Source organism: Anaerotruncus rubiinfantis (assembly GCF_900078395.1).
Lineage (GTDB): Bacteria > Bacillota > Clostridia > Oscillospirales > Ruminococcaceae > Anaerotruncus > Anaerotruncus rubiinfantis.
In genome coordinates this window covers 1-54,906 of the sequence record NZ_FKLA01000009.1, presented here as the reverse complement: position 1 = coordinate 54,906, position 54,906 = coordinate 1, and the positions used below count along the sequence as shown (strand labels likewise).

General features: G+C 54.2%; 62 protein-coding genes and 2 pseudogenes (1 of these 64 only partly in view). 31 read left to right on the top strand and 33 right to left on the bottom strand.

What is annotated here, in order from left to right:
* A protein-coding gene (locus BN4275_RS05560) for a YfhO family protein (RefSeq protein ID WP_242863588.1) crosses the window boundary here: on the bottom strand, positions 1–1,808 show its 5' portion. It extends 700 nt beyond the left edge of the window; 1,808 of the gene's 2,508 nt are visible here — the first part of the coding sequence; its start codon is at positions 1,806–1,808; its stop codon lies beyond the left edge, outside the window.
* A gap of 148 nt (positions 1,809–1,956) precedes the next feature.
* Here BN4275_RS05560 and yfbR point away from each other — a divergent pair, with 148 nt between their 5' ends.
* Positions 1,957–2,529 (top strand): 5'-deoxynucleotidase, encoded by a 573-nt coding sequence (gene yfbR / locus BN4275_RS05555; RefSeq protein WP_079988107.1) that lies wholly within the window; start codon positions 1,957–1,959, stop codon positions 2,527–2,529.
* 139 nt (positions 2,530–2,668) lie between these two features.
* A complete protein-coding gene (locus BN4275_RS05550; protein WP_242863586.1) occupies positions 2,669–3,022 on the top strand; it encodes a DUF805 domain-containing protein in 354 nt (117 codons plus the stop codon).
* 50 nt (positions 3,023–3,072) lie between these two features.
* On the opposite strand, the gene BN4275_RS05545 is transcribed toward BN4275_RS05550, so the two are convergent.
* Positions 3,073–4,722 carry a glutamine--tRNA ligase/YqeY domain fusion protein gene (locus BN4275_RS05545; RefSeq protein ID WP_066455203.1) on the bottom strand — a complete coding sequence of 550 codons (1,650 nt, stop codon included), beginning with the start codon at positions 4,720–4,722 and terminating at the stop codon, positions 3,073–3,075.
* Positions 4,723–5,102: 380 nt separating this feature from the next.
* On the bottom strand, positions 5,103–5,315 hold the full coding sequence (locus BN4275_RS05535; protein ID WP_066455196.1) for a helix-turn-helix domain-containing protein: 213 nt from the start codon (positions 5,313–5,315) through the stop codon (positions 5,103–5,105).
* Between the two features lie 124 nt (positions 5,316–5,439).
* Here BN4275_RS05535 and BN4275_RS05530 point away from each other — a divergent pair, with 124 nt between their 5' ends.
* Positions 5,440–5,709 carry a hypothetical protein gene (locus BN4275_RS05530; RefSeq protein WP_066455193.1) on the top strand — a complete coding sequence of 90 codons (270 nt, stop codon included), beginning with the start codon at positions 5,440–5,442 and terminating at the stop codon, positions 5,707–5,709.
* Positions 5,710–5,981: 272 nt separating this feature from the next.
* Here BN4275_RS05530 and BN4275_RS05525 read toward each other — a convergent pair whose 3' ends face one another.
* The 5 genes from BN4275_RS05525 to BN4275_RS05505 are packed head-to-tail and all read right to left on the bottom strand — an operon-like array spanning position 5,982 to position 10,515.
* Positions 5,982–7,634 (bottom strand): glutamate--tRNA ligase, encoded by a 1,653-nt coding sequence (locus tag BN4275_RS05525; protein ID WP_066455191.1) that lies wholly within the window; start codon positions 7,632–7,634, stop codon positions 5,982–5,984.
* A gap of 53 nt (positions 7,635–7,687) precedes the next feature.
* The gene (ruvX, locus tag BN4275_RS05520; RefSeq protein WP_066455188.1) at positions 7,688–8,116 is read right to left on the bottom strand and encodes a Holliday junction resolvase RuvX; all 429 of its coding nucleotides are present in this window, start codon (positions 8,114–8,116) and stop codon (positions 7,688–7,690) included.
* 50 nt (positions 8,117–8,166) lie between these two features.
* A complete protein-coding gene (locus tag BN4275_RS05515) occupies positions 8,167–8,826 on the bottom strand; it encodes a histidine phosphatase family protein (RefSeq protein WP_066455186.1) in 660 nt (219 codons plus the stop codon).
* A 7-nt stretch (positions 8,827–8,833) separates the two neighbouring features.
* On the bottom strand, positions 8,834–9,745 hold the full coding sequence (locus BN4275_RS05510; RefSeq protein ID WP_066455185.1) for a dihydroorotate dehydrogenase: 912 nt from the start codon (positions 9,743–9,745) through the stop codon (positions 8,834–8,836).
* Positions 9,742–10,515 carry a dihydroorotate dehydrogenase electron transfer subunit gene (locus tag BN4275_RS05505; protein ID WP_066455183.1) on the bottom strand — a complete coding sequence of 258 codons (774 nt, stop codon included), beginning with the start codon at positions 10,513–10,515 and terminating at the stop codon, positions 9,742–9,744. Before BN4275_RS05505 ends, BN4275_RS05510 begins: the two co-directional genes overlap by 4 nt.
* Before the next feature lie 192 nt (positions 10,516–10,707).
* Here BN4275_RS05505 and BN4275_RS05500 point away from each other — a divergent pair, with 192 nt between their 5' ends.
* Complete coding sequence (locus tag BN4275_RS05500; protein ID WP_066455167.1) at positions 10,708–11,247, top strand: QueT transporter family protein; 540 nt, start codon at positions 10,708–10,710, stop codon at positions 11,245–11,247.
* Between the two features lie 204 nt (positions 11,248–11,451).
* Here the strand turns inward: BN4275_RS05500 and BN4275_RS05490 are convergent, their stop codons facing one another.
* A complete protein-coding gene (locus BN4275_RS05490; protein ID WP_066455161.1) occupies positions 11,452–12,561 on the bottom strand; it encodes an ABC transporter ATP-binding protein in 1,110 nt (369 codons plus the stop codon).
* Between the two features lie 115 nt (positions 12,562–12,676).
* Positions 12,677–12,811 carry a hypothetical protein gene (locus tag BN4275_RS17800; RefSeq protein ID WP_255420049.1) on the bottom strand — a complete coding sequence of 45 codons (135 nt, stop codon included), beginning with the start codon at positions 12,809–12,811 and terminating at the stop codon, positions 12,677–12,679.
* A gap of 235 nt (positions 12,812–13,046) precedes the next feature.
* Here BN4275_RS17800 and BN4275_RS05485 point away from each other — a divergent pair, with 235 nt between their 5' ends.
* A complete protein-coding gene (locus tag BN4275_RS05485; RefSeq protein WP_066455159.1) occupies positions 13,047–14,192 on the top strand; it encodes a hypothetical protein in 1,146 nt (381 codons plus the stop codon).
* A 49-nt stretch (positions 14,193–14,241) separates the two neighbouring features.
* Here the strand turns inward: BN4275_RS05485 and BN4275_RS05480 are convergent, their stop codons facing one another.
* The 11 genes and pseudogenes from BN4275_RS05480 to BN4275_RS05435 all read right to left on the bottom strand — a co-directional run bounded on the left by BN4275_RS05480 (position 14,242) and on the right by BN4275_RS05435 (position 27,398).
* Entirely contained in the window at positions 14,242–15,219 is a 978-nt protein-coding gene (locus tag BN4275_RS05480) for a uroporphyrinogen decarboxylase family protein (protein WP_066455156.1), read from the bottom strand.
* Positions 15,220–15,241: 22 nt separating this feature from the next.
* Positions 15,242–16,270, bottom strand: a complete 1,029-nt coding sequence (locus BN4275_RS05475; protein WP_066455154.1) for an ABC transporter ATP-binding protein — start codon at positions 16,268–16,270, stop codon at positions 15,242–15,244.
* Entirely contained in the window at positions 16,257–17,264 is a 1,008-nt protein-coding gene (locus BN4275_RS05470; protein WP_066455152.1) for an ABC transporter ATP-binding protein, read from the bottom strand. The genes BN4275_RS05475 and BN4275_RS05470 overlap by 14 nt, the downstream gene beginning before the upstream one ends.
* 29 nt (positions 17,265–17,293) lie before the next feature.
* Positions 17,294–17,545, bottom strand: a complete 252-nt coding sequence (locus BN4275_RS17530) for a M24 family metallopeptidase (protein WP_242863700.1) — start codon at positions 17,543–17,545, stop codon at positions 17,294–17,296.
* A complete protein-coding gene (locus BN4275_RS05465; RefSeq protein WP_161940186.1) occupies positions 17,436–18,626 on the bottom strand; it encodes a M24 family metallopeptidase in 1,191 nt (396 codons plus the stop codon). Before BN4275_RS05465 ends, BN4275_RS17530 begins: the two co-directional genes overlap by 110 nt.
* A gap of 23 nt (positions 18,627–18,649) precedes the next feature.
* Positions 18,650–19,522 carry an ABC transporter permease gene (locus BN4275_RS05460; protein WP_158572791.1) on the bottom strand — a complete coding sequence of 291 codons (873 nt, stop codon included), beginning with the start codon at positions 19,520–19,522 and terminating at the stop codon, positions 18,650–18,652.
* Entirely contained in the window at positions 19,522–20,526 is a 1,005-nt protein-coding gene (locus tag BN4275_RS05455; RefSeq protein ID WP_066455143.1) for an ABC transporter permease, read from the bottom strand. Before BN4275_RS05455 ends, BN4275_RS05460 begins: the two co-directional genes overlap by 1 nt.
* Before the next feature lie 50 nt (positions 20,527–20,576).
* Entirely contained in the window at positions 20,577–22,268 is a 1,692-nt protein-coding gene (locus tag BN4275_RS05450; protein ID WP_066455141.1) for an ABC transporter substrate-binding protein, read from the bottom strand.
* Positions 22,269–22,324: 56 nt separating this feature from the next.
* Positions 22,325–24,001, bottom strand: coding sequence for a hydantoinase B/oxoprolinase family protein (locus tag BN4275_RS05445; protein ID WP_066455139.1), 1,677 nt, complete (start codon positions 23,999–24,001; stop codon positions 22,325–22,327).
* Between the two features lie 22 nt (positions 24,002–24,023).
* Positions 24,024–25,979: pseudogene (locus tag BN4275_RS05440) on the bottom strand (hydantoinase/oxoprolinase N-terminal domain-containing protein); the annotation flags it as partial.
* Between the two features lie 99 nt (positions 25,980–26,078).
* Positions 26,079–27,398 carry an L-cysteine desulfidase family protein gene (locus BN4275_RS05435; RefSeq protein WP_066455137.1) on the bottom strand — a complete coding sequence of 440 codons (1,320 nt, stop codon included), beginning with the start codon at positions 27,396–27,398 and terminating at the stop codon, positions 26,079–26,081.
* Between the two features lie 227 nt (positions 27,399–27,625).
* Here BN4275_RS05435 and BN4275_RS05430 point away from each other — a divergent pair, with 227 nt between their 5' ends.
* Positions 27,626–28,291 carry a GntR family transcriptional regulator gene (locus BN4275_RS05430; RefSeq protein ID WP_066460217.1) on the top strand — a complete coding sequence of 222 codons (666 nt, stop codon included), beginning with the start codon at positions 27,626–27,628 and terminating at the stop codon, positions 28,289–28,291.
* 19 nt (positions 28,292–28,310) lie between these two features.
* On the top strand, positions 28,311–29,495 hold the full coding sequence (locus tag BN4275_RS05425; RefSeq protein ID WP_066455135.1) for an aminotransferase class V-fold PLP-dependent enzyme: 1,185 nt from the start codon (positions 28,311–28,313) through the stop codon (positions 29,493–29,495).
* Between the two features lie 41 nt (positions 29,496–29,536).
* Here the strand turns inward: BN4275_RS05425 and BN4275_RS05420 are convergent, their stop codons facing one another.
* On the bottom strand, positions 29,537–30,865 hold the full coding sequence (locus tag BN4275_RS05420; RefSeq protein WP_066455134.1) for an MATE family efflux transporter: 1,329 nt from the start codon (positions 30,863–30,865) through the stop codon (positions 29,537–29,539).
* Between the two features lie 86 nt (positions 30,866–30,951).
* Between BN4275_RS05420 and BN4275_RS05415 the strand changes: the two genes are divergently transcribed.
* The 4 genes from BN4275_RS05415 (at position 30,952) to BN4275_RS05400 (ending at position 32,990) form a co-directional block, all read left to right on the top strand.
* Positions 30,952–31,776: a MerR family transcriptional regulator gene (locus tag BN4275_RS05415; RefSeq protein WP_066455132.1), complete on the top strand. Its 825-nt coding sequence runs from the start codon at positions 30,952–30,954 to the stop codon at positions 31,774–31,776.
* 89 nt (positions 31,777–31,865) lie between these two features.
* Entirely contained in the window at positions 31,866–32,126 is a 261-nt protein-coding gene (locus BN4275_RS05410) for a hypothetical protein (protein ID WP_066455129.1), read from the top strand.
* Positions 32,107–32,748, top strand: a complete 642-nt coding sequence (locus BN4275_RS05405; protein WP_066455126.1) for a leucine-rich repeat domain-containing protein — start codon at positions 32,107–32,109, stop codon at positions 32,746–32,748. The genes BN4275_RS05410 and BN4275_RS05405 overlap by 20 nt, the downstream gene beginning before the upstream one ends.
* Positions 32,749–32,762: 14 nt before the next feature.
* Complete coding sequence (locus BN4275_RS05400; protein WP_066455124.1) at positions 32,763–32,990, top strand: hypothetical protein; 228 nt, start codon at positions 32,763–32,765, stop codon at positions 32,988–32,990.
* A gap of 40 nt (positions 32,991–33,030) precedes the next feature.
* Here BN4275_RS05400 and BN4275_RS05395 read toward each other — a convergent pair whose 3' ends face one another.
* Entirely contained in the window at positions 33,031–33,843 is an 813-nt protein-coding gene (locus BN4275_RS05395) for a YdeI/OmpD-associated family protein (protein WP_341423461.1), read from the bottom strand.
* Here BN4275_RS05395 and BN4275_RS05390 point away from each other — a divergent pair.
* Positions 33,832–34,518: a manganese catalase family protein gene (locus BN4275_RS05390; protein WP_066455119.1), complete on the top strand. Its 687-nt coding sequence runs from the start codon at positions 33,832–33,834 to the stop codon at positions 34,516–34,518. The two genes, BN4275_RS05395 and BN4275_RS05390, sit on opposite strands and share 12 nt — an antisense overlap.
* Before the next feature lie 125 nt (positions 34,519–34,643).
* On the opposite strand, the gene BN4275_RS05385 is transcribed toward BN4275_RS05390, so the two are convergent.
* Positions 34,644–35,081 (bottom strand): N-terminal phage integrase SAM-like domain-containing protein, encoded by a 438-nt coding sequence (locus BN4275_RS05385; protein ID WP_066455116.1) that lies wholly within the window; start codon positions 35,079–35,081, stop codon positions 34,644–34,646.
* A gap of 32 nt (positions 35,082–35,113) precedes the next feature.
* Positions 35,114–35,524, bottom strand: coding sequence for a helix-turn-helix domain-containing protein (locus BN4275_RS05380; RefSeq protein ID WP_066455113.1), 411 nt, complete (start codon positions 35,522–35,524; stop codon positions 35,114–35,116).
* Positions 35,525–35,672: 148 nt separating this feature from the next.
* Between BN4275_RS05380 and BN4275_RS05375 the strand changes: the two genes are divergently transcribed.
* From BN4275_RS05375 to BN4275_RS05360, 4 genes and pseudogenes are all read left to right on the top strand, one after another.
* A complete protein-coding gene (locus BN4275_RS05375) occupies positions 35,673–35,873 on the top strand; it encodes a helix-turn-helix transcriptional regulator (protein ID WP_066455110.1) in 201 nt (66 codons plus the stop codon).
* 148 nt (positions 35,874–36,021) lie between these two features.
* Positions 36,022–37,371 carry a phage NrS-1 polymerase family protein gene (locus BN4275_RS05370; RefSeq protein ID WP_066455106.1) on the top strand — a complete coding sequence of 450 codons (1,350 nt, stop codon included), beginning with the start codon at positions 36,022–36,024 and terminating at the stop codon, positions 37,369–37,371.
* A gap of 38 nt (positions 37,372–37,409) precedes the next feature.
* Positions 37,410–38,384, top strand: a pseudogene (locus BN4275_RS05365) (YfjI family protein); the annotation flags it as partial.
* A gap of 717 nt (positions 38,385–39,101) precedes the next feature.
* Positions 39,102–39,719 (top strand): sigma-70 family RNA polymerase sigma factor, encoded by a 618-nt coding sequence (locus BN4275_RS05360; RefSeq protein ID WP_066455100.1) that lies wholly within the window; start codon positions 39,102–39,104, stop codon positions 39,717–39,719.
* Positions 39,720–40,198: 479 nt separating this feature from the next.
* Here BN4275_RS05360 and BN4275_RS05355 read toward each other — a convergent pair whose 3' ends face one another.
* Together BN4275_RS05355 and BN4275_RS16970 are read right to left on the bottom strand one after the other, a co-directional pair.
* Complete coding sequence (locus tag BN4275_RS05355; RefSeq protein WP_066455097.1) at positions 40,199–40,555, bottom strand: hypothetical protein; 357 nt, start codon at positions 40,553–40,555, stop codon at positions 40,199–40,201.
* Between the two features lie 81 nt (positions 40,556–40,636).
* Positions 40,637–40,822 (bottom strand): helix-turn-helix domain-containing protein, encoded by a 186-nt coding sequence (locus BN4275_RS16970; protein ID WP_242863583.1) that lies wholly within the window; start codon positions 40,820–40,822, stop codon positions 40,637–40,639.
* Between the two features lie 705 nt (positions 40,823–41,527).
* Between BN4275_RS16970 and BN4275_RS16965 the strand changes: the two genes are divergently transcribed.
* Genes BN4275_RS16965 through BN4275_RS16955 form a run of 3 tightly spaced genes read left to right on the top strand, consistent with a single transcriptional unit; the run spans position 41,528 to position 43,328 of the window.
* Positions 41,528–41,698 (top strand): transposon-encoded TnpW family protein, encoded by a 171-nt coding sequence (locus BN4275_RS16965; RefSeq protein WP_079988099.1) that lies wholly within the window; start codon positions 41,528–41,530, stop codon positions 41,696–41,698.
* A gap of 46 nt (positions 41,699–41,744) precedes the next feature.
* Entirely contained in the window at positions 41,745–42,143 is a 399-nt protein-coding gene (locus BN4275_RS16960) for a recombinase family protein (RefSeq protein WP_161940185.1), read from the top strand.
* A 24-nt stretch (positions 42,144–42,167) separates the two neighbouring features.
* Positions 42,168–43,328 carry a recombinase family protein gene (locus BN4275_RS16955; RefSeq protein ID WP_341423460.1) on the top strand — a complete coding sequence of 387 codons (1,161 nt, stop codon included), beginning with the start codon at positions 42,168–42,170 and terminating at the stop codon, positions 43,326–43,328.
* Here BN4275_RS16955 and BN4275_RS05345 read toward each other — a convergent pair.
* The gene (locus BN4275_RS05345) at positions 43,276–44,034 is read right to left on the bottom strand and encodes a GntR family transcriptional regulator (protein ID WP_066455090.1); all 759 of its coding nucleotides are present in this window, start codon (positions 44,032–44,034) and stop codon (positions 43,276–43,278) included. The genes BN4275_RS16955 and BN4275_RS05345 overlap by 53 nt on opposite strands.
* Positions 44,035–44,150: 116 nt before the next feature.
* On the opposite strand from BN4275_RS05345, the gene BN4275_RS05340 reads away from it, so the two are divergent.
* The 10 genes from BN4275_RS05340 (at position 44,151) to BN4275_RS05300 (ending at position 50,092) form a co-directional block, all read left to right on the top strand.
* Positions 44,151–45,233, top strand: a complete 1,083-nt coding sequence (locus BN4275_RS05340) for a sialic acid TRAP transporter substrate-binding protein SiaP (protein ID WP_079988096.1) — start codon at positions 44,151–44,153, stop codon at positions 45,231–45,233.
* Positions 45,234–45,243: 10 nt separating this feature from the next.
* The gene (locus BN4275_RS05335) at positions 45,244–45,756 is read left to right on the top strand and encodes a TRAP transporter small permease (protein ID WP_066455087.1); all 513 of its coding nucleotides are present in this window, start codon (positions 45,244–45,246) and stop codon (positions 45,754–45,756) included.
* Positions 45,753–47,033 carry a TRAP transporter large permease gene (locus tag BN4275_RS05330; protein WP_066455086.1) on the top strand — a complete coding sequence of 427 codons (1,281 nt, stop codon included), beginning with the start codon at positions 45,753–45,755 and terminating at the stop codon, positions 47,031–47,033. The genes BN4275_RS05335 and BN4275_RS05330 overlap by 4 nt, the downstream gene beginning before the upstream one ends.
* Positions 47,034–47,065: 32 nt before the next feature.
* Entirely contained in the window at positions 47,066–47,347 is a 282-nt protein-coding gene (locus BN4275_RS05325) for a cupin domain-containing protein (RefSeq protein ID WP_066455079.1), read from the top strand.
* Positions 47,348–47,361: 14 nt separating this feature from the next.
* Positions 47,362–47,706, top strand: coding sequence for a cupin domain-containing protein (locus tag BN4275_RS17895; protein WP_079988093.1), 345 nt, complete (start codon positions 47,362–47,364; stop codon positions 47,704–47,706).
* Between the two features lie 16 nt (positions 47,707–47,722).
* Complete coding sequence (locus BN4275_RS05315) at positions 47,723–48,532, top strand: N-acyl homoserine lactonase family protein (RefSeq protein ID WP_066455065.1); 810 nt, start codon at positions 47,723–47,725, stop codon at positions 48,530–48,532.
* Between the two features lie 422 nt (positions 48,533–48,954).
* The gene (gene tnpB / locus BN4275_RS05310; protein WP_066455062.1) at positions 48,955–49,272 is read left to right on the top strand and encodes an IS66 family insertion sequence element accessory protein TnpB; all 318 of its coding nucleotides are present in this window, start codon (positions 48,955–48,957) and stop codon (positions 49,270–49,272) included.
* Between the two features lie 127 nt (positions 49,273–49,399).
* Entirely contained in the window at positions 49,400–49,567 is a 168-nt protein-coding gene (locus tag BN4275_RS17235; protein WP_154018838.1) for a hypothetical protein, read from the top strand.
* Positions 49,560–49,790 (top strand): ImmA/IrrE family metallo-endopeptidase, encoded by a 231-nt coding sequence (locus tag BN4275_RS05305; RefSeq protein WP_066455060.1) that lies wholly within the window; start codon positions 49,560–49,562, stop codon positions 49,788–49,790. Before BN4275_RS17235 ends, BN4275_RS05305 begins: the two co-directional genes overlap by 8 nt.
* A gap of 62 nt (positions 49,791–49,852) precedes the next feature.
* A complete protein-coding gene (locus BN4275_RS05300) occupies positions 49,853–50,092 on the top strand; it encodes a hypothetical protein (RefSeq protein ID WP_066455059.1) in 240 nt (79 codons plus the stop codon).
* Positions 50,093–50,564: 472 nt separating this feature from the next.
* On the opposite strand, the gene BN4275_RS05295 is transcribed toward BN4275_RS05300, so the two are convergent.
* From BN4275_RS05295 to BN4275_RS05280, 4 genes are all read right to left on the bottom strand, one after another.
* The gene (locus BN4275_RS05295; protein ID WP_066455056.1) at positions 50,565–50,753 is read right to left on the bottom strand and encodes a type II toxin-antitoxin system TacA family antitoxin; all 189 of its coding nucleotides are present in this window, start codon (positions 50,751–50,753) and stop codon (positions 50,565–50,567) included.
* 252 nt (positions 50,754–51,005) lie between these two features.
* Positions 51,006–51,140, bottom strand: a complete 135-nt coding sequence (locus BN4275_RS17525) for a helix-turn-helix domain-containing protein (RefSeq protein WP_079988091.1) — start codon at positions 51,138–51,140, stop codon at positions 51,006–51,008.
* A 406-nt stretch (positions 51,141–51,546) separates the two neighbouring features.
* Entirely contained in the window at positions 51,547–52,704 is a 1,158-nt protein-coding gene (locus BN4275_RS05285) for a site-specific integrase (RefSeq protein WP_066455052.1), read from the bottom strand.
* Between the two features lie 511 nt (positions 52,705–53,215).
* Positions 53,216–53,572, bottom strand: a complete 357-nt coding sequence (locus BN4275_RS05280; protein ID WP_066455049.1) for a helix-turn-helix domain-containing protein — start codon at positions 53,570–53,572, stop codon at positions 53,216–53,218.
* A 131-nt stretch (positions 53,573–53,703) separates the two neighbouring features.
* On the opposite strand from BN4275_RS05280, the gene BN4275_RS05275 reads away from it, so the two are divergent.
* On the top strand, positions 53,704–53,910 hold the full coding sequence (locus BN4275_RS05275) for a hypothetical protein (protein ID WP_066455044.1): 207 nt from the start codon (positions 53,704–53,706) through the stop codon (positions 53,908–53,910).
* 74 nt (positions 53,911–53,984) lie between these two features.
* Here BN4275_RS05275 and BN4275_RS05270 read toward each other — a convergent pair whose 3' ends face one another.
* Entirely contained in the window at positions 53,985–54,578 is a 594-nt protein-coding gene (locus tag BN4275_RS05270; protein ID WP_066455042.1) for an HIRAN domain-containing protein, read from the bottom strand.
* A gap of 93 nt (positions 54,579–54,671) precedes the next feature.
* Between BN4275_RS05270 and BN4275_RS05265 the strand changes: the two genes are divergently transcribed.
* A complete protein-coding gene (locus BN4275_RS05265) occupies positions 54,672–54,866 on the top strand; it encodes a hypothetical protein (RefSeq protein ID WP_066455038.1) in 195 nt (64 codons plus the stop codon).
* The last annotated feature ends 40 nt before the right edge of the window (positions 54,867–54,906 follow it).

The following is a 54,906-nucleotide window of genomic DNA, read 5'->3' as shown; positions in this document are numbered from 1 at the left end:
CCCATGGGGATGTAGTAGTCATTTTCGTAGATGTTGAAGCCAATCTGCTGGTCGTAGAAAGAATAGCCCGGCATCGGGTCCTGCTCCTCCTTGTCATCCGCAATGAAGAGCCAGCGCACCGATAAGAGTGAACGCAGCTGGTAATATTTCGTCTCAGGCTTGGAGGAGACATCCCGCTTGACTCCGACATCCGGATAGAACTCCATGATCGAGACCGGGACGATGGAATGGAAGGCCTGGATGTTCGGCAGGTGCCAGTACATGCCCAGGTTGTCCATTCCCTGATAGATGTCCGCGCGCGCAAACTGCTCCTGCGGCAGATCGATCTGGTAACGGCCGTCGAGCGCCGTGTCGCGCAGGAAATCCGGATAATCCGAGTGGCATTTGCCCATGGCGATGAAGGTGATCGAATAGGTCACGCAGACGAAGCAGAGCGCGCAGGTGAGAATCCGGGAAAAGAGCTTTGTCTCGCGGTAGCGGCGGATGATGAGAATGAGCGCCGCGAGCCCCAGCAGGCTGATGGCGGCGATCGCTGCGAAACGTTCCGGGTATTTGGTGAGCCCCAGCGACACTTTGCCAGCCGAATCGATGATCGGGGTAAGCCCCAGGATCGCGGTGACGGCGGCGGTGAACACCGCGGTAATTTTGAATCCCCGCTCAAGATTGATCGAACGGTTTTCGAGCGCGATCATGGTGGCCATTGCCATCAGCAGGATGGGCATATAATACCAGCGGGCGTAATAGGAATTGTTGAACATGATAAACATGCTGTTGAGCCCTGGCAGAAGCGCGCAGGCGAGGCAGAACAGCAGGATTTTTCGCAGCCAGTCGCGTTTCGATTGGACATAGGCGATGACACCGGTCATGCTGAAAAGGGGCAGCCAGGCCGAGAGCGAAGCCCATTTCGCGCCGCGGTCAGGGAAGAGGTTCGGCCGGGAGGGCAGATCGGGCGGGAAGAACATGCTCGTGATGATAGCGGGGTAGAGCTGCGCGTGCCAATAGAGCCAGAAATTCCAGCCGTCAAGCAGTTCGGTCCCGCCGGTGCGGGGATTGCCCAGGATGGCAAGCGCGCTCGGCAGGAAAAGGAACATCGCCAGCAGCATGCCCACCACCGATTCAAACGCGACCCAGAAGAACTTTTTGAGGGTCATGCGCCAGTCGCGGGAGAACGAACGGAATGCGAAATAGATCAGCACGAAAACCACTTCACCGATAAAGAACCAGTAGTTGACGATCGCATTGATCGCAACCGCCAGCGCGAATATGCCGCGGCGGTTTTCTGTGACCAATTCCTCCATGCCGACCAGCAGCAGCGGGAAAAAGACAATCGCCTCATGGAAGTGATTGAAAAAAATGTTGTAGACCGCAAAGCCCGAGAAGGCGTAGAGGATGGCGCCCATCACGACGTATTCGCGGGTTTTCACAAACCGCTTGAGATAGAGCGCAGAAGTCGCCGCTGCACAGGCGTGCTTTAAGATCAGCAGCGGGGCCATCAGGTGTGGGACAAATTCGGTTGGGAAGGGGATGGTCAGCCAGAAAAATGGGCTGCCGAGCAGATAGAAGGAGTAGGAACCGATGAAGTTGGCGCCGAGATCGGTGTACCAGTTCCAAAAAATATCCCCGGTGCGCACCGCTTCGTGCGCCAGTTTGTAAAAGGGGATCTGCTGGACGTTGAAATCCCCGAAAAAGAAAAAGTACCCTTTATCGTAGACCATGAAGGGGATAAAGATCAGCGCGGCTGTCAGAAGCGCGAGGAAAAAGGCTTTGCGGCAGACGCCCTTTTGGGCATCGATCGATTGAAGCTGCATCGTGAAACCTCCAAAACGCGTAAAAGCATACATCAAATATTATACCACAATTTGCCGTTTTTAAAAGCGTCTCTTTCTTTTAGGTGGGATATTTGCTATAATTTAATGCACACCCCAATTTTCCGCAAAAGCAAAAGGAGAGAAGATCTTGAAGGAATACAGCTTTTTCGCCATGCTTTCCCGCATGAAATATATCACCCGCTGGGGCCTGATGCGCAACTCCCGGCAGGAAACGCTCAGCGAACACACTCTGGACGTGGCCTATATCGCCCATGCGCTGGCTTTGCTTTCAGGCTTGGACCCGGCGAAGGCGGTACTCTGCGCGCTCTATCACGATTGCAGCGAGATCCTCACCGGCGACATGCCCACCCCGGTGAAATATTATAACCCCAAAATCAAACAAACCTACAAGGAGATTGAACAGATTGCTTCCGACCGGCTGCTGTCCACCCTGCCGGAGGAGCTTTCCGCCGCTTACCATCCATGCTTTTATGAAGAGGACCCGCAAATTTTACAGATCGTCAAAGCTGCGGATAAGCTTTCGGCGCTTATCAAATGCATCGAAGAGATCCGTATGGGCAATGACGATTTTCTCTCCGCGCGGCAGGCGCAGCTTGACGCTCTGCATGCAATGGACCTGCCTGCGGTGGAAACTTTTCTAGAACAGTTCCTGCCGGCCTATGAAATGACGCTGGATGAACTCAATTTGGCAAAAAATTAACGAACATGCCCGGATTTTGCAGAAAAACTTATATAATATATAGAAAATATATATTTTACCGGTTTTTTATAAAAAATATACGACAAAACGTAAAATGTGTATGCTATAATAAAAGAAAATTCTTGAGGAGGGATTTTTTATGGAATTTTTGAAAGAGTACATTGCGATGTGGAAAAATTACGCGAACTTCAAGGACAGGACCACCGTCCGCGGCTATTGGATGGCGTTCGTTGTGAACATTCTGATCGGTGTGGTCATCAACGTCCTCACCATGATGATTTCCATTTTCGGAATCGTCGGCGGTCTTTACAGCCTTGCCGCGCTGATCCCCGGAATCGCAATCTGCATTCGCCGCCTGCACGACATCGGCAAGTCGGGCTGGTACTGGCTGGTTGGTCTGATCCCGCTGGTTGGCTGGATCATCCTGATCGTCTGGTTTGTCAAACCAAGCGTCAATGAAAATAACCCCTATGAAAGCGCACAGACTGTCTGATCTGAAACTTAAAAGCCCCGCGGCCTACTGGCTGCGGGGCTTTTCTCATTTTATGCCTTAAAACTGTCCTTAAGGGTCACAATCCGATTGAAGGTATCCGCATTTTTGCTGTCCATGCAGAAATATCCCATCCGCACAAACTGGAACCGGTCGCCCGGCTTGGCCTGCGCCAGGGAAGCCTCCAGCTTGCAGCCGGAAAGCTCCGTGAGCGAGCCCGGATTGAGATAGTCGAGATAGTTGGTGCCTTCCGGCACATCGTTCACATTTTCGAGCGTAAACAGGTTGTCATAAAGCATGGCCTTTGCGTCGACACAATGCGCCGCCGAGACCCAGTGGATCGTTCCGCGCACTTTGCGCCCATCGATCGGACTCCCGTTCTTCGTCTCCAGATCAGCGGTGCAGCGCAGTTCAATGATCTGGCCGTCCGCATCTTTGATGATCTCGTCGCATTTTACAATGTAAGCGCCCATCAGGCGAACTTCGCCGCCCGGCTTCAGCCGCTGGAACTTCGGCGGAGGCACCTCCGCGAAGTCACTGCGCTCGATGTAAACTTCGCGCGAGAAGATCACGTCGCGGCTGCCGCTTTCCGGGTCGACAGGATTATTCGCAACCGGGAAGGCTTCCGTTTTGTCCTCCGGATAGTTGGTGATGACCACCTTGACGGGATCGAGCACCGCCATCCGGCGCGGCGCGTTGGTATTGAGCTCCTCACGGATGCAGTATTCGAGCAGCTTGATGTCGACAATGCTGTTTGCCTTGGCAACACCGGCACGCTTGACAAACTCAAGGATTGACGCGGGCGTATAACCACGCCGGCGCAGCGCGCATAGGGTCGGCATACGCGGATCGTCCCAGCCGTCAACCTTACCGGTTTCGACCAGTTCACGCAGGTAGCGCTTGGACATGACCGTATGGGTGATGTTCAGGCGGGCAAATTCCCGCTGTTTGGGTTTGTGCGCGAACCCGATATTATCAACCACCCACTCGTAGAGCGGACGATGGTTTTCAAATTCGATCGAACAGAGGGAATGGGTGATTCCTTCAATTGCATCCTGTATAGGATGAGCAAAATCATACAAAGGGTAGATGCACCATTTGTCGCCCTGCCGGTGATGATGCGCCCGGACGATCCGGTAGATGGCCGGATCGCGCAGATTCATGTTGGGAGAGGCCATGTCGATTTTGGCGCGCAGGGTCTTGCTGCCGTCCGGGAACTCGCCGTTTTTCATCCGCTCAAAAAGATCGAGATTTTCTTCAACCGAGCGGCTGCGGTAAGGGCTTTCCTTGCCCGGAGCGGTGAGGGTGCCGCGATATGCGCGCATCTCATCCGGCGTCAGATCGCAGACATATGCTTTGCCGTCTTTGATGAGCTTGACAGCATATTCATAGCACTGGTCAAAGTAATCCGAGCCATAGTAGATGCCGCCGTTGGGAATGGCGCCCAGCCAGCGCAGATCCTCTTCGATCGATTCGACGTATTCGGTATCCTCTTTGACCGGATTGGTATCGTCGAAACGAAGATTGAAGAGCCCGTTATATTTCATCGCGGTGCTCCAGTTGATCCAGATGGCTTTTGCCGAGCCAATGTGAAGATAACCGTTCGGTTCCGGCGGAAAGCGGGTGTGGATCTGCTCGGTGAAGCCATTTGCAATGTCTTCATCAATAATGTCGTGGATAAAATTGGAAATTTCTTCGCTCATACTCTATCCCTTCTCAATTTAAAATCTTTTTTGCGCCCTTCGCGCACCCGGAATTGCTCCGCAGGGTGACTTTCTTGCTTGTCCAAGAAAGGAACCAAAGAAGGACACGCGGGGACACCCCGCGGCCCCGTGCGTGCTGTTTGGTTGCCTTCGGCAAAGACAGCACGCAATCTGTTGAGACAGAACGGTATGTCCCGCGTGATAAAAAGCACGCGGGACGGGCGGCCGCAACCGTTGCGGCCGCGCGCTGTGCGCAAAGCGGACAAACGGATCGAAAGAACGCTTCGCGTTCAAAAATCGATGCCGGCGGGAATTCTCATTGTCCAGCAAGGCGCGAATAGCGCCATCGCCGCCGCAGGGCGGCGATATTTGGAAATGCGCTAAATCCGTTTGCCAGTGTCGCGCAGGACAAAACACGCTTCAAAATCGCAGTCGAGTGCATCGGCAATTTTGACGAGATCACGTTCGGAAAGATTATCCCGCACGAGTTTGTCATTAAGCGTTGCGGGTGTAATTCCCAACTTGGCGGCAAGTTTGACTTGGGTCATTCCTCGCTCAATCAGGAGGATTCTAACTTTTTTTGCTAGCCCCATTCAGGCCGCCCCTTTCTTATTGTAAGATAACATATTGTTGATATTACGTCAATAATCTAAAAAATAAGAAAATATATTGACAAATTAGAAAAAAGACGTAAAATAATGGTAAGGAGTGATTGCTATGACATTTGATTTTAAACATTCGCTTACCCTTGACGATCTCAGCGAACTTTTGCTTTACGGAGGCGAACCGGCAGCGAAGCTGCCGGACGCGGCCGCATTGGAAGAAGCGCTCCGGTATGAGTTTGAACAGCTTGTGGGCCAGGACCCGGAGGCTTTTGATTTTGGCGACGCGGCTTTTGAAAAAGTCAGCGACCTGAAAGGCGTTTATTTTGACGCGGGATTTCGCGCGGGTGTTTCCCTTGCGAACGCGGTGTTCACGTTCCGGTGAGTCCCTGTATTGGCGGACAAACGTCCCGGATTTTCCCGGCAGCCCCTTTGGGGGCGGCTGGCGCTGCATTCAGTCTTGAGCTGACCATTTTGCTGGGAGCGGGCACGGTGCAGGTCTTTTGCCGAAGCCCACGGCCGCCGCCTTTGCGAAGCAACCAGCGGCGGCGGGGTTCCAAGGGGTTTCCCCTTGGCGTGTTCTTTCCCCTATTTCTTGCACGGGCAAGAAATAGGGCCGCCGGAGGCGACTCCTCCGGGGCGCCTGGAAGGCGCAATTCATCCCAAAGTGGCTCTTGCCGCCGCAAGCCGCTTCATCACACGCTCACGGCCAAGCAGCTTCATAATCTCGCAGAGATCGGGCGAATTGCGCCGCCCGGTGATGGCTTCACGCAGCACGGTGCTCACATCGGTCACACTGCCCGGATAGGCTTCCGGGTTCTTTTTGTATTCCCGCATATCGGTCGCGCAGCCGAGCGACGCGGCCAATCCCTTGACCTTTTCAAACCATGCGGAATTGTCATCCGCCGGATCATAAAGCGCGGGATATTCCTCCAGCGCCCGGCGGGTCAGCTCGGGCGAAAGCCCGTCCTGTGAAAAGCTGAAATCCGGCACGAACAGCTCATCAAAGAAAAAGCTCATGTAATCCTTTGCCTGGCTCCAGATCATGATATCCTTGCGGGGCTTTTTGCCGCCGCGGCCGATCGCCAGGATGGCCTTGGAATAAGCCGGATCGCGGGCGAGAATCGCGTAAAAGTCCGGGTCATATTGTTTTGCCCATTCAGTGAGCAGGTCATAAACTTCGTCCGCCGTCATCCGGGAGATGACGTTCTTTGAAACATCGCCGAGCTTGTCAATGTCAAACAGCGCGCCCGACACGCCCATCTTCTTGGTGGTGAAATTGAAGCTTTCGAGCGGCGCGTCAGGATTGGCCAGCCGCCAGTCCTCGAAATTGGAGTTCAGGAGGGTCAGGATGTATTCCTTCACGGCCGCCACGCAGTAACCCTGCTCCTTATAAAAATCGAGCGCCAGTTCCGGGTCTTTGCGCTTGCTGAGCTTGCGTTTGCTGCCGCCGTCCATCTTCATCAGCTGGGCCGTGTGGATATATTTGGGCGGTTTCCAGCCCATTGCCGCGAAGAGCTGCAGATGGATCGGCAGGGTGGCGAGCCACTCCTCGCCGCGCACCACATGGGTGGTGCCCATCAGGTGGTCGTCGATCACATGCGCGAAATGGTAAGTGGGGATACCGTCGGATTTTAAGAGCACAACATCCTGGTCGTTTTCCGGGAATTCCATCGTGCCTTTCACAAGGTCGTTAAACTTCACCCTGCGTTCGAGGCTGCCCTCGCTGCGAAAACGCAGCACAAACGGTTCGCCCGCGTCGATCTTCGCTTTCACCTCGTCGAACGGCATGTCCCGGTGCACGGCATATTTGCCATAGTAACCGAAATTCTCTTTCAATTCCGCCTGTTTTTCACGGATGGCCGCGAGATCCGCTTCGGTGCAGAAGCAGGGATAGGCCTTGCCCTGCTGAACCAGCCATTTGGCATAGGTCTGATAGATTTTCGCACGCTGCCGCTGTCGGTATGGCCCGTAGAGGCCATTGTCGCCATCCAGGACGGCCCCCTCGTCAAAGGGAAGCTCGTAATCGGAAAAGACTTTTAAAATCGTTTCGACGCCGCCCTCAACTTCGCGTTTCTGGTCGGTGTCCTCGATGCGCAGATAAAAGATGCCGCCGCTCTGATGGGCGAGGCGCTCGTCCGCGATTGCGCCGAACAGGTTGCCCAGATGCATGAAACCGGTCGGACTGGGGGCGATACGGGTGACCTTTGCGCCTTCCTTAAGCTGGCGCGGCGGGTATTTTGCCGCGATATCCTCCGGCGTTTGGGTGATATCCGCAAACAACAGATCGGCAAGTGCGTGATAATCCATCTTGAAGCTCCTTTATGCAGGATTTTACAGGTTCCTTTATTTTACTATAGATTTCATTTGTTTTCAACGTGATTTCGCCGGTAGGCCAGATAACTTTCCAAAATAATGGTTGCTGCGACCTCGTCGATAACGTCTTTGCGCTTCTGGCCGCGGGTGTTGGTGTCATTGAGGTATCCGGCGGCCGAAACAGTCGTGCCGCGCTCGTCCCAGAGGCGTACCGGCACGTTTACCAGCCTCCCCAGGTCCTCTGCGAACTGTGCGCAGAGTTTGGCGCGCGGCCCGGCGGAACCGTTCATATTAAGCGGATGCCCCACCACGATTTCCCCGACCTCATATTCTTCCGCCGCCGCAGCTACCTGCTGCAAAACGCGGCCCATGACCTTTTCGTGGATGACCCCAATGGGGGAGGCCAGGTATTCGGTCCGATCGCAGCAGGCAAGCCCGGTGCGGCTGTCGCCATAATCAACTGCCAGTATCTTCATTTGTTAAAAACTCCTTTCAGGTGCGGGCCGGCAGGTTTCCGGCGCCGCAATCAGGTCGCATGCCGCTTCCACCAGGTCTGTTTGGCAAAAGTGCTGTCCGCTTCGGGCAGATGGGAATTGTCATTCAGATAGGAAACGGTGGGGGTAAAGCCGCGGTCGAAAAGCACCTTACTGACCGCTGTATTGTCGCACCATGGGATCCGCGCAATCTGTTCGGGCCCCAGACCGGACGCAAAACAGAGGAAACTTCGCAGCGCGCCGCCGTGCGAAACGATGGCGACCGTCTGATGCGGATGCCGCTGGACGATGCGGTTAACCGTATCCCGCATGCGCGCGTAGACCTCGCGTATGCTTTCGCCGTTCGGCGCGTGAAAGTTTGCCAGATCGTGATCCCAGTTATAGGCCTGTTCGGGCGAAACCGACGCGAGATCCGCGAACGGGACCCCTTCAAAATCGCCGCCGTCCAGTTCCATCAGCCCCTGCGTTTTAATAATGTGCAGCTGGTCGTGGTTGACCGCTTGGGCGGTCTGCATGGTGCGGGCAAGGGGGCTCGCATAGATCGCGTCGAGATGAATATTTTCAAACCGTTTGGCGAGATGCGCAAGCTGCCGCTCGCCCACCTCGCTCACCTGGCCGTCGGTGTGACCCTGGAAAATCCGCTTCCAGTTTCCCTCCGCCTGCGCGTGCCGGATCAGATATAGGGTTGTCATAATTTCATCACCAGGGCTTCACGGCGCCGACAATTTCATTCACGTCGGCGATGTGGTTTTCATCGAGCCATCTGTTCATCCCGTCGATCACCTTGAGCGGGGTGTATGGGTCTGCAAAGAGCGCCGCGCCGATCTGCACCGCCCGCGCGCCTGCGAGCATCATCTCAACGGCGTCCTGCCACTTTTCAATGCCGCCCATCCCGACAACCGGAATTTTGACCGCGTTCGCGACCTGCCAGACCATCCGCACCGCCACAGGGAAGACCGCCGGGCCGGAAAGCCCGCCGACATTCTGATGCAGCACCGGGCGGCGTGTTTTAAGATCGATGCGCATACCGAGCAGGGTGTTGATGAGCGAAACCGCGTCCGCGCCCGCGTCCTCGACCGCCCGGGCGATCTCGGTGATATCGGTCACGTTCGGGGTGAGTTTGACCATCAGCGGTTTTTTGGTCGCGCCGCGCATCACCGCGACGACCGCGGCCGCCGACTGGCAGGAGATGCCGAACGCCACGCCGCCCTCTTTGACGTTCGGGCAGGAGATGTTGACCTCAATGATGCTGACGGCGGATTCGTCGAGCTTTTCCGCCATCAGGCGATAGTCGTCGACCGAGGCGCCCGCGACGTTTGCAATGCGCACGATGTCGCGGTTCGCAATGCCCGGCAGCTCGTCGCGCAGGAAAGCGTCGACGCCGGGGTTCTGCAGCCCGACCGAGTTGAGCATGCCAGCGGGTGTTTCCGCCACGCGGCAGGGCGGGTTTCCCTGCCGTTCGAGCGGGGTGATCCCCTTGAGGGACACGCCGCCGAGCTTTTCCATCGGGTAAAGCTTATCGTATTCGCGGCCGAAGCCGCAGCAGCCGGACGCGGTGATCACCGGATTCTTGAAGGTTACCCCGGCGATATTTACCGAAAGCCTGCTCATTCGAAAACCACCGCCTTTCCGTCGAATACCGGGCCGTCCTTGCAGACGTGGGTGTAGATCTCACGGCCGTCCTTGACCGTCTTGCAGGCGCAGACGAGGCAGGCGCCCACGCCGCAGCCCATCCGCTCCTCGAGCGAGACTTCGCTCCTCACGCCGTATTGTTCCGCGAGACCTACCACTCCGCGCAGCATCGGCATCGGGCCGCAGGCACAGATGAGATCCGCGGGGCCTTCTTTCAGCCGCGCCTCGAGCAGGCCGGTGACAAAACCGTGATAGCCGGCCGAGCCGTCGTCGGTAGCAAGGCGGGTGTCGCAGCCCGCGGCTTTGAAGTCGGCTTGCAGGATTACGGCGTCCGCGCTGCGAAAGCCGATGATCGCGGTGGCGTTTGGGCCGTAGGCCTTGGCGGTTTCAAGCATTGGCGGCACGCCGATGCCGCCGCCTACGAGGATCACGCGGCTGTCCCGCGCAAGCTGCGAAAAGCTGTTGCCGAGCGGGCCGAGAAGATCGATAAAATCCCCCTCCCGCAGTTCGGCGAGCTTGGCGGTGCCGTCCCCGCGCACCTCGAATACGATACGAAGCTCCCCGGACTGCCGGTCGATCTCGCAGATCGAAATCGGGCGGCGCAGGAAAAAGCCGTCCGCGCGCAGGTGGACAAACTGCCCTGCCTTTGCCTGGGAGGCGATTTCGGGGCAATGGATGCGGTAACTGTAGATGCCTTTGGCCAGTTCGCTGCGGCCGGCAATGGGATAGCGGCCCTGCAGGTATGCCATACGATCAAATCCTTTCCAGATGCGGTATCATGCAAGCACTCTAAAAAAATATTATACTATATTTTTCCGGGCAGGACAACGCTGCGCTTGCATTTTTTCCACTGCTCTGGTAAAATACTCCTTGCTGCCAGACAGCGGTCAGTTCGTAACTATCCTGACCTTAAACAAAACTATAGAAAAGAGGACCAAATCATGCAAAAACAGAATACCGCTATCCGCCGTATGGTGGTTGCCGCGATGATCGCGGCCGCCTACTGTGCAATCAGCATCTGCCTGTTGCCGCTCTCGTTCGGTGTGGTGCAGGTGCGCGTCTCCGAAGCGCTGACCCTGCTCCCGGTGCTGAGCCCGGCCGCAATCTGGGGCGTATCGCTCGGCTGCGCGCTTACCAATGCGATTGGCTTTGCGACCGGTGCGAACATCATCGGCATGCTCGACATCTTCTTCGGTACCGCCGCCACGCTGACTGCCGCGTGGCTTTCGTGGGTTTTACGCGGCGTGCGGTTTCATGGATTGCCGGTACTTTCATCGCTCCCGCCGGTGCTCCTGAACGCTGTGGTGATCGGCGGAGAGCTCACCTTTGTGATAGCCGGGGGCTTCAACTGGAGGATCTTCCTTATCAATGCCCTGCAGGTCGGCGGGGGACAGCTGCTGTCCTGCTGTGTGATCGGGCTGCTGCTCGTGTGGGCGCTGGAGCGCAAGGGCCTCGATCGGAAACTGTTCCGGAATCTGTGAGTCTAAATAGAATGCATAAGGCCGGCGGCGCAATTTTGCGCCGCCGGCCTTGTTCCTTTTTTCTTGAAAAAGGAACCGAAAAAGCGCCCGAAGCAGGCGCTGCGGCGCCAAATGCGGGGGACGCCGTTCCCTGGCCCCTGCAATTTTTTGAAAAAATCGAGAAAAACTTTTGGTTTTGGGCGCTTGAACAATTGAATCAAAAATTCAGGTTAGGGCGTGTTCGGTTTCCTTATCGAAGATGTGCAGTTTGGTGCAGTCGATGGCGATCTGCACCGCGTCGCCGCTCTTGCGCTGGCTGCGCGGCGGAACCTTCGCCACCATGCGGGTATCGTTGCTCATGAGATAGAGATAAATCTCCGATCCCATCAGCTCCGCCAGTTCGATGCGCGCGGGCAGGACGCTGGCGGTCGGGATGTCCATGTAGACTTCCTCGTCGTGCAGGTTTTCCGGCCGAACGCCGAGAATCAGTTCCTTTCCGAGATAGCTTTCGAGTACCTGGGGAGGAAGTTTGCCTTCCGGGATGACAATGGGCGTTGCGCCGAACATCCCGACGAATTTCCCGTCCAGCTTTTGCAGGGTGACTTCAAAAAAGTTCATCTGCGGCGACCCGATGAAACCCGCCACAAACAGATTGCAGGGGTGGTCGTAAAGATTTTGGGGTGTGTCGACCTGTTGGACGAAACCGTCCTTCATGACGACGATCCGGTCGCCCATCGTCATCGCCTCGGTCTGGTCGTGGGTGACGTAGATGAAAGTGGTGCCAAGTTTTTTATGCAGTTTGGTGATCTCTGAGCGCATCGCGGTGCGCAGCTTTGCGTCGAGGTTCGAAAGCGGTTCGTCGAGCAGGAAAACCGCCGGGTCCCGCACCATCGCGCGCCCCAGCGCGACCCGCTGCCGCTGGCCGCCGGAGAGCGCTTTCGGCTTGCGGTCGAGCAGATGCTCGATATCAAGGATACGGGCCGCGCCGCGCACTTTGCGTTCAATTTCGTCCTTAGGCACATGGCGCAGCTGCAAACCGAACGCCATATTGCGAAACACGGTCATGTGCGGGTAGAGGGCATAATTTTGGAATACCATTGCAATGTCGCGGTCCTTTGGAGCGACCTGATTGACCATCCGGTCGCCGATGTACAGCTCCCCTTTGGAGATTTCCTCCAGCCCGGCGATCATCCGCAGAGTGGTGGATTTGCCGCAGCCGGACGGCCCGACGAGGATGATGAATTCTTTATCCTGGATTTCGAGGTTGAAATCGTGTACGGCAGTCACATTGCCGGGATAGATTTTATAGATACTGCGTAGCGATATACTGGCCATTGCGCGCCTCCCGTGATGAAATTGGAAAGATACTCCTATTGTGAACCGCATTCCGCCCGCTTATGCGTAAAACGGGGAAAACCCGCCGCCAAATGGCGGCGGGTTTTCCCCGTTTTTATTTCTCTGTGATGGGTTTGGCTTTTTCCTTTGTGAATTTTGCTTTGCCCTGGATCTCCGGCACAGGGCCGGCCTCGTTTTTGGGGGGCTTATTGCGGTCGATCTCCGGGCGTTTCATTCCTTGTTTGGCCATTTTAATCACCTCGGGAATAGTGTTTGCGGATTTCTGCGGAAATAAACGAAAATTACCGGAAAAGCGTGTGACCGGATTGTGATTCTGGTATAATATACTAAAATAATTAAGTGTACGAAGCGGGCCCGCTTCGTGTCTTCCCCGCCATGGCGGGGAAGACAATGGAAACTGTGGGATCTATCGTGACTGGAGAGCACGAAAAAATAAAAACTGAGGAAATAAAGGAGGAGACAAAATGAAAAAGATCCTGGCAATGGTACTGGCCCTGGCGATGACCCTGACCCTTGGCGTGACGGCGTTTGCGGCGGTTTTGGAGGGCGACGCGGCAAAGGACGAGCTGGCAGATTTGGTGTTTGAGGAAGATGATGGGGCAGAATTGAAACTTTACTGGTATGCGATTGTTGACGACGCAAATGATAAGCTGCAGCCCGGCGAAGACAATGGTGAAGATGGAAATACCCAGAATACGGAAATCAAATCCGGTTCCAAGCTCTATCTGAGCATCGACAGCGATGACGGACTCGACCTGGACAACGAAGATGTCAAGATCAAGGTTTCCAAGGAGGATGGTTCCAAGTATGTCTCCTCGGTCAAGCTGGTTCAGAAAAAGCTGACCAACAAGGTTTACCTGACCGACACCGTTGCGTGGAACGACCGTGCGCGCAACTGGTATCTGGAGGTCAATCTGAAGGAGTTTATGACCGACGACGAGTTCAAGATCTCCTTCGAACTGCAGGCCACCGCGAAGAAGGATCTTGCTTACAGCGGCGATACGATTCCGAAGGGCACCCAATGCACCGTGACGACCGAGCCGTTCTGGGTCACCAACAAAGTGCTCGAGGGCGACCAGGATCAGATGGCCGGAACCCGCGGCGTTGTCTTCAAACCCGAGAAAAACGAGGACAACGAGGTGATCTGGGAGGACGAGAACGACCAGATCGCGAAGCTCAGCTTCACGGCGGACAGCGACGTTGCCAAATACTATCCGAAGATGTCCACCAAATGGGACAACTCGAAATACGCGGAAAAATTCGCGGATCAGGACGCGTTCATCCGCCAGTTTGTAGGGAATCCGCAGATTTCCTCCACCTCCCGCGCAATACTGGAACTGAACGTTCCGTATCTTGATGACGACGATGAGCTGACGGTGGACGAGGACGAGATCATCGTCTATGAGGAAACCGCCGGCGGAGAGCTGGTTGACATCACCTCCAAAGGCAAATTCGTCACCAACGATGACGACGATTTCGTTTTCCAGATGAAGACCCGGCAGCTCGGCACCTACATCTTCGCGGCCGCGCCGGCGGCCGAAGCCGAAACGGAGAACATTCCGGAAGAGGCGCCCGAAGCTGACAAAGCCAATCCGGGCACTGGTTTTTGAACAGCAATTGAAAAAATCCCCTGGGTTAGGCCCGGGGGATTTTCTTTTTTCAGACGGCCGCCATGACCGGCTGATAACTTTCGCAGGCGCGTTCAAGCATCGCGACGCGATCATAAGGCAGGTCTGCTGGAAGGGTGCAGTCGCTTGCCAGGATGAAACGCCGGTGATCAACGCTCTGGAGGATGGCGTGAACCTCCGCTTCAATTTCTTCATACGATCCGCTCAGCAGCGCCGGGCTGCGGTCATCAAGTCCGCCCATCATCACCTTGCCGGGGAAGATGTCATAGCCTTCCGCGAGAGAGGTGCCGCTTTCCAGCACGCCCCAGTTATAGACATCGCAGGGATAGTCCACAAACCGCCGCGGATCGACATGGGGCTTGCACATATGCAAAAAATGCATCGCCGACTTGGCGCGGGTTTCATTGAGAATGCCGATTTCAAGCGGCGCGAGATACTTTGCATGTTCCTCGTCGGTCAGTCCGTCCCGTTCGCCGCCGAGCGCCGCGAAATAGATCCCGTCCGCGCCCGCGTCGAGACAGGCCTCGCAGAGATTGGTCAATGTTTCGGCAATCGCGCGGTAGGCGCTCAAAACGCTGTCAGGGTCCGTGCGCAGGTGGTAGATCTGCGCGTAGCGGCCGATCGTGTCATATTTCGGAACACCGAGCAGGGTGTGCGAAGCAGATGCAAATATCCCATGAATGGTGACCACGACCGGCGCGTCGCCCGCGATACGGTCGGTGATCCGTTTGACGATGTCCGCCTGATCCTGAATGAAGGAGGAATTCCGCCTGTAGGGACGAACTTTTTTCCAATCGCCTGCGCTGGAGATATCGTGTCCGCAGGGGCAGAGGTTTTCGTTCATCACCTTGCAGATGTCGGTCCTGCTTTCGGCGAAGAATTTCATATGGGCTTCGACCGCTGCATCCCCGTGGAAAGCTTCGCTGGGAAAATGCAGCCAAAACCCCATCGGCACGCGGTCGGCGGGTTTGCCCGCGAGAATCGCGGCCACGCGTTCTTTTCGATTCATAACAGATTCCTTTCTGACAGGCTCACCCTTCTTTGGATGGGCCGTTTGCTGTTTTGCCGCTCAGGAGATGGCAGGCGGCGAAATGACCGGGCCGCACCTCGCAAAACGGGGGTTCCGATTCGCTGCAGAGGGGCATTGCCATCCGGCAGCGGGTGTGGAACCGGCACCCGGAGGGAGGATTCATCGGGCTGGGGACATCTCCTTCCAGGAGGATGCGCTGCTTTTCCACCGTGGGATCGGGGATCGGCGCGGCGGAGAACAGTGCCTGGGTGTAGGGATGCAACGGATGCGCATAGAGCGTGTCGCTTTTTGCAAGTTCGACGATCTTTCCAAGATACATCACGGCAACCCGGTCGGAGATATGCTTGACGACCGACAGACCGTGCGCGATAAAGACATATGCCTGCCCGAACTGCTTTTGCAGATCCTCAAGCAGGTTGATGATCTGCGACTGGGTGGCCACGTCGAGCGCAGAAACCGCCTCGTCGCAGACAATCAGCTTCGGGCGCAGGATGAGCGCCCGGGCGATGCCGATGCGCTGGCGCTGTCCGCCGGAAAATTCATGCGGATACTTTTTGACGCTCGCGCGCGGCAGCCCGACCACGTCGAGCAGCTCATAGACGCGCTGGAGCTTCTCCTGGCCGTTGATGCTGTCCTGCACATAGAGCGGCTCACCGATGATATCCCCGACGTTCATGCGCGGATTGAGCGAGGAGAAGGGGTCCTGATAGATGATTTGCATCCGGCGGCGCATTTTGCGCAGCTGCTGGCTGCTTGTGCGCAAAACGTCCTCGCCTTCAAAGAGTACCTGTCCGGCGGTCGGCTCGATGAGACGCAGCAGCATCTTGCCGAGCGTCGTCTTGCCGCAGCCGGATTCGCCCACCAGACCGAGCGTTTCATTTTCATGCACCGTGAACGTAACCCCGTCCACCGCCTTGACATACCGTTTTGGAGCGAAAAGGGCGCTTGTCTTGACCGGAAAATGTTTCACTAGCTCTCTGGCCTCCAGAAGGACGGGCGCGCCGGACGGGTTCTGCTCAGAATTCGCCATGCTGCTGCGCCTCCTTTTCGGCGATGTCCGCGTATTTCCAACAGGCCACATGCCGTTCGCCTTCCACCTTGAAAAGCGGAGGCTCCTGTCTGCGGCAGCGGTCGCAGGCTTCGTGGCAGCGGGTGTGGTAACGGCAGCCCTCCGGCTTGTCGATCAGATTCGGGACACTGCCCTCGATGACGTGCAGGCGCTCCTGCCGTTCGTCCAGGCGCGGGATCGAACACAGCAGGTCGGCGGTGTAAGGATGCAGCGGCTTTGCGAAAAACGGCCGCACCTTGGCCTCCTCCACGATCTTTCCGGCGTACATGACGATCACCCGGTCGGCGGTTTCGGCCACGATCCCAAGCTCATGGGTGATGAGCAGGATAGACATGCCAAATTCATCCCGGATCTGCTTGATGAGGTCGAGGATCTGCGCCTGGATGGTCACGTCAAGCGCGGTGGTCGGTTCGTCCGCAATGAGCAGCTTCGGGCTGCAGGCGAGCGCGAGCGCGATCATCACCCGCTGGCGCATGCCGCCCGACAGTTGGTGGGGATACTCCTTGACCCGCTGTTCCGGGTTCGGGATGCCCGCCAGCCGCAGAAGCTCCACCGCGCGTGCCATCGCTTCTTTTTTGCTGCGTTTCTCATGCAGATGCAGCGCTTCGGTGATCTGCCGGCCGCAGGTCATGGTGGGGTTCAGGGAGGTCATCGGCTCCTGGAAGATCATCGAGATCTGGTTGCCGCGAACCCGGCAGATCTCCTTTGGGCCCAGCTTTAAAAGATCCGTGCCTTCAAAAAGAATTTCCCCGCCCATGATCTCTCCGGCTGGTTTCGGGACGAGCTGCAGAATCGACATCGAGGTGATGCTTTTGCCGCAGCCCGATTCCCCTACAAGGCCCAGGATTTCTCCTTCATCGATGTGCAGCGATACTCCATCCACCGCGGGCAGCAGGCCGCGTTCGGTGTGAAAACAGGTGCGCAGGTTGTGGATTTCAAGCAGATGTTTGCCCAAAGCGGTTTCACCCCCCTTTTTTGGATCGGTCAGACAACTGAGATCAGCTCTTTGGGAAAATGGTTGAAGGTCCGGCAGCCGTCCTCGGTGACGCAGACGAGATCTTCAATCCGCACGCCGAATTCCCCGGGCAGGTAGATGCCCGGTTCGTCGCTGAAAACGTTGCCCACCTCAAGCGGCGTATTGTTCCCGGCCACTAAGAACGGCTCCTCGTGGGAATCGAGCCCGATGCCATGGCCAAGCCGGTGGGTAAAATACCGACTGTAGCCGGCAGCCGCGATGACCGCCCGGCCCGCCGCGTCGACCGTTTCGCCGGTGACGCCCGGCCGGATGGCGGCNGCAGACGAGATCTTCAATCCGCACGCCGAATTCCCCGGGCAGGTAGATGCCCGGTTCGTCGCTGAAAACGTTGCCCACCTCAAGCGGCGTATTGTTCCCGGCCACTAAGAACGGCTCCTCGTGGGAATCGAGCCCGATGCCATGGCCAAGCCGGTGGGTAAAATACCGACTGTAGCCGGCAGCCGCGATGACCGCCCGGCCCGCCGCGTCGACCGTTTCGCCGGTGACGCCCGGCCGGATGGCGGCGGCAGCGGCGTGGTGCGCGGCCAGAACAATCTCGTAAACGGCACGCTGCTTTTCGGTCGGCGGGCCGACAAAGAAAGTGCGGGTCATGTCCGCGCGGTAGCCCTGATAGCAGCCGCCGAAATCGAGCATGACCGAATCGCCCTTCTGGATGACGCGGGTTCCGGTGCGGTGGTGCGGGTCCGCGCAGTTTTCGCCCGAAGCGATGAGCGGGTCCCCAAACTGGGTGAGCCCGACCTCCCGGCGCAGTTCGTTCAGCCGGCCGGCGAGCTGGCGCTCGGTTTTGCCTTCGAACGGCTCTTTCAGAAGCTGTTCGAGCGCCGCCTCCGCCATCCGCTGCGCCGTCTCGATGCGGGAAAGCTCATGAACATCCTTTTTCCGCCGCAAAGCGGCGGTGACCAAATCGCCCGGAACCCAGCGGCAATCCGGCAAAAGCCCCTGCAGCGTGAGCAGCCAGCGGCTGAACATCCGCGCGCCGACCGCTACAGTGCCGTACGGGAGCATCTGCGCGGCTATGACGAAGGGGTCCCCGGTCTCCTCCCAGGGCAGAAGCCGCACCGGCGCTTCGAGCGTCTTTTCAGCCGCTGCGGCCTCAAACGAAGGCAGCAGCAGGAGCGACTCCTCCTGCGTGAGCAGAAAAAGGACCGGCCGGTCGGTGGCCACGCCCTGGTAGCCGGTGAAATAGAAGAGGTCGGTCGACGGCGGCAGCAGCAGCGCGTTCACACCGCAGCCAGACATCCGCTCCCGCGCCCGTATGAGCCGGTTTTCGTAAAGTTCCATCTGCAAAACGCCCTTTCGCATTGTCAGGCGGCGGTGGCCTGCGCTTTTTTCTTTTTCCATTTGTGAGGAATGTAGGTGCCGCGCAGCTGCGGGTCAAAAGCGTCCTGCATCGCGTCGCCGAGAAGACTCAGCCCCAATACTGTCACAAAGATCGCAAGACCCGGAAACATCCCGTACCACCATGCGTCAAAGACATAGGAACGGCTGGCGGAGATCATCGCGCCCCATTCCGGCAGGGGGTTCTGCGCGCCGAGCCCGATGAACGAAAGCCCTGAGCAGGCGACCATCGCATACCCGAGGTCAATTGTGATGCGGGAGATGAGCATCGGGATGGTCTGCGGCAGGATACAGCGGGAAACGATGTAGCGCGAAGGCGCGCCCGCCGCGACCGCGGCTTCCACATAAAGATTCTCGCGGATCGAGATCACCATGCCGCGCACCAGACGGATGTAGGTCGGCCACCAGGAGATAATCAGCGCGATGATCGCTGAACGCAGGCCCGGCCCGAGTGAAAAGGTGATGAGCATGCCGAGCAGCAGCTGGGGGAAGGCCATGAAGATATCACAGACACGCATGAGGATTTCGTCCGCCCAGCCGCCATAATAGCCGCAAAGCCCGCCGAAACAGAGCCCCAGCAGCGTGGCGATGCCGATGATCAGCACCGCCGCGCCAATCGTGTAGCGGGAACCGGTGGCGACGCGGGCGAAGATATCCCGCCCCATCTCGTCGGTGCCGAACCAGTGGGTCGAACTCGGCGGCTGCAGCCGCTCCGCGGTGTTGACTGTGATGGGGTCATATTGCGCAATGAACGGGCCGAACGCCATGAACAGGATCACCAGCAGGGTGAGCACCGTACCGGTAGCCGCGGCCAGATTTCGGAAAAAGATCCTTCTCATCATGTCAACCTCACTCTCGGATTCAGCAGCATGTAGATCAGGTCGACCAGCAGGTTGATGACCGAGAAACTCAGCGCCATGACGATGGCGATGCCGGTGATGGCGGGGAAATCGAGGTTCTGGATCGAAGTGATCGCATAGGAACCGAGCCCCGGCCAGCGGAAAATTGTCTCGATCATGATGGTGCCGACCATCATGTAACCGGTCTGGATGCCGATCGTCGTGACGATCGGGTTCATCGCATTTTTAACTGCGTGCCGTCGAACCGCCACTTTATCGGTGAGACCCTTGGCCTTGGCGGTGCGGACATAGTCCTGGCTCATCTCCTGGGTGACCTGGGTGCGCACCACGCGTGTTGTGAGGCCGATGTTGCCAAGTGCCAGGCTGACGGTTGGGAGCACCAGATGGATCAGCGCATGTTTCAGCGTTTCCCAGTTGCCCGCAAGGATGCTGTCCAGGATATAGAGCCCGGTGACCGCTTCCGGCGGGGAAAGGTTCGCGGGAAGCCGCCCGCCGGAAGGCAGGAGCCCCAGATAATAATAAAAAACGAGCTGTAAGAGCAGCGCGAGCCAGTAAGGCGGGATGGCGGAGCTGCCCACGCAGAACATGCGGGTCAGGCTGTCGATCCAACCGGGATGGCGCGCGCAGTAGATGCCGAGCGAAAGCGAGACGATGATATAGACTGTGGTTGCCGCCAACGTCAGCTCGAGCGTCGCGGCGATGCGGGCGGAGACCTCCTTGAGAACCGGCTGCTTCGACAGGATCGATTTGCCCATATCCAAATGCAGCAGATCCCCGAGATAGATGAGGTAGCGGATCGGGAGGGGCTTGTTGAGCCCCATCTTTTCCGCAATCATCGCGACCTCCTCGTTGCTCGCGGAAGGCCCCGCCGCCACACGAGCGGGGTTTGCGGGCAGAAGGTTGGTGACGAAAAATACGATAAAAGTGATCCCAATGAGCACCACGAGCATCATGACAATACGCCGCAGCAGATATTTCACCATTTCTGTCTCACGACCTTCCCGCTAAGGTTTGACGCGGCCGGCTGGCGGCGTCAGCCGCCAGCATAGGAAACCGCGTAAAAGTTGATGAAGTTATAGTAATCAAGCGGATGCAGGACATAGTCCCCAACCCGTTTGGAGATGACTTCGAGCTTGGACGGGCAGGCGTAATAGATTGCCGGGGCGTCGTCCACCAGAATCTGCTGTGCTTTGGCCATCAGTTCGGTGCGCTTATCCGCGTCCGAGATGGTCTTTGCTTCGTCCAGAAGCTTGTCGAACTCCTCGTTTTTATAGAACGACCAGTTATACGGGGCGCCGATATTCTTGCTGTGGAAGCAGGTCTCCAAAAAGTAGATCGGGTCGCCGGTGAAGGCTCCCATCTCGAGGATACTCATGTGCGGCGCGGTTTCGGCGGAAGTGAATTCCTCCGCGAGCGCGGCCCACTGAACATCGAGGATTTCGAGCTTGATACCGAGCTGCCTGAGCGAATCCTGCAGCAGCAAAGCGGTCGATTTGGCCGGGTCGCGGCCCTTGTTCAGATGGATCGAAAGGGTGACCGACGCCGGGTCGACGCCGGATTTCTCGAGGTATTCCTTCGCTTTGTCCATGTTGTATTCCTGCTCGGGAATCGCTTCGTTGAAGCCTTCAAAGCTGCGCGGAAGGAACCCGCGCGGGGTTTCGCTGTAACCGCCGAAGATGTCCCGCTGGATCGCCGTATAGTCGAGCGCGTAGGAGAGCGCGGTGCGGAAATCCCGGTTATCAAGCGGGTATTTTTGGCAGTTGAGGGTGATGATGTGGGTTTCGAGGCCGGGACCGGTGAGCACTTCGAGGTTTGGGTTGGCTTCCAGACGATCGACCGCGTCGATGATCTGGGCGCCGTGTTTGTCGATTTCGCCGCGTTCGAGCATCTGCATCTGAACGGTTGCGTCGTTGGTGAAAATGAGACGGGCAAAGTCAAATTTATTCTCCGCGAAGCCGCCCCAGTAGTCAGGGAAGCGTTTCATCTGCAGATATTCACCCGAAACCCAGTCGGATTCCGAAAGCTGGAAGGGGCCGGTGCCCGCGGTATTGCGCGCGAGCCACTCGCCAGCCTGGTCGCCGTCCTTTTCATGCGCCGCAATCGCGTCGGCGGAGACGATGGGCACCTTCGCCAGCCGGTAGAGGAAATAGACGTTCGGGGTGTTCAGGGTGATCTTGACGGTCATGGGATCGACCGCTTCGACCGTGTCGATGTCCGAAACCAGGCTTGCGCCGCCCAGTCCCACGGTCTTGACCCGCTCGATGGTGGCCTTTACATCGTCGGCGGTGAAGTCGGTGCCGTCGTGGAATTTGACGCCTTCCCGCAGATGGAAAGTCCAGGTCTTCTGGTCGTCGGAGGTCTCCCAGCTCTCCGCGAGGCCGGGTTCGATCTCGACGGTGCCGAGCTTCTCCTTGGCGAGCGGCTCGTAACAGCTGCGCACGACCTTCAGAATCTCGCCGGTCGAACCGCTCGCCGGGTCGATGGTGCTCGGCTCGTTAAAGACCGCGTAGGTGATGGTGCGCTGGCCGGCCGGCTCGGATTTGAGCGTGGTCTCCGGCTCGGCGGGAGCGCTGCCGGCGTCGCCCGAAGCGGCCGGCTGGTCCGCGGCGGGCGCGGAAGACTGCGGACGGACATCCTGGTTGTAGGTGCCGCATCCGGCCAGCGCCGAAAGGGCAAGAGCCAGGCAGAGAATGACTGCCAGGATTCGCTGATTTCGCTTTTTCATGAAGACGTTCCTCCTTTTGGGATGGCGTTATGGTTTATTCGTATTCAGTCGCCCGATTACAGGGTGACGCCATAGACCTCTTTCGCGCGCTGCGGGGTGATGTAGCCGCTTTCCACGTCGGCGCGGACCATTTCGGGGTCGCGTACGGCCGGGTCGCCATATCCGCCCCCGCCGCCGGTTTCGGCGCGGATGACCGTGCCCTTCGGGAGCAGCTTGCGGTTAATTTTGCGGTACTTCTCCTCATGGTCGGTGCCGGGGTTGAGGGTGAGCAGCGGCGGGGCCGCATCCTTGCCGCCAAAGAGGCCCCAGGCCGGGGTTTTCGAACGCTCGAACCACATGCGGATGTAGCTCTCGTCCGCTTCGGTCAGGTAGTCGCGCCGCACGCCGAAGCCGCCGCGGTATTTGCCCGCGCCCTCCGAATCCTCCCGGATCTCGTAGCGCAGCAGGCGGTAGGGGTACTTGTGCTCGATGAATTCGATCGGCAGATTCTTGAAGTCGCCGTTCACGACGTTGATGAGGCAGCTTTCGCCGTCGTCCCCGTCGAACGCGCCCCAGCCGCCGGCCGTCGCTTCGACGCTGCCGAAGAGCTTGCCGGTCTTGGGGTCGATGCCGGTGAGGGTCATGACCATCGAGTCCCCGTAGTGCGCGGCGGCAACCTTATCGGGCATGACCGGCGCGAGCGCCCTCATCACCAGGTCGATGAGCAGGCCGAGCGGGGAGAAGTACCACGAACAGGCGGTCGGCTCCTCGGCGGTGAAGATCGATTGAGGCGGCAGGACCACGTCCAGATTGCGGAAGTTGCCGCCGCAGACGCTGCTTTCGGAATTGATGAGCTCCTTGTAGGCCACGCGGCAGGCGGAAATCGCCTGCGCTGCGCCGCAGTTGGTCGAGCCCTTGCGGCGCGGGGAGGAGCCGGTCAGGTCGATGGTCATGCGGTCGCCTTCGATCTTGACGGTCACGCAGACCGGGACCGGCGTGTCGACCACGCCGTCGTTGTCAAGGCAGCCTTCGGCGTGATAGACGCCGTCCGGCAGCGCCGCGACCGCCTGGCGGTCGAGCGTCTCAGCCTGGCGGAAGATCTCCTGCACCGCGGCTTCGACCGTTTCGAGCCCGAACCGGTCGAGAATCTCGCAGAAACGCTTTTCGCCGGTGTTGCAGGCGGCGATCTGCGCCATGATGTCGCCTTTGTAGAGGTGGTGGAAGCGGCTGTTCAGCGCTAAGAGCTCGAGCAGGTCCTCGCGCAGCACGCCCTTCTCCACAATGCGGATGGGCGGGATGCGCACCCCTTCCTCATAGATTTCGGTGCAGTCGTTGCTGCCCATGGCGTTTTTGTTGCCCACATCGGACATGGCGGCGCGGGTCGCGGAGAAGCCGACCAGTTCATCCTGGTGGAACATCGGCGCGATGATCGTGATGTCCGAGAGGTGCGCGCCCTGCAGATAGGAGTCGTTCATGATGAACACGTCGCCCGGATTGTAGGCTTCAAGGCCGATCTGCTTGGTGACAATCTCGATGCAGATGCCCAGGTTCCCGAGAAAGATCGGAAGGCCCGCCGACTGGCCCATCAGCTCGGCGTCCTTGGTGAAGATGCCGACGCTGCAGTCCTTCATCTCGTAGATGACCGGGCTGTAGGCGCTGCGGAAAAGGCTGGCGTTCATCTCCTGCGCAGCAGAATTGAGGGCGTTGCGGATGATTTCCACAACCACCGGGTTGACTTTTTCGTTCGCTCGCATATGCGTTCCCTCCCTTTCTTCACGCCTGGGCTTTTTTCAGCACAAGGCTCTGGTTTTCGTCGATTTCACAGGTCCAGTCGGGCGGGACCACAGTGGTGGAGGTGAGCTCTACCACGACCGCCGGGCCGCAAAGCCGGTGACCGGGACGCATCTCATCGCGGTGGTAGATGTCAAGGTTCCACTCCCTGCCGCCGAACACGCCTTTCGCGGTCTTGAGGACGGGCGGCGTTCCGTCTGCGTCGCAGGGGAGGGAAGGCAGCGGGGTTTTCTTAGCCGCGACCACCGCCGTCAGGCGGACGTTTACCAGCTCTACGCCCTCGTTCACGCTGGCGTGGCCATAAAGGCGCATGTGCGCCGCGTGGAACGCTTCGACCGCTTCGCTTAAAAACTCACCGTCATCCGGCACCGGGACGGTGATGGTATATTCCTGGCCCAGGTAGCGCATGTCAAACGAGCGCTCGAACCGGGCCGCGCCGGAGGCGATGCCCTCCATCCTGAGCAGGTCGCCGAGTTCCCCGCGCAGGTCCACGAAAAAGCCCTCCAGCTGCACCTGCGTGAGCTTGCGGGTGTCGCGCATCAGGGTGCGCACCGAATCGTGCCGCACATCGGCCTGCAGCATCCCCCACGCGGAGAACGCGCCCGGCACGAGCGGGACGATCACTTCGCCGATGTCGAGCTCTTCCGCGATGAGGCAGGCGTGCATCGGACCCGCGCCGCCGAACGAAAGGAGGGTGAAGTCGCGCGGGTCGATGCCGCGGCGGACGGTGATTTCTCGGATGGCGTCGGCCATCATGTGGTTGGCGATGGTGCAGATGCCTTCGGCGGCGGTGTACTGGTCGAGCCCGTATTGCGCTCCGTAATCGGAGAGCGCCTTTTCGGCCGCCGCGATGTCGAGCGTCATGCGACCGCTCAGAAAGTTTTCGGGGTCCATCCTGCCGAGCGCGAGGTTTGCGTCGGTGATGGTGGGTTCGGTGCCGCCCTGGCCGTAGCAGGCCGGGCCGGGCCGCCGCGCTGCGCGGGCCGATGCGCATGCCGCCCGCCTCATTCCAGGCGATGCTGCCGCCACCCGCGCCGATCGAGGAGATATTGACGGTCGGGGTGAGGAGCGGAAAACCCTCGACGGTGGATTCGACGGTGGTTTCGATCTTGCCGTCCACCACCATACTTACATCAAAGCTGGTGCCGCCCATGTCAATGCCGATAAAATTTTTGCGGTTGTAGGCCGACGCACCGATCGCTCCGCCGACCGGCCCGGACATGAGCGTCTGGATGGCGCGGGTGGTTGCGACCTCGGCCTTCATGATACCGCCGGACGACTGCATGATATGTAAGTGTCCGGTAAAGTTGCGCTTATGAAGCTCGGCCGAAAGGGCGAGCAGATGGTTGCGGGTCTTGGGCGCGATATAGGCGTTCAGCACGGTGGTGCTGGTGCGCTCGTATTCACGGCACTCGGGGGCTGTCTCGTAAGAGGTGATCACGACCACCTCCGGGTCGAGCTGCGCCTTGAGATAATCCGCGGTGATCCGTTCGTTTTCCGGGTTCACGTAGCTGTTGAGCAGGCAGATGGCCACCGATTCGTAGCCGCCCGCCCGGATTTTCTGCGCAAGCTGCGCGAGTTCAGGTTCTGAAGCTGGGGAGAGGACGGTGCCGTCCGCCTTGATCCGCTCACCGATTTCGAAGATGTCCTTGCGCGGGACAAGCGGCTTGGGTTTTTTATAACGGCAATTATACATCTCGGGACGGTTGCCGCGGCCGATTTCGTAGACATCCCGAAAGCCTTTGGTGGTGACGAGCGCGCAGCGGGCGCCGGTCTTTTCGATGACGGCGTTGAGACCGGCGGTGGTGCCGTGGACGATATTGGTGACATGGCTGTAATCGCCGTCCAGAATGCTGTCGAAACCACGCATAATACCTTCGGTCAGCAGATGCGGGGTGGTGAGGACTTTGGTGGAACGGAATTCGCCGGTTGTGTCGTCAACCAGCACGATGTCGGTAAAAGTGCCGCCGATGTCGGCCGCCAGACGGTAGCTCGGCGTGTGGTTCGGGCGCTTCTGCATAGTAGATATCCTCCTTTATCTCATTTGGAAGTCTGTTCCAGCTGTTTTTCGAGCATGATGTCCAGGATCACATCGTCGGTCTGCTCCATCCCATAGAGGTTAAGCCGGCCGAGATTATCGATCGTCTCCTCGGCAGTTTCGCCGGTGATGCCCTGGATGCTGGTCACGCGGATGCCGCTCATCGCGAGATTCACCGCATTGAAACAGCATTGCAGGGCGGCGGCGACCTTTAAGGAGCAGCTTGCCTTCGCGCCGTCGCAGATCATGCCGGTGATGGCGGCGATCATGTTGACAACGGTGCGTTCAATCGCGTCAAAATCCCCCCCGAGCAGATAGACGATCCCGCAGCCCGCGCCGATCGCGGCGACAATTGCGCCGCACAGGGAGGAAAGACTGCTCAGGTGCTGTTTAATGTAGATGGCGGTCATGTGCGAAAGAGTGACCGCACGGATGGTCTTTTCGTCGTCCGCGCCAATGTCACAGGCGACCGAGTAGACCGGGATGGTGGCGGTGATGCCCTGGTTGCCGCTGCCGGAATTGGCCATGACGGCCAGTGGAGAGCCGGACATGCGCGCGTCGATCGCGGCTGAGGTGCGCATCAGTGCGCGTTCCTCAAGATTTTGTGCAGGCGTGCCATCGGCAAGCTGCTCTTTCAGAAGCTTGCCGAGATGCAGCCCGTAGTCATGGACGAGTCCGTCGTCCGAAATCCTGCGGTTCAGGAGGATTGAACGGACGACCAGATCGAAGCAGGAGAGCGGCGCGGTGGTTGCAAAACTGTAGACGCCCCGGAAGCTCAGATCCCGGAGAACCGCTTCGCGCTCCTTTTCTTCGTCCGCGCCGTGTTCGACCGGAAGATTCAGGAAGACTTCGCCGTCCCGGATGAGCTGAACAAACCGGTCATGCTCGCCCGCAATGACGGCAGTCCCGCAGTGTCCTCCGCCGTACGCGGCGGCCTTCACGTAGACGGGCGGCGCATCCCGGTCGAGGCTCACAGAAACCTGGCCCGCTTTTACAAGGGTAAGCGTGTCTTCAAGGTCCTGCGGGGTGCAGCTTTCGAGCACCTGGAGGTTTCTTTTGTAGTTTCCGCCGGTGGCTCCGAGCGCAGCGGCGTAATTGACGCCGCACAGGTTGGTGCCCGGGATGGTGACGCCCATCGCGTTTTTGAGGATGCTCTTGCTGACCGAAATCTCGATCCGTTCGAGAGGGACCGCTTCGCCGAGCAGCGCGCGTGCGCGCGCTGTGCAGAGCGCAACGGCAACCGGTTCGGTGCAGCCGAGCGCAGAGACCATCTTTTTTTGCATGATTGACACATAGGGTTCCCAATTCGCCGTCGTACGCATGGATGCAACCTCCTATGTAAAATCCAACCTCTACTGATAATATCAATGATAATATTCAACAAGCAAAAGTGTCAATAGATTTTATTGTAAATGATAAGATATGTGAAATTATACGAATAAAATATGTGCAATATGATCTATTTATAGAAATGTTTCGTTGCCTATTGATAATATCAGAAGAATTTTATATGATGAAAGCAGAACATCCGGAAAGGGGTTGCCACCAGTTGGAAATAGAAAAACAGAACGTCTCCCTCAAAGACCAGGTCTATCATCAGATTGTCGAAATGATTTGCTCCGGACAGCTTACTCCTGACACGCTTTTCACTGAGCGGCAGGTGATCGAATGGTGTGGGGTGAGCAAATCGCCCGTACGTGAATCGCTCGTGCAGCTTTGTGCGGAGGGGGCGCTGCGCAGCATCCCGCGCTGCGGTTACCAGGTGGTGCAGATCAGCGCCAAAAATATCCGTGACCTTACCGAAATGCGTCTCTTTCTGGAGCTGGACAGCCTGCCGAATGTGCTCAAAAACCTCGATGAAGAGAAAATCCGGGAGCTGCGGCTGGTCAGCGAAAAACGCTATGCCCCTGATAAGGACGTCTGGCGCGCATGGGACAACAACATCCGGTTTCATCTGACCCTCAACCGCTATTCGGGAAACGTGCAGATTTATAAGGTGCTCGAGCAGGCATACGCGACCTGCGCGCGGGCCTATGCGCAGCTTTATACGGTGCAGAAAGCCGTCATCGCGCCGGGTCGGGAGGCGCGTGAGACAGGGCACGATCTTATTGTCAAGGCGCTCGAGCGGCACGAGCTGTATACCGCGCACGAACAACTCAAGAAAGATATCCTCTTCATGGAGGAACAGCTCCTGATCACGCGGATTGCCCGCTGAAGCGAAGGGGGAAATCACGATGCTTGACCTTGCAAAACTGCGGGCGGATACGCCCTGCGATAACATCTATCTGAACCATGTTTCCACTTCGGTACCGCCCAGGCAGGTGGTGGAGGCGGTGATGGATTATTTTGACATGGTGATGCGCTGCGGCGCGACCAGCGCCCCGGCGCAGGACTTCTGCCGCAAACGGGTAGCCCGCGCGAATGAAAATGTGGCGGCACTCATCGGCGCGCATCCGCAGGAGATCGCGTTCACCGCGAATGGGTCGCAGGCGATTGCGTTGGTTGCGGCGAGCCTGCCTGCCGGGCGGGGTGACAACATCGTCGTGGATGAAATGAGCTTTGTCAGCAACGTGGCACCCTGGCTGCGGCTGGCCGAGCGCCGCGGCGCCGAAGTACGCTTCGCGCCTGCCGAAAAGCCAGGCGTGATCAACCTTGAGAAGCTCGACGCGCTGGTCAACCGGAATACGAAGCTCATCTGCCTGACCCATATGGCGAACAACATCGGCATCCTGCAACCCGCCGTAGAAGTCGGCCGGATCGCCCGGTCGCGCGGGGTCCCGTATCTGCTCGACGCGGCGAACACAGTGGGCGCGCTTCCAGTAGACGTAACTGAGATTGGATGCGACTTTCTCACGGCGAGCGGCCGCAAATACCTGCGCGGCCCGGCCGGGTCGGGGTTCCTCTATGTGCGGGAGACTATGCTCGAAACGCTCGAGCCGGAATTTGCCGCCTGGAACAACGGCACCTGGGACTACGAGGCTGGTACTTTCACTTCGGTACCGGGCATTAAGCGGCTTTTCTGCGGGGAGCCAAACTTCCCGGCGATCTTCGGGCTTTCCCGCGCGGTGGAATATATTGGGGAGATCGGCGGGATTGGAGCCGTGGCCGAACGGATTCGCGCACTTACCGGATTCCTGGTACAAAAGCTGCTGGAAGTCCCGGGGATTACCGTCTACGGGCCCCAGGACGCCAGCCTGCGCGCCGGAATGGCCGGGTTTAATGTGGAGGGGTTCCATTTTTCAGAGATTGCAAAATATCTGAACGGGCATAATGTCGGAATGATGGGACACGGATTCCACTGCCCAGGGGTGCTGAAACTTTATGGGATCGAAGGGGTTGCGCGGCTTTGCGTACACTGCTGGAACACCGAGGAGGAGATTGGAGCGGCTGTGGACCTGCTGCGAAAGCTTGCGAAATGAAAAAAGAACGGCCCGCGTGGCGCGGGCCGTTCTTCGTTTTTTCAGGCATAGTGATAGTTGGAACGCATCTTCCACATAAAAATTACGGAAAAAAGCAGGGTTGCAAGCTCCGCGAACGGAACGGCCAGCCAGATCCCGGTGACCGCGAGCATTTTGGGCAGGAATAACAGGCCGAGCAGGATAAACCCGAAGGTGCGCAGGAAGGATATGACGGCGGAGATCCGGCCGTTGGAAAGCGCGGTGAACATGCCGGATGCAAAGATGTTGATTCCCGAAAAGAGAAAGCTTAGGGAAAAGAGCCAGAAGCCCTCGAGCGCAATCGGGAAGACCGGGGACCCGTCCGGGGTAAAAATCCTGACGATTCCTCTGGAGAGCAGGAGTGAGAGCAGGAAAATAACGAGCGAAGAGCCGGCGATGAAAGAGATGCAGATGCGGTAGAGCCGTTTGAGCTGCGTGCTGTTTTCACTGCCGTGGTTGAAGCTGATGACCGGCGCGACCCCGAGCGAGAAACCGAGATAGAGTGCAGTGAGCAGAAATTGGGCGTAGAGCACAATGGTGACTGCGGCTACGCCGTCCTCGCCAATGTAATGGAGCATCAGGATGTTGAACAGGAAGGTAATAATCGCGTTTGAAAGGTTGGTGACCATTTCAGACGAGCCGTTGAAACAGCTTTCCGCAAGCACGGCCCAGCTGAACTTTGGACGGCCGAAATGCAGCGTCTGACTTGGCCGGCAGAAGAAGAAAAGCCCAATGATGGCGGGAATGAGGTAGCCGGCGGCTGTGGCAAGCGCTGCGCCGGCGATTCCGAAGCCGCACGGAACAATCAGCACATAGTCGAGTATGGCGTTCGAAAGTCCGGCTGCGATGGTCAGTCCAAGCCCCAAACCCGGCCGTCCGGCAGTGACAAAGAAGATCTGGAACAGAAGCTGGAGCATCGAGGCCGGCGCAAACAGGAGCAGGATGCGCAGATAATCCCGGCAGTAACCAATGAGCGCCTGATCCGCGCCAAGCATCCTGCAAAGCGGATCGATGAAAAGGCAGCCGGCCAGGGCGATCAAAACGCCGATCAGCACAGTGGCCAGAGTGATGAGAGAGAAGTCCCGGCGGGCCTCTTCCGGCTTGCCCTCGCCGAGCTTGCGGGCGACAATCGCGCTGCCCCCGGTTGCAAGCATAATGGAAAAAGCATAGGTCACATTGATGACCGGGTAGACGATGTTGGTGGCGGACAGCGCGGCCGTCCCCACGAAGCGGGAGATGAAAATGCCGTCCACAATGGTGTAAAGCGACATAAAGATCATCATGATGATGCTGGGGAATGCAAATTTCAGGAGTGAGGCAAAGTGGAATTCTCTGCCGATTGCGGGATTCATTTTTAAAGTCCTCCTATTGTAATCTTTGACGGCGAAGTTTATAATAAACTATCGGGTAACCCGATAGTCAAGGGGGATTGTAAATTATGAACGAAAATTTACAAATTCTTTGTACAACTCAGGAATTTGCCGATCTCTGCGGCGTCAGCAAACACACGCTGTTTCACTACGATGCGCTGGGGATCTTTTGCCCGGCGGTGCGCGGGGGAAACGGATACCGGTATTATTCCCCGGCCCAGCTCGAAGTTTTTCAGGTGATCGCCGGACTCAAGGAGCTGGACATGCCGCTTTCTGAAATCAAAGCCTATCTCGACCGCCGAAGCCCGCGGGAACTCGTGACGCTGCTCACCGAAAAGGCGCAGGAGCTGCGCGGGAAGATCGACGCGCTTTCCCGCGTCGAAAATCTGATCCGGCAGAAGGCCGCGCTCACCGAGCGCGTGCTCGGCGCGGATCTCTCTTCGATCGCCGTAACTTGGGAGGAGGAGCAGTACCTGGTGCTGACGCCGGTGCGCCCGCTCATGGATGAGCGGGATATCGCATATTCGGTGGCGGAGCATGTCCGTTACTATGAGTCACATGGGATCTACAGCGCGCATTCGATGGGGTCCCTGATCGAACGGGAAGCGGCCGGGCGGGGAGACAGCGCGGGTTACAGCCATTTTTACACCCAGGTGGACGAACGCCCGTCCGGCCTTTCGTATGATGTCCGTCCGCCGGGGAAATATCTGGTTGCGTATCATACAAGCGGATACGACAACGTCTTTGACACCTACCGGCGGATGCTCAAGTACGGGGATATGCAGGGGCTTTTGTTAGGCGGCTTTTTCTATGAGGACACGCTGCTCGACGAGCTTTCGGTGCGTGGTTATGACAAGTATGTACTCCGGCTGTCAATTGCAGTGGAAAATTGAATGAGAGAACAGAAAAAGTTCCGCTAGAGCGGAACTTTTTCTGTTTTGAGCGGTATGGATGAAGAAAATCCATGAAAAGGAGGAATTCGATGATCAATCGGATAACACGCACGCCGTCTCCGCTCGAGCTGGCCGGAAAGCTGAACGAAACGGTTGGCGGGACGAATGCGGCCTCGGATGCCGCCGCGCAGGTACAGGGCGCGCTTGACGCGCACGGGGGAGACTTTGAAAATCCGCACCGGGTGACCGCCGCGCAGGCCGGCGCGCGTCCGGCAAGCTGGACCCCGACTGCGCAGGAGTCCGGCAAGCTGGACCCCGACTGCGCAGGAGGTGGGCGCGCGCCCATCTGACTGGACCCCCGCGGCGGGCGAAATCCCGATTGCGGCGGTGGCGGGGATGGCCGCCGCGAATGTGCAGCAGGCGATTGAAGAAAATTTTCGGTCTGTCGTTGATGGGAAAGCGCTTGTGGAAACCGCCATCACCGGCAAAGGCGGTACGGTTTCCAAAACGGGAGAGACGGCGACTTTTGCACAGCTTCAGCAGGGCGTCGCAAACATCCCGTGGGACGGGGAAGAGATGCGCAAGCTGATCGAACATACAACTGCCATGACCGAACTGCCCCCGGGTATCACTAAGATCTCTTACAGCGCTTTTTATGATTGTGGGAATCTTGCTATCAGCAGCCTGCCGGACAGCGTGGTTGAGATTCAGGACAACAGCTTCTGGCACTGTTCGAACATCACCTTGAGCGCGCTGCCGGAAAGTGTTACCGCGGTGGGAATCGGCTCGTTCCGGAAGTGCCTGGGGCTGAAAACCATGTCGATTGGCGCCAATATCCAAACCATGCGCACCACAAGCTTTGCCGAATGCACAAATATCACACGGATCACGGTCAACCGCGCGCCAAACGCAGTTGCGAACGCGCCTTGGGGCGCCTCCAACGCGACTGTTGTATGGACCGGAACCACCTGAAGGAGGAAACAGGAATGCAGATTTTTGAAACCTACCGGATGACCACGCCGACCAGGACCATCGATCTGGGACCCGGCGCACGGCCGGAGGAGTTCGCGGACGGGGAGCCGTATGAACTTGTGCCGTCTTTCCGACTGGTTGCCGCGCCGGGCATGCTTCTCACAAACGGCAGCGAAACCAGCGCCTGCGTCATCTGTGAGGACGCGGACGGATGGGGTGAGATCCCCGATCCGGAGGGATAATTATAAAAGCGGGGCAGGTTGATGCCTGCCCCGCTTTTCGTTACATGGGTTTTAAGTTTTGGTTGAGCCGGTCAATCATCCAGGACAGCCGGCTCCTGCGCCCAGCGTCTGTCTTGGCGTCAAAATATGCCCGCGTATAAGTTTTTTTCACAGATCGGGACATCCCCAGGAAGTTTGTATAAGCGGGCTCCTGCCCGTTCAATAAAGCTGCGAGACAGGCTATCTGCTCCTCCGTGACCTCCGGCGGCTTTGGAGCGTCCCACCTGCCGTTTTCTTTTGCTTCCGCGATTTTCTTCCGGCCATGGTCGGTCATTTTTCCCTGGTCTTCCAGTTTTTTTGCCAGAGCTTTGTTTTTCTCTGACCACTTGCTGTTTTTGCTCCGCAAGGAAAAATACTTTTTATAGCTTTTTTCATCAATGCTCTGCATCTGCCCGTCAATCCATCCAAAACAGAGCGCTTCTTCAAGCGCTTCACCTGCCTTCAACGTTTTGGGGCCGCACGCCTTCCCGAATAACAGCCATACTCCGGGACTTGACAGGCAATTGCTGGTCAGCCAGTTTCTAAAATCCGCCCTTGTGGAAAACTCCATGATTTCGTCCATATAGCGCCTCCAATATCCCAGATGCCGTGCGGCCGGCAATGAAAGGTGGCTGATGCCGTGGCAAGAAGCAATGTCACCGATTTCGTTTTCATTATAACAGGCTTTGGGACGGATTACAACGCCAAGGAATGCGCAGCCCAACAGAGATTGCGCCCGACGGCGTGGTTTTTCGATATGGCAATGCATGTGATGGGAAAATTGGTAAATACTTAGAACAACCACTATAAAGGAGGCTATCATATGTATAAACATGAAAAACAATTGTTCCATCCGGTTCGTGTGGAAAAAGCAAACCCGCAGTATGCAGCGCTTTTGCAAGAACAATTGGGCGGAGCTAACGGGGAATTGAAATCGGCAATGCAGTATATGTCGCAGAGCTTTCGGATTAAGGACCCAGCGATTAAAGACCTGTTCATGGATATTGCCGCTGAAGAACTGAGCCATATGGAAATGGTGGGGACAACGATCAATATGCTGAATGGGCATGACGTGGAGGCTGCCGGTGTACCGGCGGGTGAGGTGGAGACCCATGTTTTGCTGGGGCTGAATCCGGGACTGATCAACGCGTCAGGATACTCCTGGACAGCGGACTATGTTACCGTGACAGGAGACTTGTGCGCGGACCTGCTTTCCAATATCGCATCCGAGCAGCGCGCAAAGGTTGTCTATGAATATCTGTACCGCCAAATCAATGATAAACTTGTCCGGGAAACCATTGATTTTCTGCTCAACCGCGAAGAAGCGCATAACGCGTTGTTTCGGGAGGCGTTTAACAGAGTGCAGGATACCGGCTCGAACAGGGACTTTGGGGTTACGGAAGATTCACGCCTGTACTTCAACCTTTCCTCCCCGTCTCCCGCGAACCACTTTGGTGACACAAAGGCAGCGCCTCCCAGTTTTAACAATCCCAGTCAGAGGCCGTCATAAAATGTTGAAAGCCACCCCTTCATTGAGGCGTGGCTTTTTTTACGCAAAAAAAACCCGCGGATAGCGGGCGTTTTCACCGGGAAGAAAATCTTTTTTAGATTTGATAAAAGAAACCTTGCAGGCAATCAGCTTAGGCATAGGGAGATCTTATGCAGGGCAGAGGGAGACAGACTGCGCTTGCTCGCATAGAATTTCTGAATATCGGCTGGCCGGATACAGGAAAGGTCTGCTTGCCCAAAATATGGCTTTAGGTGCTGCTCGACATAGAGTTTATAAGTGCCGTTATAGGTGTTCTCCGTGACATTCGGCTTTTTATAGATTTCCAGCCATTGATCGGCCCATTCGGAGAAGGTACGGCGCTGATCCACGAACCCCACGCCAGTCCGGTTCGCCACTTCCCGCTGGATCTTCCATTCCTCAGCCTGCCGCCGCGCGTCATCCTTGCTGATGGAGCTGTAAAAGCTCTTGCGCTGAAGCTTGCCGTCGAGCGTCTTTCCAATGGTAATTTTGACTTCATACAGCCCGCCCGCGTGGTTGGGCTGTTCTTTTTTGGGCCGGGGCATAGCGGGCCTCCCTTCTAAGCTCCCACAAGGGGCTATTTTTTTTGGTAATCTGGTACTTTCGTAAGATCTGCAAGGTATTCTGCTGCCTTCTGTTGGCCCTGATCGTTTAACCGATTGAAATGGAACAATAGTTCATTTTCCAGTATCTGTTGGGCTTCCATTGGATGATAGGTGCGTACAGCTTTCACTTGCTTTTTTTGAGTCATGTGGGCAGTTGCTTTTATTTCTTCGGCTATCGTTTTGTATGGCGTGTTGCCTAACAGGTAGTCAATGGAAACCTCGAGAGCCAAAGCAATCTTTTGAAGAGTTCCGTACTTTGGGTTTAACTTTCCCAGCTCATAACGTCGAATAGTGGGTTCTGCTATATTGCAAAGCTCACCCAGTTTCTTTTGAGTATATCCAGCCGTCAACCTAGCTTCTCTGATACGGTTTCCAGTGTTCATAAAATCACCTCTGAGTTTAGTTTAGCATAGATTCTTCAGGACAGCAATAAAAATTTCTGTAAAACAAATTGACAGTAACTTTAATTTCTGTTATCCTAGGTTTGCAGAAATAAAAATTACTCTGCTATTGCGAAATGGAGATGACAACGTGAAAATCAGTAAAACGAAATTTGAAATTCTCTTGGCACAAAAAGGGCTGACACAAAACGACCTGGCCCAAAAGAGCGGCATCCCCTATCAGAATGTCAGCACTGTAAAAAATCGCGGCACATGTGCGCCACAGACAGCGGCAAAGCTCGCGGCTGGGTTGGGCGTGGACGTGTCCGAGATCGTAGAAAGTGAGGGCTGAACATGGACAACACCCAAATTCCCCCCGTAGCGACCGCTATGCGGCGCCGCCTCATCAATGTGGACGCCCTGATAGAATACCTGTCCAAGCCGGAGGGAGCGCCCGCCGCGGGCAAAATCCGGCGGATAGAAGCATAAGGCGGGATATGATGCTATCACAAAATCAGATCAACAATATCCCGCTGCCGCTTCGGGCAATGCCTCAATGGGTCACATGGTGCTATGAGAAGCGCAAGGGGCAGGACAAGCCAACCAAGGTGCCGTATAACCCGGCGGCCGGCAGGCGGGCCAGCGCGGGACAGCCTGACACATGGGTAGACTTTGACACGGCGGTAAAGGCACAGGGCTATGACGGCGTGGGATATGAATTCAACGACATGGGGCTTATCGGTGTGGACATTGACCATTGCATCAATCTTGAGACCTGCGAAGTGTCCCCGGCAGCGCTCCGGGTGGTGGGCCTGCTCAATTCCTATACCGAGTTCTCCCCCTCTGGCACGGGCTTACATATCTTTGTGTACGGCAACATTCCCGCTGAGGGCCGCAAGGATACCGCTAGCGGGATTGAAATATACCAGGACGCCCGGTTCCTGACCATGACTGGCAACCCCTTCATGGGAGTAAAGCCCATCGAGCGCCGCGACCGGGAGATTATGCAGCTATACGACGAGCTGTTCCCTGATAAGCCCCAAGAGATGCCCACACAACAGCCTGCAACCCCAACGCTGGATGACGGCAAGCTGCTCGAAATAGCGGGCAAGGCCTCCAACGGTGAGAAGTTCCGGCGGCTCTACAGCGGCGACACGGGCGGCTATCCCTCCCATAGCGAGGCAGACATGGCGCTGTGCAATTACCTTGCTTTCTATACAGGAAAAGACTCGGCGCAGATGGACAGGCTTTTCCGCGCGTCCGGCCTCATGCGTCCGAAGTGGGATGAGAAACACGGCAGCAAGACCTATGGAGCTTCCACAATAGCGGACGCGATCGGGCACACTGTGGACACCTTCGGGAGTAAACCGGCAGCGGCAGAGGACTTTGCCCCGGTGACGCTCCCGCAGGGGTGGGAACCGCCGATACCATTTGACAGTATAGACACCCCAGACTTTCCAACCGAGAGTTTACCGGGCCCGTTAACCGCGTTCGTGGAGTGTTTGTCAGAGAGCACGCAGACCCCGGAGGAAATGCCCGGTATCTTGTCGCTGGGAGTGTTGGCCACGGCCTTTCAATCAAAATATGAGGTTGAGATAACAAGCGACTGGCGGGAACCGCTTTGCTTGTACACTGTTGCCGTCGCGCCGCCCGGAGAACGAAAAAGCGCTGTAATATCTGCTTTGAGCAAACCTGTATATGAATATGAAGCTGAAAGACGGGAGCTTGAAGCCGCAGAGATTGCCCAGAACCAGACCGAGAGGGCTTTGCTGGAAAAGGCTTTGCAGGCGGCACAGAACAATGCCACCAAGAAAAAGGTTCCTTCGAAGCGTGTAAAGATGAAGCCCTAGAGCTCTCCGCACAACTCGCCCAATTCCAAGACAAGCACCCGTTCCGGCTCCTTGTGGACGATACGACCCAGGAGAAGCTGATTGACATTATGGACATGCAGGGCGGACGCATCACCGTAGCAAGCGCCGAGGGCGGCTTATTTGATGCTCTGGCCGGACGCTACGATAAAGGCGCAAACTTCGATATCTACCTGAAAGGACATGCGGGCGATCCGATCATGGTTGACCGCATAGGACGAAAATCCAACTACATCCCACAACCTAGATTGAGCATGATGCTAACCATTCAGCCGGAAGTATTGCAGGGGTTGATGGACAACGCAACTTTTCGTGGACGCGGACTGTGCGGGCGCTTTCTGTATGCTATGTGTAAATCCAAGGTGGGGTGGCGCGATATATGCCCGGATACAATACCGGACAGCATCAAGGCCGATTACAGGCAGTTTGTTCGCCGTATCCTTTCGGATCGGGGGCAGGGGGTTCTCTACCTGAGCCCGGAGGCCGACCATATCAGGCAGGAATATGCCGCCTACATAGAGCAAAGGCTGGGCGACGATTGGGAGTTTATGCGGGACTGGGGCGGAAAGCTTGTCGGCGCTATGGTGAGAATCGCCGCGCTGATGCACGCGGCAGAAGCAGCAGGAGACCCCACAGAGAGTCCCATAAACCCGGAGGTTATGCAAGGGGCAGTTAAAACATCTGAATTTCTGGGGACGCACGCAATGGCGGCGTATCAGGTCATGGGCGCGGACAATGACTATGAGGACGCTAAGTATCTGTGGCGACGTATTGAAAGCACTGGACGGGATGAAATTAGTAAGCGGGATCTATTTGATATTTGCAAAGGGAAATTTAAAAAAGTGGAACAAATGGACCCGGCGTTGAGTATGCTTATTGATTTGGGATACATCCACGAGGAAGAAAAACAGACCGGCGAACGCGGCAGACCAAGCAAAAAAATAATTGTAAACCCTATGAGCAAAAATAGCAAAATTAGCAGAAATAGAACATAGACACGATTATTGCTATTAATGCTATTTTTGCTCCACTATAACGAAAATAAAAAACAGGCGGCCGCCCCGATGAATTAATTCTCGTGAACCTCCGGGGGCGGCTAGAAAAGTACAGGGATAGCAGGCGACACCGCAGACCCTAGTTCTTTACAGTAAAATTTCTCCACGGGAATTTAAAATCTCATTTTGGGGATTTTCCGTAAAATGGCAGGGGCCTTGTGGTGTTGGCGATTATGGTTAGCCGCTTGCCTGCTACCGGGGGATGTCCCCCATTGTGGATACTATTTGGCTATCTTGTCCCCTACATTCGGTCATTTCGGACACCCTAAAAAGAAAGGGCATTCGGAGATTTCGAGACCCTAAAAAGAAAGTTGGCAAAGGACCGGCAATGAAAAGACCTTCTATGGTAGCGGGTGAAGCGCGAGGCCGCAACGGGGATCATTGCAAAGAGGTTATCAAGTTGGGTATACCTTCGCAGGTGTCCACAATGAGAGTCCCCGCGCCTGGTAACAGTGGGAGAACAGGAACAAAACAGGCGTTTTTTGAAGCTGGTACACGCGTGATCGCAGGTTAAGGTGAGTTTATTAACACGATACGCGCGCGAGTATTTCCCCACTGTAAAAAGTTGATGAATACTTTCCCACCGCAAAAGGGACAAGGTTTACGCAAGGTATCTGAAAGAAGGTGTGCACGAGGCGCACACTGGAGGTGAACGGCATGAACAATGAAGAACTGGCGGTCAAGGCCAAAGACGGCGACCGGGACGCGCTCACGGCCCTGTATCTGAATAACCAGCGGTTACTTTACAAGCTGGCGAATAAGTATCAGGGCATAGCACAAGAGCGGCTATTAGATCCAGAGGATCTGGAACAGTACGCCTATTTAGGACTTGTCCGAGCCCTGAAATACTTCGACCCGGCAAAGCCGTACCGGTTCACCACTTACCTTAGCCGCAATGTCATGAATGTCGTTCGGGAAGCGTTGGGCCTGCGTTACTCCAAAGAACATCCTAAGCAGATAGACACGATTTCGCTTGATGCACCTTTACCGGGCCGGGAAGATGACGAAATCACGTTGCTTGACGCGCTGGAAAGCCCAGAGCCGTCACCGGCTAAACGGATAGAAAACGGTGAATTGCAGGAGCAGTTGAGGGCGGCGATAGGCACATTATCCCCACGGCAACGGCAGGTGATCCGACTGCGGTACATAGACGGGATGAAGCTGCGCGAGATAGCCGAGCGGATAGGGATATCCTATCAGGGAGTGCTCAGCGCGGAGCGTCACGCATTGGAGAAGCTGAGAAAATCTTTGCGGACGGCGCAAAGGCCCTTCTAACCTTGTTGTTTCCACATTTGATAAAAAGTGTTACGGTCAGACCGCCTAAAGGCCGCTGCGCGGGCTTGCAAGCCGATCACGCGCTAAGATATGGCCTTGTCACAACCGAAAACTTGTCATTTGCGATAATGTGCCCACTTGCGGGCATGCCCGTCATTTTTGACGATCGCTACCGACACGATTTCATTCATGCCGGTAGCAGGAGCGTACAACCGACAATCTGTCGTCTGTTCCCGGTGCAGCAGTTCGACGGTAACAGTTGCCACCGAATTACCGCGACGAACCCGGATTCCTCTGCGGCCGATTTCGTTCGAATGGTCAAGCGGCATCGTGTCGGTTGAGCAGCATGCGAGAGAACCCGTTTCGGCGGCATCTGGCGGTATTCGACCGGCCCTATCGCAACGGCAACTGTTTCCGTTGCATACCCACAGATATAAAACTAGCGGGCAACCCACGGAGGGAAGCCCGCCATTGCTTTATTATTTGATAATTTGCAAGGTAATCGGTTTGCCGTTCTGGAACTTTGTCACCACTTCCAGAGCGGTTACAGAAGAATCAATATCATCCACCACGGCCTTTATGCCGTCCAGCTTCTCACTGTTGAGTTTATAGCCGTCTGCAAGGGAATCCAATCGATTTGGAATATCGTGCTCTATTCTGGTTTCAATGATCCTAGTGCGGTCTTTTACTTCTGACATATCCGCTTCAAGACGTTCCAGTCGGGCGTTTACACTTTTTAACTGTGATCCCATTTCATTAATTTGCACCCCAAAGCCCTTCTGTCCAGCCTCAAGGTCATCCAACTTTTGAAGAATTCTACTTAACACGTCATCCATGTTTTCCCCTCCTGCCTGTGAGTTAGATTATACCACGTTAAGGATTAGCCCACAATGGGCGATATTGCCAAAAGAAAACGGTTATTCTTCCGGTTCATATTCGAGAATATCTCCCGGTTGGCAGTTCAACAGTTTGCAGATTTTGGACACATTATCAAGTGAAATCATCCGGCCATCTCTCAAGGCCTGAATGACCCCTTCGGAAAGCAGTTTCTCTCGACGTAACTTTGTGGTATTAAATCCGTTTTCTTTAAGTGCAGCCAACACATTGATTTTGTACCGAATGGGTATTGTCTCCACATCCTTTCTATTTGGGAATTTTTATTAGGGCCTTCTTTCCCACTGTAGAGAGTATAACATAGCATTACACAGATTTCAATGTAAAACATAGACTAAATATTACACAGATAATTATGTAATAAGTCAATAGAAATTACACAGAAAGTGGTGTATAATATAGACAGAAGTTAAGGGAAGGCAGACGAAAGTAGGCGAAAGCCGAAGCCAAGAATGCCGCGTAAAGCTGGGAATGGATAAGGGAGATTGAAACGGGCAGCGCCCTAGATGCTTAAAGCCACCCAGTCCTTAACTCGACGGCCCAGAGCCCCCGCAAACGGCTCTCCGTTTAGGCGTTGACCGGATAAAGCGCCGTCGATGGCAAGGAACGAAAAGCCACAGTTGGCGGGTTAAGCTCGAAAGCCTGCGCAGACAAGCCCCTGCACCCGGACGAAGACAGAAAGGTCTATATCATAAAAGAACGGGGGCAACCCGAAAAACACAGGCGAAAGAGCCATTTGCGGCACAAAAAGATTTTGAAAACAGTTCCGCTTTGCACCCTGTATTTCTCCTATTCGTGAGGGGGCAATGTGGGAGGACGCAACCGCCAGATTGCCCGTTTAGAAAATCAGAAAGGAGTTTTGTCATATTCTACACCAACCAGTTGCAAACTTCAATGCGGAAAGGAGCAGCCGCATGAAATACGTGAGCAGGGGCAAGAAAGTCAAAAGCGAAGAGGAACAGTTCTCAGAGCGTATCAGTTCTACCACCTACCTTGTGTCCGTCCATTTTAGCAAGACGGGCAAGGAAACATTCGAGGACAAGATCATGCGTCTTATTGAAAGCGAGGTGAAGAAAACTGCCTGACCTGATGTGTGCCGCAAAGGGAGCAGAAAGCCGGAAAGAGGAAAGCATGAGCAGCGAAAAACTGACACTTTTGTATGAGCGTTTGAGCCATGAGGACGGACGGGAAAATGAATCTCTGTCCATTGAGAATCAAAAAGCTTATCTGGAGGAATACGCGCTTCGGAACGGCTTTACCCACTTTGCCCACCGTACAGATGACGGATGGAGTGGGACAAGATGGGACAGACAGGGCTTTTTACAGATGATGAAGGATATTGAGTGCGGCGGCGTGGGGCAAGTCCTCATCAAAGACATGAGCCGTCTGGGACGCGACCATCTGCATGTAGGCTTGTTTTTAGAGCAGCTTCGGGAAATGAATGTGCGCCTAATTGCCGTTGCGGAGGGCATAGATACTGCCAAAGGCGAGGATGATTTTATGCCCTTCCGCAATATCCTTGCGGAGTGACACGCCAGAGATACAAGCCTTAAAATACGGGCGATATTCGGAGCAAGGACAGCGGCGGGAAACCATGTAACAGGGGCACTCCCCTATGGGTATCTGCACGACCCGCAAGACCACCAGAACTGGATCATAGATGAAGAAGCAGCCCCCATCGTAAAACGGATATTCCTGAGCGTCATTGCGGGAAAGAACATTGCCAAAATTGCGGAGGAACTGACTGCCGAACAGGTCATGACCCCCAACGCTCATTGGAAGCATATCGGGGAAAAGGCGAGCCACGGGACGCATAACGCTGACCCGTATAAATGGTCGAATACCACCATCATCAATATCCTCAAAAAAGAGAAATATATGGGCTGGAAAATCTTAAACAAGACAGGGACGGAGAGCTATAAATCCAAGAAGCGCAAGCCCACACCCGAAAACAGGCGTGTATTCAAAGACGCGCACCCGCAGATCGTTGACGAGGAAACATGGAATATCGTACAGCGGTTACGGGGAACAAAGCGCAGAGTTTACAAGTTGGACAGGGAAACAAATCCCCTAACAGGTATCCTCTACTGCGAGGATTGCGGCGCAAAGATGTACCACAAGAGAGGAAACACAGGGCGCTCCGACCAACCCCACCATGAGTATGTGTGTTCCAATTACCGCCACTATTCCAAATCCTGCACCTGCCACTATATCCGCGTGGTAGTGGTAGAAAAGCTGATACTGGACGCGATAAAGCGGGTGAGCAAATATGCCCTTGAAAATGAAGCCGCCTTTATCCAGCGGGTACGGGAAGAAGCGGAATTACAACAGGAAACGGAAGTAAAGGAAAACCGAAAGAAGCTGACAAAGAGCAAACGCCGCCGGGAGGAAATCAGCCGTCTGATTAAAAAGCTGTATGAAAGCTATGCCGCAGACAAAATCCCCGAAAACCATTTTTTGGAACTCTTGACGGGCTATGATACCGAACAGAAAAATCTTGATAGAGAGATTGAGAGGTTACAAGCCGAGATTGACCGCTACAATACCGATAGTGTGAGAGCCGATCGATTTTTAGAACTGGTAAAGCGGCACACTGAGTTTACGGAACGCACGCCCACCCTTTTGAATGAGTTTATCGAAAAGGTAGTTGTCCATGAAGCTGTTAAGATCGAGGGGAAACGGACAATGCAGGTGGATATTTACCTGTACAGCTAATTTTATCCGGATCAAATACGCTGCAATTTTTTAGGACTTGCGTTAAATTTTTTTGTGAATCTGCTTCCGTCATATCTAAATGGTGAAGAAGCGCCTCCTCCAATTCCTTTCGATCGAGGTTACGGACAGCACGAAGAATTTCTTTATGTTCCTCCAAGCTTTCCAAAAACCGTTCCATCTGTTTGACGCCATAAAGATAAAATACCACAAGATGTGTACCTAGATGGCTGTAAATCTCTGATATTTTTTCATTCTCTAAAGTCCCCACCAGCAAGACATGAAATTGGGTATCCAATTGGTTTTGTTTTGCATAATAATCGCTCGCGCTTGCAGTTTTCAAAGACTCTTCGAGTTGGCACGTATTCTCATTTAATATATCAACAAACTGCGGTTCCTCCTTCGCCTTTTGCAAAATTTGTGGAACCGCAAACAACTCTATCATTCTCCGGGCTTGCATCATATCGCGCAAGCCTTTTAATGTAAGCTTTTTGATGGTCACGCCACGTCTTGGGATGCTTTCTACAAGCCCTTCTGTAATCAGCCGGTTTAGTGCCTGTTTAATGGGAGTCTCGCTGATCTGGTAGCGTTGTGACAAATCATGTACTACGATTTTTTTTCCGGGCACAAGTTGTTTTGTCAAAATGTCGTCCTTTATCGCACGATAAGCAAGATCCACCAACAGGTAGGGGCTATCAATGTTACTCATCGAAAGTTCCTCCTTAAAAGTGTCTTGACATCATTGTAAATTATTGCTATATTAAAGTCAAGATTAGATTTTAGATTTAAAATTTAGAATCTAAAAAAAGAAAAGGAGTGTTTACTATGGCAAACAGTAGTTTCAAAATCAAAGTCCTTTCGCTTTTCACCTGTATTACCCTGTTATCAGCTTGCTCCTCCAATAACGCAACACAAAGCACTGATCCCTCCCCCGACACCACGCCAATCTCTTCGTCCGTGGCGTCGGATCCCGGCCAGAATGCCCCAGCCGCCCAAGAGCCAATTGAAATTCGCTGGGGTAACGTTTTCGCGCCCGATCTCCCCTTTAATCAAGGCACTGCGAAGTTTAAAGAACTCGTGGAAAGCAGATCCGATGGGAGAATTACCGTTAACCTGTTCCCCAGCTCTCAACTTGGGAATAACAATGAGATTATGGGGATGCTGGTAGAAGGCACCAACCAAATGGGAAATGAAGGCGGCGGATTTCTTGCGCAGTGGGCCCCAAAATTTTTGGTGAGTGAAGCAGTCTACGCGTTCCGGGACATCGATCATATGATGTCTGTTATGACTGGGGAAATTGGGCAGGAAATGTTCGCTGAGCTTCTTGAATCCCGCGGTATACGGGTAATCGATGTGTGGTACTATGGAACGCGGCACATCAGCACCAACAAACAGATTGATACCCCCGCCGATTTAAAGGGCGTCAAAATGCGCGTGCCGGATGGACCGCTTTATATTGCCAATGGCAATGCGCTCGGCGCGAGCCCCACGCCAATCAGCCTTTCGGAGGTCTATCTGTCACTTAAAACAGGTGTGATTGACGCGCAGGAGAATCCTCTGCCCACCATCTATCAGAACAAATTCCAGGAAGTTCAGAAGTACATCATCATGACCGGCCACAATTATAATTTTAATACGGTTATGGTCAACGACGCGTTTTGGCAGGGACTGTCAAAAGAGGATCAGGATTTGATTGTACAATGCGTCAAAGAAGCCGGCGAATATGAGAAGGAAATCGCCCTCCAGCAGGAATCCGATCTGGTAGCAAAATTGGAAGCGGAAGGCGTCACCGTACATACGCCTGACGTGGAGGCATTCCGAGCGGCGGCGACAAAATATATGACCGAAAACTTCGACTCCGAATGGGGCGAAGGTTATTATGAAGGAGTGCAGTCCTATCAGGAATGAGGTCGCGGGAATGAATAAAATCGTAAACGCTCTTATGCGCACAGCACACTTTGTCAACCGGATTTGCCGCGTAGTGTGTTGTATCCTTCTGATTCTAATCGTTGGGGCAACCTTCCTCCAGATTATCTGCCGGAAAATATTTTCTTCCCCATTGTCCTGGACCGAAGAATTTACCCGGCTTTTATTCGTCTGGCTCAACTGTTTGGGTTGTGCAATTGCAATCCAGATGAAAAACCAGATCCAGTTCGATTTTCTTGTTTCCAGGCTGATGTCTCCGCGATTGCAGAATATTGTCCGAATTCTGACAAATATCGTCATCGTATTATTTTTCTTTTTGCTGCTGCCGCCAACAATGCGATTGGTCCAGAGTATGAACACGATCCCCTCAGCAGCCCTTTCCTGGCCGTCGGGATTGCCTCATCTTGGGTATTTGGCCGGTCTATGCGCTATGATCGTCGCCTTTTTAGGGGACTGTATGGAAGCAGCCAGTGAGCTGACCAGGAAAGGAGGCGCACCCATATGAGCCTGCCTTTGGCCGCTTTTATCCTGGTATTAATCGTCCTGTTCCTATTCAAGGCTCCGATATGGTCCTCCTTACTGCTCTCCTCCACCACCTACCTGATTCTGTCCGGTGAACAGCTGACCTTGGTGGCGCGCAAATCCGTTGCCGGGATGGACAGTTTTTTGCTGATGGCAATACCAATGTTCATCCTTGCCGCGGAATTGATGAACCACTGTGGTATAACAACCTACCTGTTCCGGTTTGCAAATTCAATTGTGGGATGGATTCCCGGTGGTATGGCGCACACCAATGTTCTGGCAAGTATGCTGTTTGCGGGAATGTCCGGTTCGTCCGCCGCCGATGCCGCAGGATTGGGGACAATGGAAATCAAGGCCATGACGGACGACGGGTATGATAAGCCCTTTTCCGCAGCAATCACAGCGGCATCTTCAATCATAGGGCCTATCATTCCCCCCAGTATCCCCATGGTGGTCTATTCTTCCATCGCCGGCGCGTCGATCGGAAGGCTTTTCCTGGGAGGGGCAATCCCCGGTATCCTGATGGGTGGAGCCATGATGGCCATCTGCTACTGGACTGCCAAACGCCGCAGCTATCCCCGAAACGAGAGAATTGATCTGCGTGAAGTCTGGATAAGCTTCATTAAGGCAATTCCCGGATTGATGGCGCCAATCATCCTGTTGGGCGGCATCTACAGCGGTTTTTTTACCCCGACGGAGGCGGCTTCGGTGGCCGCTGTCTATGCATTTCTATTGGGTTTTTTGTTTTACCACACCATTAAACTCACAGATATGAAGCAAATCCTCATAAATACGGCCGCCAATACGGCAATCGTCTGTTTTATCATTGGAGCGGCAACCCTGTTTGGGTTTGTGCTGACCGCAGAACAAATCCCGATCAGGCTAACCGAAGGACTGCTCTCTTTTAGCCAAAACCCATATGTCATGCTGATGGTGTTCAATATTTTGTTCTTAATTCTTGGGTGCTTTATGGAACTCAATGCCACGATGCTGATCTTCTTACCGATCATTTTGCCCGTGGCGCAGGGACTTGGCATCGATCTGGTGCATTTAGGTGTTGTGATGGTCGTCAATTTGATGATTGGTACGCTCACCCCTCCGTTCGGGATGATGACCTATGTTTCGGCAGGAATTGCAAAAGTACCCCTGCACACAGTTTTCCGGGAATTGGCGCCGTTTATGGTTGTCCTCGTTATCGTATTGTTGTTAATCACCTATATTCCAGGACTGGTACTCTGGCTGCCAGGATTATTGGGATAGGAAGCAAGGCCATTTGAAAGGAGTTCATGCATTTGAAAATTCAAAATTTGGTACAGCCCAGCCAAGGACAAATTCAAAAGCTGCACATTGATGAAATCGAGCTCGCAATAAACGAAACAGGTGCGAACCTCTCACTGGAAAATATGGATTCCTGCTATTTCGTCATCTCTGGGTATGGGACGCTGAAAGTAGATGAATATCTTTATTCACTCTCCCCGCAGTCAAGTGTCTACATTCCCGCCGGAAACGATCATTGGTTCAATAACTCTGGGAATGTCGGTCTCAGGTTGGTTCGTTATTACACAAAAGCTTAGGGGGAATTTTGAATATGGGAGCGAATATAAAACATTTAAAACTGCATCAAACCAAACATGAAGATGAAACCGGACGGGTATCTTGCAACTACGTCAAGGGCACCGAATTTCACAGCAGCTCTTTTAACAGCGGAGACTATGGAATTTATTACTGCGGCGGTTTCGTACCCACCCATCTCCATGATGCCGTTGAGGAAGCGTTTTACATTGTAAGAGGCCACGGGATCATGACCATAGGCGACGAGGAACGCCCTGTGAAGGCTGGCGATATCATACCCATCCCCTGCGGCGTTCTGCATGGGTTGCGCAACACAGGTGATGATGTCCTGGAGCATATTGTTTGCTCAGCGAAATTATAGCTTTGGAGGTTTGTATATGGCGGTCCAAATTCAAATCTTAGCGGTTTCCGAAATGGCAATTCCTCCTTCGGCGGTATATAACAATGTGGGAACCCATGGTCCGATGCTCGAAACCATCGAGGAAAAAACACAGGTTACATGGAGTGACGGGACTGTCAGTGAGGGAGTCAAGCACTGTGGCTGCGCTTTTTACATCGATGACAACGGCACAAAAATTCTCGTAGACTCCGGGGTTGGAGATTTCGACCGGATTCATCGTATCCGAAAGGAGCGCGGGGACCGATACTACTTAAAAGCGCTGGAACCGCTGGAAGATCAGCTCAAAAAGCTGGGCGTACAACCAAACGACATTGACATCGTGGTCAATACGCATCTGCATTGGGATCATATCGGTGGAAACCAACTTTTTCCCAACGCCCAGTTAATGATCCCGGCGGATGATCTCCCTTATTTCCTATCCGCACCTGTATGGGCCCCACATTTTTATCCGGGAATGCGGGAATGTGTCACTCAAATGGCAAGAATAAAGCCCATTAACGGTAAGGGCACCATATCCAAGCATGTGCACTTTTTACAATTGGGCGGGCATACCCCCGGTAGTCTTGCTGTATTTATCGAAACCGCATCTTCCGTTATTGCTTTAGCTGGAGATATTGTCCCAAAATATGAGAATTGGGAGCACAATTGGCTGGGCCCAGGAGGGAATATCTGGAACCTAGGAGAGCTCGCCAAAGCGTACGATACTTTACATATGCGCGCGGATACTGTAATTCCTGCTCATGATTGGAAAGTGTTTTCGCATTATCCTGGTGGTGTAATTATATAATCTGCGTAAGCGTCAAATACTCCAACGGGTAGACAAGCATGAGAGAATAGTGGTGGGATGTTGTGAAACAATCCACCACTATTCTCTTTTAAGGGGCGCATAAAGATGACAGGTAATGAGTTAAAGCATCAGGCAAAAGTGCAGGAGTGCCGAAGTAGCGGGATATCCGTGCGCGAATGATGCCGTCAGCGAGGAGTAACCACAACAACATATTACCGGTGGGAAAGAGAAGTCCTGTCGGGTATCCGCAGGAAAGAACCAGCAGCTCACCCCGCAACAGCATTTGTGGAGCTGCCTGCACCACAGCCACCACGGAATGTTCCGGAACGTACCGCCACACTCAACATTGGGAGCGGCAGCATTGATCTGTATCAGGAAATGGGGCCGGAATTGCTGCAGATTTTGGCGGAGCTGCTGCGGACATGCTGAATAATTTTACCGGGGCGGATAAAGTGTACATTGCCTGCGGATATACGAATCTCCGACGTGGAATCGACGGTCTGGCGACGATCGTACAGCAGCAGTTCCAGTTGGATCCGTTCACCAACACGCTGTTCCTGTTCTGCAGGAAACGGCGGGACAGGATCAAGGGGGCGTACTGGGAAGGGGACGGCTTTCTCCTGTTGTACAAGCGTCTGGAGCAGGGAAGTTACCAGTGGCCGAGGAAAGAAAACGAGGTAAAAAGCCTGACGGTGCAGCACGAACAGTGCTTTCGGACCAGCAAGGGCAATATTTTATAGAAGAATCGGCGGGCGAATGTCTAACTGACACGGCCTTTATTGCTGATGGCTATGGAAACGCCTATAATCGTAATGAAATCATAGTCGAGAATGTTCGTGAGGCTTACGATGCGCTCGATGAGATCACATGAAAAAGTATGACGAGCTTCCCGGCTTCAAACTGGCCGGTGAATACACCGATCCTGACATCGGCATCACTCTGCCGGTCTATGAAATGCCAATGGAGACGGCGGAGAGCTGGAACGCAAAGGCGAAACGGCTGAATATGCAGGAAGGCGCAGGGGCTCATGGCTGAGGTTAACGTCTACGTCAACCGGTATGCAGACTATGCCCGCGCCGTTGGCCACCGCCCGCCTGTGTATGGAACAGATCAAGGCTTTGCCTATTGTGTAGGAAATGATTACATGGTATTCATCAACGAACGGGACGACATCGACGAGCAGATACACACACTGGCGCATGAGTGCGCACATATCGCTCTGGGACACATTGGCCCCAACGTGGACGCAGAGGAATAAGCGGAGCGGTTATCGTGCTTTATTCTGGGCTTTGCAAAGATGATGGCGCGGGAGGCGGCACTATGACGGCGAATGACTACATGGAAATTGTGACCCCGTTTATCAAAGAAGCATGGAGCGACGGGAAGGCCGGGAAGTACCGGGATGTCTGGGAATCATGGGCGACAGACAAGGCGGATACGATACAGAAGGCGATTGGTCATGTGCCTGGTGTAAATACAGTCGAGCAAATTCACATGATAGGCCGGGACCGTCTCGAAGCATGGGACAATGGACAGGCAAGCAATGGAGCACTCCACTGAATTGAAAGTTTAAGCCAATGCCATTGGGCCCAAAATTGGGCTCAATGGTTCTTCTCATTGTGGGTATACCGTAAAGCGCAGGACACCTTATTGCAAGTCAATACGATTGACGCGCAAAGGGACTATCAGCCACCTCGTCCACAGAGGAGCGCCGAAAATTTCCGGCAGGGGAGGGCTTGCGGCTTGACTTTGCCCCTTTGAGGGTCTATAATGAAAATACAAAGAGGCGCTGTCAGCAGACGGTTAGCCCTCAGAAGAAGCTTTTACAAAAAAGTAACCGCAATCTTGTCAGGGATGGGCGGTTACTTTTTTATGTATTTCACGGCCTCGGTGATCGCCACAACCAAAAGGATTGCTAAAATCATCTCGACCATACATACCACCCCCTTTCCGGGGTGGGCTAACCGCCTGCCGCCTTCAACAGCGCCTATCGCAATTATATCACGCCTTGCCCACCCGGACAAGGCGCTTTTTATTTGTCCTGGTTGTCCCGCTCCATCGTCTCACGGATAGCGCGGATAATGAACGCGGTCATGCTCTCGCCATGTGCTTTGGCGTGGTCGGCTATTATTGCTTTCTGGCCTTTGTTCAGAAGTAGATTGAAACGGTCTTTCGTCTTTGAAATATACTTATTCTGTGCTTTTGTTTTTGAAGTTCCCATTTAATTCACTCCTAAAAGTTTGTGCGATTTGCCTATTGAATATCGTTGCGCAACGATATATACTTTTAACCACAGGGAGACATGAATATACCTACCCGCAAGGGTACAAAAAATAAGCCTATGGACAAGATAGGTTTTCTTCTGTTACGCATGAATATACTTATTTTAATAATACCTGAATGCGTGGTCAAAATCAACGGTTTTGCGCATAATAAAAAAGGCCCCCGGAGTGATCCGGGAGCCAGGAGAGAATCAGAAGCGCAAAAGGGAATCCGTTTCCACGCCGAGCGCGTCGGCAATCTTGTCCAAGGTCTTTAACGTGGGATTGGTAACGCCGCGTTCGATCTTGCTGATGCTGGCGACCGTGAGATCCGCGTAATGCGCCAAATCTTCCTGTGTCTAGCCCTTTAACTGCCGCAGGCGAACAATGTTTTCTCCAACAGTTTTATATAATATTGTCATGGTAAACCACCCTAAATGTCAAATTTGAGGGCAAGGAGCGTCCGGTCTGGTACACCGGGCGCTTTTTGTTTGCCTTCAAGGTGGTTCGCCGCTAAGATAGCGGCATTTTTTCTGTCTGCGCCTAAGTGTCACCTTTCGGTGACACTTAGGCGCATAAAGGATGGTTTATTCGGTACATGTGTCGTACAACTGTCGTACTAACCATAATTCCGAAGGGAGCTGAAAACAAAAGAAAACCCGCAAAGCCTTTAGCAATGCGGGTTTACGTTATGGTGGAGGAGGATGGATTCGAACCATAATAAACATGGCTTATAATGCTACTTTGATGGCGTTACTGTGAATTTACTGTGTATTCATTCAAAATTTTTGCAGTTTTGTCCCGTCGAGATTTCCGAATATGGGTGTATGTGTCCTTGGTTACCGATATGCTGGAATGCCCCAATAATTCCTGCGCGTCCTTTTCGTCAATCCCTGCTTCGAACAGGATTGTTGCGAACCCATGTCTAAGCTGATGGGCGGTAAGGCCGGGGGTAATTCGGGAATGGCTCCGCCCGTTTTTGTCAACATAAACATAGGTGGTGTACATTCCAATAGCCTTACAATAAGCGTTCCACCCGTGCTTGAAGCAAGAATATGTCATTGGCTCTCCATTGTCGCCTGGAAATAGATAATCCTTGGGCTTCCCCCTGGGCAACTTCTCAGCTAAAATGTCAAGAAGGATTATGTCACGCTTTCCTGCTTCGGTTTTTGGTGTTTTGATCTTTGGGGTGTTGTTTTGATGATAAAGGGATTTCGTAATATGGATGACCTTATTTTTGAAGTCAATATCAGAGTATTGAAGTGCAAGGGCTTCACCGATCCGGCACCCGGTGTAGAGCAGAAAATAAGCAAGAAGGCCGAATGGCGCGTCGATGCTGCTCTTGACAAGCTCTATAGTTTCATCTGACGGCAACTCGCGCTTGTGTTTTGCGAGGTTTTTAGGCGGCTCGACGTACTCAGCGGGGTTCCCATCAACATCCCCATTCACGAGCGCGTAGGAAAAAATTAAATTGATGACAAGGAGCTGATTTCGAACAGTTTTTTGAGACATGCCTTTTCGCGCAAATAAGCCGATAAATGAATTGATGTCATTAGGTTTTATATTCCTGATCGGCGTGTCGCCAAACTGCTCAACTGCGCGGCTGAATGGTGCTGTATAACTTTTTTGCGTGTTATATGTAATCGTGGGGAAATGTTCATTCTGCCAGTTCTCGGCCACCTCTTTGAATAGCGGGCCGCGTTCCTTTATGCCCTGGAATTCGGCGATCTTACGGTTGACCTCTTTTTCGGTTTTGGCGCGAAAGGGGACACGCTTGCCGTCTATGGTGAGTACTTTTTCATATAGCCCATCCGGGCGGCGATACATCTTGTCTTTTTTCTGCGGTGCGCCGCAATAGTTGCAGAATTTGGAGTCGTCCGGGATTTGCTTACGGCATTTCTTGCACTTCAAAAAAACACCCCTCTAAGCCTTGCCGTAAGCTTAGAAAGGTGGTAAAATACTTACAGCAAAGCTATGAATTTTTTGGTATGGTTTGTGGCTTGCATCGATCCGTTTCCTGCGCCAACAGGAAGCGGATTTTTTATATTCTTCCTCTGTTGATAAAACCTGCTAGATGAGTGGATTTTGCTGTCCGTTTTATTGGACAATAAATATGATAAGATTAGATCACGCTAAAGGGCGAAATTAAAAGGAGGTAACAGCATGTGTGATCAGGGCATTAAAGACCATAAGACCAGCGACAGGATGAACCGCACGGGCCATGTGGCTCCTGCAAACCGTGCAAAAAGGGAAATTTTACCGGTTGAAACAGATACTGGAAAGGTATACAATGGAAGTGCCGGTAGAGAGGTCGGAGCTTTGACCGGGAAGGAGAGTATATCATGTACTTATGTTGATAGCGAAAGGTTTATCTCCATAGTGTGCCGGATAGCCAGTCTTTCGGATGAGCAGTTTGAAAGGCTTATTCTTTTGGTAGCATCTCAACAACATCAAGAAGTTTTTCAATACGATCCAGACCGCGCTCGTCAAGCCCTGCAATCCACTCTACAAATTTAAGTTTACGTGGATTGTTGTGAATGATTTCCCAAAGCCCATCACTGGAAACGGTGGTGGGCTTATCGTCTGCGTCAATTAAGTAGGAGGTAGGCACGTTAAAAAGTACGGACATAGCCTTTATTTTAGACATCGGAATATCTTCTACCCGTCCACATTCCCATTTGCTTACAGCATTTGTTTTAACACCCAGCCGTTCCCCAAGTTCAGTTTGAGTTAAGCCAAGAGCTTTTCGTAAAACTCGAATTTTACTTCCGATTGTCATAGTTGTGCCCCCTTCTGGATTTATCTTGATAATAACAAAAAAAATCAAAAAAGTCAACAAAATTATCTTGACAAGCAGAAAAACAAGAGTATAATAAAATTATCTTGAAAAGGTTAAAAGAGGTGATGAAAATGAATGCCGACAAATTGAAGGGGAAAATTAAAGAGCATGCCATGACCCAAGATATGGTAGCAAAGAAAATTGGGCTAAGTTTGTCTCGTTTCAACGCAAAGTTGAATGGAACAGACGGGGCAGAATTTTCTTTAGGTGAAGCACAATCGCTCAAATGGTTATTTGAGCTTACATCAGAACAGGTAGATGAAATTTTTTTCACATGAAATTATCTTAAAAAGGTGAATTATTAATTTGGCTAACAACGGAAAAAGCCGCCCCGAAGGGCGGCAATAGGAGTTCAATTATTTTTGTTTATGAGTTCTTTTGCGTAGGTAGCAATTTCGATAACACAACCAAGCGGTGCCTGCAACAGCTCATCTTCCGCAGCAGTTTCTTCGTCAGCCCCAATAAAATCCTTCTTTTTCAATCGAGCATAAACGGTTTCTCCGTTTGTAAGCCGTTGAAAAAGGTCGGCATTGCTTCCTGACGGAATCCACCCAATGTAAGTACCAAACCGCGTGGATACCCATACAGCGTTCTTGTCGTACTCATTGTTTGGGTCGGTTTGTAAAAATACCTGCTCTCCAGGCTTTAGCCCCGGGATTGCAGCTTGCGGATCACTGCCGAAGTGCTCATGGGTGATTCCTGATAAGTAGGTTTCCTTTATGGCTAAGCGTCTGTGGCCTGCTTCGTCATATTCTGGAAACTCAAATGGCGCGTTCTTGTTCGCTCTCTTGACCTTTGGCGGACGTCTAGATTGAAACAGGCAAAACAATCCCAACACAGTGAGAAGCAAGAACATTTGCCACGCGCCTTGTGAGAGTGGGCCGATGAGACCAATCACAATGATAACGACACCAATCACAGCCAGTTTCTTATTTTGAATTTTCATAAAGCACGCCTCCTTTACCACATCTTACCATACCAAAGGAGGACAATCAAGAATGATAGCCGCCCCGGAGGGCGGAGGAAAGGAGAAAATACGATGGATGAAACACGAAAGGCAATGCTTTTAGACACATTTGCGAATATTAACCGGCTTACTGAAGCAATTGAAGCGGAGTTCCGATCTGTAAGCAATATAGAAGGCAGAAAAGCAGCAGCTGAGATATTGCCTCAACTGCTGCAAGCATACCGACTTAAGGTCGATCTTTTAGGTGAGTTAGAAGGTATTCTTTAGCCCAGATATCAGGATGTAGTTTTCCTTTAAAACCGGTTCG

Bases quoted from the DNA above. Each gene is read 5' to 3' on its own strand.
- BN4275_RS05550 (WP_242863586.1), top strand. From the start codon at position 2,669: ATGGAATTTTTGAAAGAGTACATTGCGATGTGGAAAAATTACGCGAAC.
- BN4275_RS05545 (WP_066455203.1), bottom strand. From the start codon at position 4,722: ATGAGCGAAGAAATTTCCAATTTTATCCACGACATTATTGATGAAGAC.
- BN4275_RS05535 (WP_066455196.1), bottom strand. From the start codon at position 5,315: ATGGGGCTAGCAAAAAAAGTTAGAATCCTCCTGATTGAGCGAGGAATG.
- BN4275_RS05530 (WP_066455193.1), top strand. From the start codon at position 5,440: ATGACATTTGATTTTAAACATTCGCTTACCCTTGACGATCTCAGCGAA.
- BN4275_RS05525 (WP_066455191.1), bottom strand. From the start codon at position 7,634: ATGGATTATCACGCACTTGCCGATCTGTTGTTTGCGGATATCACCCAA.
- ruvX (WP_066455188.1), bottom strand. From the start codon at position 8,116: ATGAAGATACTGGCAGTTGATTATGGCGACAGCCGCACCGGGCTTGCC.
- BN4275_RS05515 (WP_066455186.1), bottom strand. From the start codon at position 8,826: ATGACAACCCTATATCTGATCCGGCACGCGCAGGCGGAGGGAAACTGG.
- BN4275_RS05510 (WP_066455185.1), bottom strand. From the start codon at position 9,745: ATGAGCAGGCTTTCGGTAAATATCGCCGGGGTAACCTTCAAGAATCCG.
- BN4275_RS05505 (WP_066455183.1), bottom strand. From the start codon at position 10,515: ATGGCATACCTGCAGGGCCGCTATCCCATTGCCGGCCGCAGCGAACTG.
- BN4275_RS05500 (WP_066455167.1), top strand. From the start codon at position 10,708: ATGCAAAAACAGAATACCGCTATCCGCCGTATGGTGGTTGCCGCGATG.
- BN4275_RS05490 (WP_066455161.1), bottom strand. From the start codon at position 12,561: ATGGCCAGTATATCGCTACGCAGTATCTATAAAATCTATCCCGGCAAT.
- BN4275_RS17800 (WP_255420049.1), bottom strand. From the start codon at position 12,811: ATGGCCAAACAAGGAATGAAACGCCCGGAGATCGACCGCAATAAGCCC.
- BN4275_RS05485 (WP_066455159.1), top strand. From the start codon at position 13,047: ATGAAAAAGATCCTGGCAATGGTACTGGCCCTGGCGATGACCCTGACC.
- BN4275_RS05480 (WP_066455156.1), bottom strand. From the start codon at position 15,219: ATGAATCGAAAAGAACGCGTGGCCGCGATTCTCGCGGGCAAACCCGCC.
- BN4275_RS05475 (WP_066455154.1), bottom strand. From the start codon at position 16,270: ATGGCGAATTCTGAGCAGAACCCGTCCGGCGCGCCCGTCCTTCTGGAG.
- BN4275_RS05460 (WP_158572791.1), bottom strand. From the start codon at position 19,522: ATGAGAAGGATCTTTTTCCGAAATCTGGCCGCGGCTACCGGTACGGTG.
- BN4275_RS05455 (WP_066455143.1), bottom strand. From the start codon at position 20,526: ATGGTGAAATATCTGCTGCGGCGTATTGTCATGATGCTCGTGGTGCTC.
- BN4275_RS05450 (WP_066455141.1), bottom strand. From the start codon at position 22,268: ATGAAAAAGCGAAATCAGCGAATCCTGGCAGTCATTCTCTGCCTGGCT.
- BN4275_RS05445 (WP_066455139.1), bottom strand. From the start codon at position 24,001: ATGCGAGCGAACGAAAAAGTCAACCCGGTGGTTGTGGAAATCATCCGC.
- BN4275_RS05435 (WP_066455137.1), bottom strand. From the start codon at position 27,398: ATGCGTACGACGGCGAATTGGGAACCCTATGTGTCAATCATGCAAAAA.
- BN4275_RS05425 (WP_066455135.1), top strand. From the start codon at position 28,311: ATGCTTGACCTTGCAAAACTGCGGGCGGATACGCCCTGCGATAACATC.
- BN4275_RS05420 (WP_066455134.1), bottom strand. From the start codon at position 30,865: ATGAATCCCGCAATCGGCAGAGAATTCCACTTTGCCTCACTCCTGAAA.
- BN4275_RS05415 (WP_066455132.1), top strand. From the start codon at position 30,952: ATGAACGAAAATTTACAAATTCTTTGTACAACTCAGGAATTTGCCGAT.
- BN4275_RS05410 (WP_066455129.1), top strand. From the start codon at position 31,866: ATGATCAATCGGATAACACGCACGCCGTCTCCGCTCGAGCTGGCCGGA.
- BN4275_RS05400 (WP_066455124.1), top strand. From the start codon at position 32,763: ATGCAGATTTTTGAAACCTACCGGATGACCACGCCGACCAGGACCATC.
- BN4275_RS05390 (WP_066455119.1), top strand. From the start codon at position 33,832: ATGTATAAACATGAAAAACAATTGTTCCATCCGGTTCGTGTGGAAAAA.
- BN4275_RS05395 (WP_341423461.1), bottom strand. From the start codon at position 33,843: ATGTTTATACATATGATAGCCTCCTTTATAGTGGTTGTTCTAAGTATT.
- BN4275_RS05385 (WP_066455116.1), bottom strand. From the start codon at position 35,081: ATGCCCCGGCCCAAAAAAGAACAGCCCAACCACGCGGGCGGGCTGTAT.
- BN4275_RS05380 (WP_066455113.1), bottom strand. From the start codon at position 35,524: ATGAACACTGGAAACCGTATCAGAGAAGCTAGGTTGACGGCTGGATAT.
- BN4275_RS05370 (WP_066455106.1), top strand. From the start codon at position 36,022: ATGCTATCACAAAATCAGATCAACAATATCCCGCTGCCGCTTCGGGCA.
- BN4275_RS05360 (WP_066455100.1), top strand. From the start codon at position 39,102: ATGAACAATGAAGAACTGGCGGTCAAGGCCAAAGACGGCGACCGGGAC.
- BN4275_RS05355 (WP_066455097.1), bottom strand. From the start codon at position 40,555: ATGGATGACGTGTTAAGTAGAATTCTTCAAAAGTTGGATGACCTTGAG.
- BN4275_RS16965 (WP_079988099.1), top strand. From the start codon at position 41,528: ATGAAATACGTGAGCAGGGGCAAGAAAGTCAAAAGCGAAGAGGAACAG.
- BN4275_RS16960 (WP_161940185.1), top strand. From the start codon at position 41,745: ATGAGCAGCGAAAAACTGACACTTTTGTATGAGCGTTTGAGCCATGAG.
- BN4275_RS05345 (WP_066455090.1), bottom strand. From the start codon at position 44,034: ATGAGTAACATTGATAGCCCCTACCTGTTGGTGGATCTTGCTTATCGT.
- BN4275_RS05340 (WP_079988096.1), top strand. From the start codon at position 44,151: ATGGCAAACAGTAGTTTCAAAATCAAAGTCCTTTCGCTTTTCACCTGT.
- BN4275_RS05335 (WP_066455087.1), top strand. From the start codon at position 45,244: ATGAATAAAATCGTAAACGCTCTTATGCGCACAGCACACTTTGTCAAC.
- BN4275_RS05330 (WP_066455086.1), top strand. From the start codon at position 45,753: ATGAGCCTGCCTTTGGCCGCTTTTATCCTGGTATTAATCGTCCTGTTC.
- BN4275_RS17895 (WP_079988093.1), top strand. From the start codon at position 47,362: ATGGGAGCGAATATAAAACATTTAAAACTGCATCAAACCAAACATGAA.
- BN4275_RS05315 (WP_066455065.1), top strand. From the start codon at position 47,723: ATGGCGGTCCAAATTCAAATCTTAGCGGTTTCCGAAATGGCAATTCCT.
- tnpB (WP_066455062.1), top strand. From the start codon at position 48,955: ATGCTGAATAATTTTACCGGGGCGGATAAAGTGTACATTGCCTGCGGA.
- BN4275_RS17235 (WP_154018838.1), top strand. From the start codon at position 49,400: ATGAAAAAGTATGACGAGCTTCCCGGCTTCAAACTGGCCGGTGAATAC.
- BN4275_RS05305 (WP_066455060.1), top strand. From the start codon at position 49,560: ATGGCTGAGGTTAACGTCTACGTCAACCGGTATGCAGACTATGCCCGC.
- BN4275_RS05300 (WP_066455059.1), top strand. From the start codon at position 49,853: ATGACGGCGAATGACTACATGGAAATTGTGACCCCGTTTATCAAAGAA.
- BN4275_RS05295 (WP_066455056.1), bottom strand. From the start codon at position 50,753: ATGGGAACTTCAAAAACAAAAGCACAGAATAAGTATATTTCAAAGACG.
- BN4275_RS05280 (WP_066455049.1), bottom strand. From the start codon at position 53,572: ATGACAATCGGAAGTAAAATTCGAGTTTTACGAAAAGCTCTTGGCTTA.
- BN4275_RS05275 (WP_066455044.1), top strand. From the start codon at position 53,704: ATGAATGCCGACAAATTGAAGGGGAAAATTAAAGAGCATGCCATGACC.
- BN4275_RS05270 (WP_066455042.1), bottom strand. From the start codon at position 54,578: ATGAAAATTCAAAATAAGAAACTGGCTGTGATTGGTGTCGTTATCATT.
- BN4275_RS05265 (WP_066455038.1), top strand. From the start codon at position 54,672: ATGGATGAAACACGAAAGGCAATGCTTTTAGACACATTTGCGAATATT.